We start from the raw sequence: 56,289 nt of genomic DNA, 5'->3' as shown, positions 1-56,289 counted from the left end.
CAGCCGCATTACCTTGCGCCATGCCTTGCGCAATCTCGAGGAGGCCGGGCTGCTGCGGCGCGAACATGGCCGCGGCACATTCGTGCGCTCGACCACGCTGGTCGCCGGCACGCGAGAACTGACCAGCTTCACCCAGGAGATGGGCAATATGGGCGTGGTCGCCGGCTCGCGCCTTCTCGATTGCAGCCTGACCACGGCCAATGCCGCCGCCGCCGGCGCGCTGGAGATCGAGGAGGGCGATCCGGTGGTGCGCATCCGGCGGCTGAGGCTGGGCAACAATGAGCCGATCGGCATCCAGACGGCGCAGCTGTCGGCCGTGCGCGTGCCGGGCTTCCTCGACGCCGGCCTGCTGCAGGGCTCGCTCTACGAGGCGCTGGAGCGCCATTACGGCATCGTGCCGGTGGCCGCGCGGGAGAACTACCGCGTTGGCGCGGTCGGCGCGGCGGATGCCGAACTGCTCGATCTCCCGCCCGGCAGCCCCGCCTTCGTCGTCGAGCGCATCACCACCGACGAGCGCGGCCCGTTCGAATTCACCGTCTCGATCATGCGGGGCGACCGCTATGAAATCCGCTCGACGCTGCGCGCCGGGCGTGTCCCGTCAACCGCCAGAAGCTGATCCTTTCCAAGCCTAGATATCAACAGGAGTACCCAAGTGTCCGATCTCTACATCCACCGTCTCACCGCCCTCATCGACCAGGCGGCAAAAGCCAATGAAGAGGCCTTCGGCCAGGCCGCCAGCCGCTTTGCCGACTCGCTCGAAGGCGGCGGGCTGGTCCATCTCTACGGTTCGGGCCATTCGGTGCTGCCGGTTCAGGAAGTGTTCCCGCGCTATGGCAGCTATGTCGGCTTCAACCCGCTGACCGACCCGCGCGTCATGTGGCACAACGTGCTCGGCGCCGGCGGCGTGCGCGAACTCCTGTGGCTGGAGCGGACGGAGAAATACGCCGAGAAATTCCTCGACCACCAGCCGCTCAACAAGGGCGACTCGATCATCATCTTCGGCCACAGCGGCCGCAATTCCTCCGGCATCGACACCGCGCTCTATGCCAAGAAACGCGGCATCTTCGTCGTCGCGGTGACCAGCAAGAACAATCTCGACAAGCCGGCGACGCACTCGTCCGGCAAGCGGCTGGCCGATGCGGCGGACCTCGTCATCGACACGTGTTCGCCGATCGAGGACGCCATCGTGCCGGTCGAAGGCTGGAGCCGTCCTGTGTCGGGCTCGTCGACGGTGCTCGCCATGATCCTGGCGCACGAACTGATCGCGCGCACCGCCGAGCAGCTCGCCAAGCGCGGCATCGAACTGCCGGTCTTCGCCTCGCCGACGATATCAGGCGTGACGCTGCACGACACCGACGTCATCTACGGCGTCTACCGCGAACGCATGCTGGAAGCGCAGAAGAAGCACCTGCCGACCTTCCAGGCGACAATGCGCGGGGAATGAGATCCCGAGATCGGGGAGGCGGTGCCTCCCCGACGCGCACCGCGACCGGGAAGCCCGTAGCATGACTGGGCGCTGGTCGTGCCAACGAAGCCGTAGCCGTCGGATCAGCCGGTTGCGCTGACGTAGATGTCGAGAACCTCCGTCACGCTGGCGATCAGCAACGCCTCGGCTTTTGGCGCGACCGACCCGTTCGCCACCACGCCGTCCAGGCGGCCGAGATACTGGCTGATGAGGGGCAGGGGGATGTCGCGGTCGCCGAGCGCCTGCATCAGCGCGTCGGTGGCCTGCCGGGCTGCCGGGGCGGGCCAATAGTAGCGGATGCGGTCGCTGAAGGAGAAATGGCGTTCGATGCGCTGTTCAGCTTCCGAGCCGTGATAGTAGTTCTTCCAATTGCCCGGCGCCGCCAGCATGACGCGTTCCATCGCCGCCGGCAGTCCTTCGCGCGCCGGGTCGGGAGCCAGAATGTCGGCGATATGGCTCAGGCCATAAAAAGCTTCGCGCAGCGCGAAAGTCAGCCACGGCCCGACCTTGAGGATGGCGAAGCCGTCATCGACCAACGCGGTCAGCGCCGAGACCGGCTGGTAGTCGGTCGAATGCGCCTCGAAGACGAATTGCGGCAAATCCCGCAACGTGCCGGCCAATGCACCGGCGCGTTCCGGTCTATAGGTGATCACCTCGGCATTGCCGAATTCGACACCTGGCTGCACGACGACACCGATTGCCCGCGAGAAGGCTTGGTCGAGACCTCGCTGGCTGAAGGCATGGCGGTGGATCCGCACCGTCTCTCGTGCCGCCTCGGGCGTCGTCACCGCCAGATGGTCCATCGCTTCCAGAGCGCCGCCCGGCACCGGCACTTCGGTGCCGATAACATAGACAGGCCTGGGGCCGCCCGCTCGTTCGGCTGCGGCCTCCGCCACCTCGGCCAGTTCGGCGGCGCGCGCGGCGATCGTCGCATCGGGCGGTACGGCACCTTCGGCGCAGCCCATGCTGGCGTCGAGATGGATCTTGGTGAAACCGGCCTCGGCATAGGCGTCGACCATGCGCGAAGCCTTGGCCATGGCCTCGGGCGCCGGCAGATGCTTCCACGGATTGGGGCCGAGATGGTCGCCGCCGAGCACCAGCCTGTCGAGGGGAAAGCCGATCCTGCCGGCGATCGTCTGGACGAAGCGGCGGAAATCCACCGGTGTCATGCCGGTGTAGCCGCCTTCGTGGTTCACCTGATTGCAGGTGGCCTCGATCAGCACGTCGGCGCCGCGCGCCTTGCCATGGCGCAGCGCCGCTTCGATGACCAGCGGATGGGCCGAGCAGACCGAGGCGATGCCGCAGCGTTCGCCGGCCGCACGGCGCGCCGCGATGGCAGCCAGCCTGTCCGTCGCCTGGCTCATGCCGGCGTTCCGGTCCGGGCGGTCGCGAGGAAGGCCTCGACCGTGGCGAGCGAGGCGATGCCCTGCATCGGTCCCTTCTTGGTCACCGCCAGCGCGCCGCAGCCATTGGCGATGCGCAGTGTCTTTTCGGGCGCCTCTCCACGCAGCCAGAAGGAGACGAAGGCCGCGGCAAAACAGTCGCCGGCGCCGGTCGGGTCGATTTCGTCGACGACGAAGCCGGGTGACGCGGTGCGTCCGGTCTTGTCGTAGTGAACGGCACCTTGCGCGCCTTTCTTGATGACCACGGCGGAGATACCGCGGTCCAGCATTTCGCGCACCGCGCTCTCCTCGTCGGTCGCCTTGGCGAAGATGAACAGTTCCGGCCCGCTCGGCAGGAAGACATCGGTCTTCGACAGCACGAACTGCAAGGCATCGCGCATGCCCGGCAAATCCAGCATCTCCTTGCGGATGTTCGGGTCGAAGGACACCGTGCCGCCGCGCGCCTTGACCGTCTCGATCCCGCTGCGCGCCACCTCGATCACTTCTGGCGAGAACAGGGAGGTGCCCATGACGTGAAAATGGTCGGCGCCGGCCAGTAGCGTACGCGCCTCGGCGCCGATCTCGATCAGGCCGGCGGCACTGTGCTTGATGTTGTAGACGAAGTGCCGGCTGCCGTCGGTTTCATAGGTGACGAAGGCCGTGCCCGTGGCGGCACCCCGATGGACCCTGATGGCCGAGATGTCGGCCCCGTCGGCACGCAGGCGCTCGATGTTCAAATGACCGAAATCGTCGTCGCCAACGGCCGCGATCAGGCCGGCCGGCTGGCCGAGCCGCGCCGCCTGGTCGATGAAGATCGCCGGCGCGCCAGACGGAAACGGGCCGACGAGCGGGCCGGGGGCAAGGAAACTCTGACCGATCCGCTCGGCCATGATCTCGACCAGGATCTCGCCGGCGCAAACCAGTTTCTTCATGTCCTCACCATCGCCGGATGGTTGGCGGCCGGTTGCCGAGCGCCTTTCGTCACGTCCGTGCGGGTTCAAAACCTAAGTTGCAGCTTTAGGAGCGTCAATAAAGAATTTGACGCGCGCAACTCTTTTGCGTTGTACTGGAAACGCAAAAATTTGACTGAACAAATTCGGTCAAGCAATGCTGCCACACGGCATCGGCCGCAAGACTGATTCTGGCCCGACCGGGAAGGTTGGCGGGCGCGGGCAAGGGGGCTGGAAAAATCGATGGCGGAGAAGACCCACCGCACGATGGATGATTTCGCCAGGGCGTCAGGCGTGTCGCGGCCGACCCTGTCGAAGTATTTCGACGATCCGGCCAGTGTTAAGCCGGCGACGCGGGCGCGCATCGTGGCGGCGCTGCGATCCTCGGACTATCAGCCGAACGTTTTCGCGCGCAATCTCAACCGCAAGCGCACCCGCAATGTCGGCATCGTCGTGCCGGCGCTCACCGATCCGTTCTATGCCGAGATGGTCAGCCGCATCGAGTTGCGCTGTCGCGACGAGGGTTTCTGGCCGATCGTCATCTCCTCGCACGGCTCACCGAAGCTGGAGGCGGAATCAGTCAGCACGCTGATGTCGCTGAAGGTCGCCGGCGCCATCGTCGCTCCGCTGGGGTTGGTCTCCGAACCCGGCGTCTTCGAGCGGATGAGCGGGGACATTCCGATCGTCTATTTCGACACCTATATCGAGGGCGACACGCCTTTCGTCGGCAACGACAACCACCAGAGCACGTCGACCATTGTCGACTATCTCTGCCGGTCCGGCGAACCGCCGGCCTATGTCGACATTCCGCATGTCAACCACAATTCCGGCGAGCGCCTGCAGAGCTATATCGACACGATGCGGGCCGCCGGCCTGGAACCCGTGGTGCTTAAGGCGGCGGGCGATTACAGCTGGGATTTTGAGCGCATCGGCCATGAATGGATGGACAGGACGCTCGAGACGGGCAGCCTGCCGGCGCGCACGCTGCTGTGCGCCAATGACCGCCTCGCTTTCGGCGTCATGGCGGCCGCCTTCTCGCGCGGGCTGAAGATCGGCCGCCGGGCCGATTGCGATTTCCGTGTCGCCGCCCATGACGATCATCCGCTGAGCCGTTACACCTGTCCGGCGCTGACCACCATGGCGCAGGATTTCGCCGCCATGGCCGGCCGCAGCGTCGAGATCCTGCTGGCCTTGCTGGATGAGGCCGATTCACCCCGCCAGGGTCCGGCGCGCAACGTCAAGCTCGGCGCGACGCTGGTGATGCGTCAGTCTGCCTGAAGACGCGTCTGCAATTGCAGCCAGACCACCGCCTCGTTCACCGCCTGCCGCGCCGCCAGTATATGGCGGCCCATCGAGACGAAGCCGTGGATCTGACCGAGCCAGGGCCGCAGGACCAGAGGCACGCCTTCGATCCGCAGGCGCTCGGCATAGGCCGTGCCTTCGTCGGCAAGAATGTCGTGGCCGGCGATCACGACGAATGCAGGTGCCGCGCCGGCAAGACTTGCTGCCAGCAGCGGCGAGACGCGCCAGTCCGTGATGTCGTCCGGCGTCCGCACATAGTGGTCGCGGAACCAGGCCATGGTGGCGGCGGTGAGCCCGAAGCTGTCGCCGAAACGCCGATAGCTGTCCGCCGTCTGGCGGGCATCGGTGTTGGGATAGATCAGGACCTGCGCGGCAAGCGGCGGCGCCAGCCCGTCGCGGGCAAGCAGCGCCAGAACGGCGGCAAGGTTGCCGCCGGCGCTGTCACCGGCAACGGCGATACGGGCCGGGTCGATACCGAGCGCGCCGGCATTCTCAGCCATGAAGCGGAGCGCTGCCGTGCAATCCTCGAGCCCGGCGGGAAATTTATGCTCCGGCGCCAGTCGGTAATCGGGGTAGACCACGACGGCGTTGCTCAGATTGGCCAGCCAGCGGCAGATCTCGTCATGCGAGGCGAGATTGCCTATGACCCAGCCGCCGCCATGCAGATAGAGCACCGCGCGCGCCCCGGTGCGCGGCGCGCCGATGCCGCGATGGATGCGGATCGCGACCGGGCCGTTCGGCCCATCGATCTCTTTCCGCAAGGTCGCCGCCACTGGCTCGTGTTCGCCCTGCTGCGTCGGGAACGAAGCGTTATAGGCGGCCCGAGCCGCCGCCACGCTGCCGGTCTCGAACGGCTCGCCGCCGGCCGCACGGCCGATTTCAAGGACGCGCAAAGCATCGGGGTCAAGCGTCATCGCCACCTTCATCGAAAGCAATTCCGGGAAAAGTGTACAGCGGTTTTCTCAGGAAAAACGCATAGTGTTTTCCCTTGGGAATTGCGTGAAAACAAGAGATAGAACGGTTCGCCGTTTCCGCGAAACGGCGAACCGTTCTAGGCGAGCAGGCTGCTTGCCTCATCCTCGGTCAACAGCGCCGGCTGGACCGCATCGCCGGTGATGGCGACGGAACTTTTCGTTTCGCCGGAGTGCAGAATGGCCTCCATGATCTCCAGCACATGCAGCGCCAGATTGCCGGACGCTCGGGGTGCGGCGCCTGTCTTCAGCGAACGCACCAGATCGGCGACGCCGAGCATGCGGTAATTGGCACGATCAGGCGCCGCATAGGGCCAGTTGCGGGCGCCGTAGAACTCGCCTTCGCTGGCGAAATCCTTCCACTCCGCGCCACGTTCGGACAGCGAGACAGTGCCGCCGAACGTGTCGGGATCGGGCAGGCGCAGCGAGCCTTGCGTGCCGTGCAATTCGATCGGATGGTTGGAATGCTTGAAGACGTCCCATGAGGCGCCGAAGGTAACGGTGGCGCCCGAGCGGAATTCGAGCAGGGACAGCACGTTGGTCGGCGTCCCGACCTTGAATGTCGTGTTCTTGAACGGCCCTTCGGCCGTGATCAGGCGTTCCTCCTGGCCGCGTGTCGCCATCGCCATGACGCGCGCGACCGGGCCGAGCAGATTGACCAGCATGGTCAAGTAATAGGGACCCATGTCGAACACCGGGCCGCCGCCCGGCTGATAGTAGAATTGCGGGTTGGGGTGCCAGTGTTCCATGCCGCGCCCCATCATGAAGGCGGTGCCGGTGACCGGGCGGCCGATGGCGCCCTCATCCATCAGGCGGCGAGCGCGGCGTCCGGCGGCGCCGAGGAAGGTGTCGGGCGCCGAGCCGAGCAGCATGCCGCGCCTGGCCGCCTCCGCTACCAGCCGGCGCCCGTCGCTGGCCGACGTCGCCAGCGGCTTTTCGGTGAAGACGTGTTTTCCCGCCGAAAGGGCTGAAAACGAAATGTCGAAATGCGCGGCGGGAATGGTCAGGTTCAGGACCAGATCGATCTCGGGGTCGGCCAGTAGCGCATCGACACCGAGCGCCCGGATGCCATATTCCTTGGCCCGCAACGCGGCCATGTCGGCGGAGATATCGGCGCAGGCGCTGAGTTCGATTCCACCGAAGAGGGCGGCATTGCGCAGGTAGGTCATCGAGATGTTGCCGCATCCAATGACGCCAACTCCCAGCTTCGCCTTTGATTTTGCCTGCATTTCTGATCGGTCCTCCCACTAGGGTCATGCTCTGCCGGATCCTCTGCGCCGGCAACGGATCATGGTGGATGAGCGCTATACAACATTTTAAATCTTGACGCGCGTAAAATTTTTATAGACCATGCGGAAATGCTGGCGTAACATTGGGAGGCTGCCAGCCCTGGGAGGAGAAAATGACAGACCGGAAAAAACGGCCGGGCGCCGATGTGGATTCCGTGGGCCATGAGCGCATTGGAGATTTCCGTCGCGGCCAGGGACCGCGACGCGGTCAGGCATAGATCACCTTGGCCCCGGTCCTATCAAGCTGGCTGCGTATCGGGCCGGACAAGCCATCGTCGGTGATCACAACATCGACGCTCGACAGCGAAAATGCCTTGGAGGTCCCGCTGACACCCCATTTGCTCGAATCCGCAAGCAGGACAACGCGCCGGGCCATGCGCACGAGGTTTCGCTTCGTTCGCGCCATGTCTTCGTTCACGTCGACCACATCCAGTGACGAGTCAATCGCATGCGCTCCAACGAAGACCTGATGCGCTACCAAGCCGCCGAGAGCCGTGTCGGCATCGGTGATCAGCGTGCTCACCGTGTCTGGATAGACCCGGCCACCGATCATGTGAACGTCGAGCCCGGGCCGATGCATCAGATGCTGCACGATATTCATCGCCGTGGCCGCGACCACGACATTGCTGAGCGGCGGTAACAGCATGGCAACCTGCATCAGTGTCGAGCCGCCGTCGAAGATGACCGATTGGTTGTCCTCGAACAGTTCTACCGCTGCCCGGGCGATGCGTTTCTTTGCATCGAGGTTCGTTTGCATCCGCCGGGCGAACGCGGCCGTGGTCGAATCTGTGGTCCGGGTCACCGCTCCTCCACGAGTCTTGGTCAGCAATCCCTTGCGGTCCAGTATCTCGAGGTCGGAGCGCACCGTGACTTCCGACACGCCAAAATCGTCTGACAGGTCCTTGATACGAACCTGTCCGCTGCGTTGCACTTCACCCAGGATCGATTGGCGTCTCTGCTCTGACAACATTGCCTTGTCCTTGCCTCCATGCGCCATGCGATCGCCCTGGCCTCGGTTCACTCTACCAAAAATACGCGAATTCGAAAGAATTCGAAAGATTGCATTTATCTTTTCTTTCGCAAACACTGGTCCGGGATTTTGAAATCAATCGATTGGAGAGTTTTGGACTCATGAGCCTCGGAACCAAGGTGCGCCTGGCGCGCCTCTTCTCACATCCATCGGGGAATCTTTTTGGCGGCGCGGTCGACCACTTTGTCGGCTATGGCGACGTGCGCAAAGGAGGCCTTGCCGATCTTCCGGGCGCGCTTGCACGCGTCATGTTGGGCAAACCCGACTACGTCAGCATCCAGCCCGGCACCGCGCGCCATCTGTGGCCGCAATATGCCGGCAAGGCTTCCCTGGTGATCCAGGCCGGCTGCTTCACCCCAGACGATCGCATCAGTGAACTGATTGCAACGCCCGAGGATGCGGTGCGCGCTGGCGCCGATGCGTTGGCCGTGGCCATTCCGGTGCGCGGCGCGACCGAGGGCAAATACATTCGCTGGCTGACCGATTCGGTGAATGCGGCGGCCCGTTACGGTATGCCGGTGGTGGCGCATATCTACCCTCGCGATTTCACCGACGGGGCAAAGATCGTCTTCACCCCCGACGAGATCGCCTATGCGGCGCGCATCGGCTACGAGTCCGGCGTCGACGTGATCAAGATCGGCTACACGGGCGATTTCGAGTCGTTCAAAGAGACCGTGCGAACCTGCCCGGTGCCGGTTGTGATCGCCGGTGGGCCGAAGACCGATACGCTGCTCGGCGCGCTTCAGCAGACGGCGGACGCCATCCGTGCCGGCGCGCGCGGGGCCGTGGTGGGCCGCAATCTCTGGGGGCATGGCGACCCTCAGAAGGCAGCGCTTGCCTTTCGGGGCGTCATCCATGACGGCCTTTCGGCGCAAGACGCCTTGGCGAGAGCGGGGGCCTGAGCGATGCCCACCGTTCCCTCAATCCTCGGCTTCGGCGCTATTGCGATCGACGACATCGTCTATGTCGATCAGCCGTTGTCGGCGGGCAAGGGGAAGGTTCTGCAAAGTGCCCGAGCTTTCGGGGGAAATGTCGCGACGGCCCTTGCCACCGTCGCGCGGCTCGGCGGAGCCGCCGGGTTCGTCGGATGGCTGGGCAGTGCTGCGGACGACGCCGTGCTGTGCGATCTCGTTGAGAGCGGCGTTGAAACTGCATTCGCGCCGCGCCACCCGGATGCGCGCCCGGTGCGCTCGCGGATCACCGTCGGCTCGGATGGGGAGCGGTTCATCGCGTATGACGATGAAGCGATGCTGGGCACCGCGCTGGACTTTCCCGATGAAGTCCTCAGCCGCGCGACCGTCCTGATCGTCGATGGCTACGCGATCCGGTCGCTGGATGTCGTGGCCCGGGCTCGCGATCTCGGCCTTGCGATCCTCGGCGATATCGAATGGAGCAGCGGCCCGGCCACGGATCGGCTGATCGCGCTCTGCGACCATCTCATTCTTCCGCTCGGCTTTGCGCGGACCGCCACGGGGTGCCGATCGCCCGCCGAGATGCTCGATGCATTATGGTTGCCGTCGCGGTCCGCCGTGGTTCTGACCGATGGCGGCAGGGGCGTGTACTATCGCGGGCGTGAAGAGACACGGCTCTGGCACCTGCCGCCGCACCGGGTTGCCGTCGTCGACTCGACCGGCGCCGGTGACTGCTTTCACGGCGCCTATGCCCATGCATTGACGCGCGGGGCCGACACCGCAGGCCGGGTGGCATTCGCTGCCGCGGCGGCGGCCCTTTCGATAGCGGGGCGTGGCGGGCGCGAGGCGCTTCCGACGAATGACAAGGTCACGGAACTCCTGGCATCGGCGAACGCGCCGACGGCAGTCGAACTGAAATATGCGGAACTCGATACCGGAACATAGCCTGAAGCTATCCGAGGAAACATTTTCACAGGTGAAAATAAGCCAAGGAGAAAAACAAAATCATCGGCTTAGACTTGTGGAGGGAGGAAGATGGCAGAAGTCATTCTTGAGAATATTTGCAAAACCTACGGGAACAATTTTCGCGCAATCGACCAATTGAACCTGTCGGTCGAGGACGGCGAGTTCTTGATTCTCGTCGGGCCGTCCGGCTGCGGCAAATCCACCGCGTTGCGAATGATTGCGGGATTGGAGGACATCACCAGCGGTAGCCTTCGGATCGGCGGAGTCGACGTCGTCGACATGCCGCCCAAGGACCGCGACATCGCGATGGTCTTCCAGAGCTACGCGCTCTATCCGCATATGACTGTATTCGAAAACATCGCCTTTTCGATGCGGCTGGCAGGCAAGCCGAAGGCCGAGCGCAAGAAGCGCGTGGACGAGATCGCCAAGACCCTTCAGCTGACGTCTTTGCTGGACAGCAAACCCGCCAACCTTTCCGGCGGACAGCGTCAAAGGGTTGCCATGGGCCGCGCCATGGTTCGCGAGCCGGCCGCCTTCCTGATGGACGAACCCCTTTCCAATCTGGACGCGAAACTGCGCGTGCAAATGCGCGCCGAAATCACCAGCCTGCAAAAGCAGCTCGGCGTCACGACCATATACGTGACCCATGACCAGACCGAAGCGATGACCATGGGGGACAGGGTCGCGGTGTTGAAGGGTGGTGTGCTGCAGCAGGTCGACACGCCCAAGAGGCTCTATGAATCACCGGTGAACGCCTTCGTTGCCGGCTTCATCGGCTCTCCTTCCATGAGCCTTTTCGAAGCGACCCTGACGGGCGACGAGCTTATGGCCGGCGCCTTCACCATCCGGCTGCAGGATGCGGCCTTCGTGCGCAGGCCGGGTTTGAGATCATATGCGGGGCGCAAGGTCGTGTTCGGGATTCGACCGGAGCATCTCTATGACAGCAGCCTCGAATCCGGCCGCAAATATCAGACGATACCGGCAAAGGTGACCTCGATCGAAGAACTCGGATCCGAACACATCGTTCATCTCAACATCGACGCGGTCCGGGTGGACTCCGGCGACCCTGACGCGGTGCAGGATTTCGGCCTGGCGTCGAATGCGGTGGCGAAATTCGAACCGGTCAGCACAGTCCGCTCCGGCTCGGAAATCCGGTTGGCCCTGGATGACGCCAAGCTCCATTTCTTCGATCCCGAGACGCATCTGGCGATCTGAATATCCGCGACGAGATCCGCGGGCGAGGGTGAGGCGCCTGCATAAGAAGACTTCCGAATAACCAGACGATCGGCCGCATTGTGCGGTCGATCCCAAAGAAGGAGGAGAAAATGATGTTTCGTATAAAACCCGCGATGCTGAAAATAGCCGCGGCCGCATGGTTGCTTGGCGCAACCGGCGCCATGGCGGCGGACACGACGCTGGAATTCACCCAATGGTGGGAGCCCGAATTGCCGGCAGGCTCGCTCAGGGCAATCATGGATGACTTCGAGGCCGCAAACCCCGGAATCAAGGTGACGCTGGTCAGCGGCCCCTACGCGACCACGCGAGACCAGATCTCGGTTGGTGCTGCAACGGGAACGCTCAGCGACGTCGTCGGTCTCGACGGCGCCTGGGTGAACAATCTGAATGCGCAGAACGCACTCGCCGACATGAACCCGATGATGGATGCGAGCGGTTTCGACAAGAGCCAGGTCGCGGACATCATCAAGGTCGACGGCAAGGCGGTGATGTTTCCCGTGGCTTCCTTCGTCTATCCGGTCTTCGTGAATTTGGACCTCGCCGCCCAGGCGGGCGTGACCAAGCTCCCGTCGACCCGCGCGGAGTTTCTCGAAGCCGCCAAGAAGATGACGCACGCCGACAAGAACCAGTATGGCTGGGTGCTGCCCCTGTCGCTGCAAACGCCATCCGGCGTCCAGAACGACATGATGTCGTGGGTTTGGGCTTCGGGTCAGTCGATGATGGCGAACGGCAAGCCAGACCTTGGGGGCAAACCGGTGGTGGATATGCTCACCTTCGTCAAATCACTCAACGACGCCGGCACCATCTCGCCCGGCATCGCCACCAAGACCGAGCAGGAAAAGGTCGAGGAATTCGTCAACGACCGCGTCGGGATGATGATCGACTCGCTCGCGCATGTGAACCTCATCCGTAAGCGCAATCCCAAGCTGAACTTCGACCTCATCCCGGTCCCGGTCGTGGAAAACTATACCGGCAAGCGCGGCCTTCCCTATGCCTCCTGGGACATCGGCATCTCTGCTGTTTCGAAACACCAGGAAGAGGCCTGGAAACTCGTCCAATATCTGATGAGTGAAAAGGTGAACGCCAAGCTCGTGTCGCTTGCCAACGCCTTCCCAGGCAACGTCAACGCCAAGCCCGATTTCGTGACCTCGGACAAGGCTTTCGGCAAGGCTTTTGAAATCTTCAAGACCGGTTATCTCGCCAATGAGTTCACAGGCCTGCCGGTCGCGGAAGACCTGATGACCCAGTTCGACGTGCAAGCCCAGAAAATGCTCGCCGGCGAGCAGTCTCCGGAACAAGCCGCTGCCGCAGCTCAGAAGGGCTGGATGGCGAAATTCTGATCGGCCCGTTCCCGTCTGCTGTCTCTACCGGGTGGCCTGACTTCGGGCCACCCGGCAATAACGGATCGGCAATTTGAGATGGACCTGTTTCCGAAGCTTACCTTCTCTTGAAGGCGTATCCCAAGGTTGGCACATGACCCGGCAAAAGCGCTCCCACCACAAGCTGAAACGAGCGGTCGCACCCTACCTCTATCTGTCGCCCTCGCTGCTCATAATCGGGCTTCTGATGCTGCTGCCGATGGTGACGGTGATTGCCTATTCGTTCCAGAACAGCGCGGTGCTGCGTCGCGACCCATCCTTTGCCGGACTGAAACACTACCAGGCGATCTTCGACGACCCCGTGTTCTGGGCTTCGCTGTGGCACACGCTCTACTTCACATGCATGAGTGTCATTTTCCACATGACCATCGGCATGGTCTTCGCGCTGATGCTGAACAGCGACCGCATCAATCCGACACTGCGCAATATTCTGCGCGTGCTCTACATACTGCCCTGGCTGTTCACCGCGGTGATTATCGCCGTAATCTGGCGCCTCCTGCTTGAGCCGAACGGTGTCGTGAACAGCATTCTCATGCAAATCGGCATCATCGGTTCCAAGGTCGAATGGTTTTCCTCGCCTGAGACCGCGCTGCACGCAGTCACCTTCGCCAATATCTGGGCGGGCTATCCGCTCTTCATGGTCAGCCTGCTCGCGGGTTTGCAGGGCATTCCCAAGGATTTCTACGAGGCCGCCGATATCGACGGGGCGAAGGCCTACCAGAAGCTGATCTTCATCACCATCCCGCAGCTGATGCCGATCATCATCAGCATCTCGCTGCTCGACTTCATCTGGACCATGCAGGTCTTCCCGTTGATCTGGATAACGACGGGCGGCGGCCCGATCTACTCGACCGAGGTCCTCAGCACCTACACGTACAAGCTGGCGTTTTCGAGCTACAACCTATCGCAGGCTTCGGCGAGCGCTGTGGTCATCTTGTTGATCTCTCTCGGCCTGACGCTGTTCTATATTCGCTATCAAAAGGCTCGGTAGTCCCATGAGGAAAAGGCATACGCCGAAAGACAGGCTGATCACCGCCGCGCTCCATGTGGCGCTTGCAGCGGGGCTCTTTTTCGCGGCATTCCCGATCTACTGGATGCTGAACAGTTCGTTCAAATCGAACACCGAAATCTTTGCCCTGCCACCAACCATCCTGCCAAAGGCCTTCACGCTGGAGGCATATGCAGCCATCCTCGGCGACCCGGTAAAGCTGCGCTTCTTCTTCAACAGCTATTTCGTGGCGGGAGCGGTGACCGTGCTGACGGTGGTGATCGCCTTGTTGGCGGCCTACGGGTTCAGCCGCTTCAACTTCCGCGGCAAGGGCAGCCTGAACACGCTCATCATCAGCACGCAGACGATTCCGCCGATCACCCTTTTGATCCCCTTCTTCGGGCTTGTCGTGTCATACGGTATTTTCGATACCTACGTCGCACTGATCCTGACTTACCTGGTGTTTACACTGCCATACGCGATCCTGCTGATGACGGGATATCTGAACACCTTGCCCCGCGATCTAGATGAAGCCGTGGCTGTCGATGGCGGCACCAGTTGGACAGCGCTTTGGCGGGTGATCGTCCCGATTTCACTGCCTGGTATCGTGGCGACGTCGGTCTACACCTTCCTATTGTGCTGGAACGAATTTCTCTTTGCGCTGACGCTGACGAAGTCAACGTCCATGCGCACCGTCCCGATCGGCATTCAGCTGTTGATGGGCCAGCACGCCTTCGAATGGAACCAGATGATGGCGATGAGCGTGCTCGGCTCGCTACCGCTCTTGCTGATCTACCTCGTTGCCCAGCGGTACTTCCTCGCCGGCATGACCGCGGGCTCGGTCAAATAGGATGTCCTTCCCACGGCGACGCGGCGTGGCATCAAGTAATAAGCGGTATCAAGGATTGAAAGGATGAACGTGCAAGACCTCAAAGTCGGCTGCCAGACCTTTACATGGGAAATGCTCGGCGACCGTTTTGTCGGTGGCCCCGACGATCTGTTGAAGGCGATCGCCGCCGGCGGTTATTCCGGGATCGAGATCACCGACACCATGATCGGCCGCTACGCCGACCGGCCGTCGGAGTTCGCCGCCGCGCTGAAATCCTCCGGCCTGACGCTCGTTTCCTTCGCCTTCGGCTCCAAGAGCGGTTTCACGCTCAAGGAGGAGATTGGCGCCGACCTCGAGGCGGCGCAGCGCTGGATCGATTTTGCTTCCACCTTTCCCGGCGCGCTGGTGTCGATGGGATCGGCAACCGTAGTGTCCGACGGGCCGCGCGGCGACAAGTTCGCCATTGCGGCGGAGGTCTACAACAAGGCTGGCGAGTTGGGCCGCAAGGCCGGTGTCCAGGTGGCGGTGCATCCGAGTTCGCACCACAACACGCTGCTTTTCGACCGCGCCGATTACGACAGGATCTTTGCCTTGCTGGACCGTGATCTGGTCGGCTGGGTGCCGGATACCGGTCATATCTTGCGCGGTCACAAGGACATGGCCGATACGCTGCGCACCTATCGCGATCGCATCCGCTACATCCATTTGAAGGACGTCGACGCCAACGGCACCTGGGCGATGCTGGGCAAGGGGGTCTGCGACACGCCGGCGGTTATCGAGATCGCCGGCGCCGCCCCGCGTTTCAACGGCTGGCTGGTGCTCGAAGAGGAATCCGAAACGGCCGCCGCCGATCCCGCCGGCGCGGTCAAGACCAACCGCCAGACGATGCGCAGCTACGGCGCCTGAAGAACGAGACGATGATCAAGAAACAAGACAGACGCCTCAGGGTCGGTGTGCTCGGCTGCGGCCCCATCGCGCAGTTCGCGCATCTGGAATCCTGCGTGAAAGCCGGCAATGCCGATCTCTACGCCATCTGCGATGCGGCTCCCGACCTGCTCGCCCGCATGGGCGCCACCTACGAGCCGCAAAAAATGTATGCCGACTATGACGCCATGCTCGCCGATCCCGAGCTGGAGGCGGTGATCGTCGCCACCTCGGACGCCTATCACGTGCCGATGTCGATCAAGGCGCTCGACGCCGGAAAGCACGTGCTATGTGAAAAGCCGATCGGCACTTCGGTGGAGGAAGGCGAGGCGCTGGCGGCGGCGGTGAGGCGTTCGGGCAAGGTGCTGCAGGTCGGGCACATGAAGCGCTTCGACCCGGCGCTGGAGGCCGCGCGCGACTTCGTCCGCGACGAGATGGGCGAGGTGCTGGCGCTGAAGGCCTGGTATTGCGATTCCACCCATCGCTACACCAACACAGATGCCGTGCAGCCGCTGCCAGTCACCAGCAAGCTGGCGAGGAAACCTTCGGGCAATCCGAAGGCGGATCTGCGGCAATATTTCATGCTGGCGCATGGCTCGCATCTGGTCGACACGGCGCGCTTCCTGTGCGGTGAGATCACCGCCGTGCACGCCCGTCTCAATGAACGCTTCGGGGCCTATTGCTGGTTCGTCGAGACCGAATTCGCCAGCGGCGCGCTCGGTCATCTCGATCTCACCGTCGCCGTGCGCATGGATTGGCACGAAGGGTTCCAACTCTATGGCGAGAAGGGTTCCGTCATCGCCAAAACCTTCAACCCCTGGTATTTCCGCGCCAGCGAGGTCGATATCTTTCATGAGAAGGATGCGACCTCGCGCAAACCGCTTGGCGCCGACGGCCATTTCTTCCGCCGCCAGTTGGAAGGTCTTGCCGACGCGGTGCTGAACGGAACGCCGATGCGCGGCGCCAACGTCGAGGACGGCATCGCCTCGATCCGTGCCATGGTCGCGATTGCCCGCTCTGTCGAGATAGGCGAACGGGTCCAACTCGCCTCGGTTTCGGGTGCGGTCTGATGCGCCTCGGCATCTTCGCCAAGACTTTCCCGGGAACAGATCCCGCCGCCGTGCTGGCTGCGGTGAAGCAGACCGGATATGAAACGACGCAGTTCAATCTTGCTTGCGCCGGCCTACCGTCTATGCCGGATGCCGTCCCGGCGGATGCCAGCGCTTCCATCCGTGCTGCAGCGCAATCATCAGGCGTTTCGCTTGCAGCCCTCTCGGGCACCTACAACATGGCGCATCCCGACAGGGCGGTGCGCGACGATGGTCTTCGCCGCCTTGGCGTCGTCATCAAGACGGCTGCATCCCTCGGCATCCCGCTGGTTACCCTTTGCACCGGATCGCGCAATATCGCCGATCAATGGGCCTATCATCCCGAAAATGCCACGCCTTCCGCCTGGTGCGACATGGCTGTTGAGATGGGCAAGGCGCTGGCGCTGGCCGAGGATGCCGGCGTCGATCTCGGCATCGAACCCGAGCAGGCCAACATCGTCACCTCGGCCAGCGACGCGACACGTCTGATCGCCGACATGCGCTCGAAGCGACTGAAGATCGTGCTCGATCCGGCCAATCTGTTCGAGTACGCCACGCCGGACAAGGCGCGTGCCATCGTCGCCGCCGCGATCGAAGAGGCTGCCGGCCACATCGTCATGGCGCATGCCAAGGACCGGCATGGTGACGGCCGCTTCGCCACGGCAGGGCAAGGCATCGTCGATTTTCCGGATTTCGTCGCGCGGCTGAAGGCGGTGGGTTTCGACGGCGCGCTCGTCACGCACGGATTGTCGGCTAACGAGGCGCTGGATGTTGCGACCTTCCTTGGGCGTCTGCTCTGATGGGCGGCGCGCCGAAGATCATGCTACGCGACGATGCCGCGCTTCGTGTCTTCGACACGGGGCAGGGCAGGCTATCCGTCGTCTTTCAGCATGGTCTCGGCGGTGATGCCGCCCAGGTGGCGCAGAACTTTCCTGACCAACCATCATACCGCCGGCTGACCGTGGAATGCCGCGCACAGGGCGGCTCCAGCGCCGGCAGCAAGCGTCCGTTCTCGATCGCCATGTTCGCCGACGATGTGCTGGCCGCCGCCGACGCGGTCGGCCTCGACCGTTTCGTTGCCGGCGGCATTTCGATGGGCGCGGCCACCGCACTGCGGCTTGCCGCCCGCCATCCGGAACGCGTGCTTGGCTTGGTGCTGGTGCGTCCGGCCTGGGCCTTCGATGCGGCGCCGCAAAACATGCGGCCCTACACGGAAGTGGCGGAACTCATTCGCCGGCTTCCGCTGGCGGCGGCCCGCGATGCCTTCGAGTCCTCCGCGACATCGGCCCGCTTTCGCGCAGAAGCGCCGGACAATCTCGCCTCGCTGCTCGGCTTCTTCGCGCGCGAGAATGCGGCCGTCTTCGCCGAAGTGATGCACGCGATCGCCAATGATGGGCCTGGCGTGACGCGGGCGGCGGCCGCTCGCCTCGCAATTCCCTCGCTGGTCATCGGCAGCGGCATCGATCTCGTCCATCCCCTGGCGACCGCCCGCGAGCTTGCCGGGACCATCCCCAATGCCGCCTTCGTCGAGGTGACGCCGAAAGCCACCGACAAGGATCGCCATTTCGCCGAAATCCGCGCCGCTATCGGCGGATTTCTCGACAGACATTTCAACAATCAGGACCAATCATGACTTCAAAGCCCCTGTCAGGCCCGGCGGCGATAGCCGCGCTGCCGCGCGATCGCCTGATCGCCGAATTCTCGCTCTGGTCGGCCAATCTCGCCAATTTCGAGAGCGACCTCAGGCGCGTCGAACCCCATGTCGATCTGCATCACATCGACGTGGCGGACGGCCATTTCGCCCCGTCCTTCCTGTTCTTCCCCGATCTCGTTGCCCGCATCGCCGGACTGACGGCCAAGCCCATCCATGTCCATCTGATGGTCGATGCCGCAATCGTCGAGGCGCAGACGCGCCAGTTCATCGAGGCCGGCGCCGACATGATCAGCGTCCATGCCGAAAATGGCGAAGCGGGATTGCGCGCCGTGCGGCTGGCGCGCGAACTCGGCGCCGAAGCGGGCGTCGTGTTGAGGCTTGAGACGCCGGTCGAGGCAGTGAAGCCTTTCGTCTCCGAGGTCGCCTTCGTCACGCTGCTGGGAACCGCCATCGGCGTGAAGGGCCAGAGCCTGTCGGACAAGGCATGCGACAGGCTGGGCGCTGCCCGTGCCATCTTGCGAGGAGCCGGCCGTGAGGCAGAAGTGGTGCTTGCCGCCGACGGCGGCATCCGCCACGAGACCGTGCCCTTGCTGCGTGCCGCCGGTGCGGAGACCGTGGTTCTCGGTTCGCTCGCCTTCGGCGACAAGGATCTCGCCGGCCGCATCGGCTGGCTGCATGGGCTGAAGGTTGCGGCATGACCACTGAAGCCGCCCTCGCGGTCGATCTTGGCGGCACCGAGCTTCGTGCCGCGCTGGTCGACCGTGACGGCAAGATCCTGGCCTTCGCCGCCGTGCCGACGCAGGCACAGGCCGGACCCGACGTGGTGATCGGCCAGATCGAGGCGCTGGCCGCGACCGTGCATGCCGAGGCGCCGCGCCTCGCCATTGTCGGCGTCGGCGTCGGCGCGCCAGGGCCGCTCGACCCGCTGGCCGGCATCGCCGTCGGACCGCCGACGCTGGCCGGCTGGCAGGATGTGCCGCTGGCCGACATACTCGAGCGCCGGCTCGGCCTGCCGGTGCGGCTGGAAAACGATGCCAACGCGGCCGCACTTGGCGAATGGCGCTTCGGTGCCGGCCATGGCGCTCGCTCGCTGGTCTTCGTCACGGTTTCCACCGGCATCGGCGGCGGTGTCGTTGCCGACGGGCGCATCTTGCACGGCCGCCGTGGGCTGGCCGCCGAGATCGGCCATATGACCATCACCAACGAGGGCGAGCGCTGCGTGTGCGGCGTCGTCGGCTGCTTCGAGGCCATCGCCTCGGGCACGGCACTTGGCCGTCGCGCCAATGCAGCGACATCGGCCTTTGACGGCTCGACGCTGCGCAGCCTCTCGGCTGATGCCGAGGTCACCGGCCGCCACGTGGTCGAGGCGGCGCGGCTCCAGGACGACCTCGCTCTGGCCCTGCTCGAGGAAGAAGCACGCTGGCTGGGCGTCGGCTTCACCAATTTGCTGCACCTCTATTCGCCCGACGTGCTGGTCGTCGGCGGCGGCATCGCCAATGGGCTAGACCTGATGCATCCGGTCATCGAGGCGACCATCCGGCAGCGCGCCATGCGCGCTTATCGTGATGTGCCGGTCGTCCAGGCCCAGCTCGGCCGCCACGCCGGGCTGGTCGGCGCCGCCAGCCTTGTCCTGTTCGACGATGGCAGCCTGGCAGCCCGCATGCCTGTCGGTCCAAGCACGTTTCCCGAAGCGAGGAGGGACTTCAACAGCTGAGCTCATGCTCGACGGCGCGTGCATCAAATCGGGTCGACCCGTGCCACTGCCATCTCTTCGCTGACGATGGCGGAGCGCTGGCGCCGCTCGGCAAGATCCGCGCCGCGTGACATCGTCACTCACATGAAAATGGCCGGAGGCATCGCTGCCTCCGGCCATTCGTATTGCTAAACGACCGCGCGAATTACTCGGCGGGAACGATATCCGCCGGCAGACTGTCGTCGGCCGTGCCGGCCAAAGCCCTGGCGAGCCTGGCCTCGTCGAGCTCGCCTTCCCAGCGCGCGACAACCAGTGTGGCGACGGCATTGCCGATGAAGTTGGTCAGCGCCCGGCATTCCGACATGAAGCGGTCGACGCCGAGGATCAGCGCCATGCCGGCGACCGGCACCGAAGGCACCACCGAAAGCGTCGCGGCAAGCGTGATGAAACCGGCGCCGGTGATGCCGGCGGCACCTTTCGAGGACAGCATCGCCACCAGCAGCAGCAGGATCTGGTCGCCTATCGACAGATGGATGTTCGTCGCCTGCGCGATGAACAGCGCGGCAAGCGTCATGTAGATGTTGGTGCCGTCGAGGTTGAAGGAATAGCCGGTCGGGATGACCAGGCCGACCACCGAGCGCTTGGCGCCGGCCTTCTCCATCTTCTCCATCAGCGAGGGCAGGGCCGCTTCCGACGAGGAGGTGCCCAGCACCAGCAGCAGCTCTTCCTTGATGTAGCGCAGCAGCGACAGGATGGAAAAGCCGTTGTAGCGGCAGACCGCGCCCAAGACGACGAACACGAACAGCAGTGATGTCGCGTAGAAGGTGCCGACCAGCATGGCGAGGTTGATGACCGAACCGATGCCGTATTTGCCGATGGTGAAGGCCATGGCGCCGAACGCGCCGATGGGGGCGGCCTTCATCAGCACGCTGACCAGCTTGAACATCGGCGCCATCAGCGCCTGCAGGAAGTTGAGCACCGGCGCGCCCTTGTCGCCGACAAGCGCCAGCGCGATACCGAACAGCACCGAGAAGAACAGCACCTGCAAGATGTCGCCGTCGGCGAAGGCGCCGACGATCGTGCCGGGGATGATGTTCATCAGGAAGCCGGTGACCGACTGGTCATGCGCCTTGGCGGCATAGGTGTTGACGGTCGAGGCATCGAGCGTCGCCGGGTCGATGTTGAAGCCGGCGCCAGGCTGCACGACATTGGCGACGACGAGGCCGATGATCAGCGCCAGCGTCGAGAAGATGAGGAAGTAGAGCATCGCCTTGCCCGCAACGCGGCCGACCTTCTGCAGGTCGCTCATGCCGGCGATGCCGGTCGCCACTGTCAGGAAGATGACCGGGGCAATGATCATCTTGACCAGCTTGATGAAGGCGTCGCCGAGCGGCTTCATGCTCTCGCCGATCGACGGATAGTAGTGGCCGAGCAGGATGCCGACGGTGATTGCCACCAGCACCTGCACGTAGAGTTGGGCGTAGAGGGGCTTGCGCTGCGCGGCGGCCGCGCCCGATTGGTCTGCGATGTGCATCGAACTCTCCCTGGCCGGATGGACGGAACCCGCCCTGCGTGACTTCTCCCATCGCGGCGTTCCGGTCGCCCGCCGCTGGCAAGGAGTTTTGCAAGCGCTGTGCCAGATCGATGAAAGGCCGGAATCCCGGGATTTCTGCGGTTGTCTGGTGCTTTGCGGCAAATGCCTGTGCGGATTTCCGCACAGGCAGCGTTTGCCTGGGCGGAATTACGCATTACACTGATCGCCAAGCCACGAAGAAACGGGGCGCGAAGAAAAGGGAGAGGGCAGACGCCGCAAGCGGGCACCGATAGCGGGTCCACAGGGTTTCCCGGCCGTGAATTGCTGCGCGAGGCGGTGGCCCGGCTGCACGATGGCCGCTGGCTTGTTATCGTCGTCGCCCTCGCGATCCTGGCGGGCGCGATCGTCATCGCGGGGCGTATCGCCACCGGCCAGGCGACCAATGACCTCCGTAATGGCGCGCTCGCCGCCCTGCCGCTGGCGGCGGGAACGCTGACAGGCGAAATCGAGAAACAACGCCTGGTGCCGCTGGTGCTGGCTCGCGACGATGCGGTGCGCGGGGCGCTGCGCCGGGCCGGAAAGATGCAGGAAGCGGCCCTCAACGAAAAGCTCAAGGCGATCGCCGGCGATGCCTCGGCGTCCGCCATCTATGTCATCGACACGGCGGGCATCGCCATATCGGCCAGCAATGCCGGCGAGCCGACGAGCTTTGTCGGCATCGACTATAATTTCCGCCATTATTTCAACCAGGCGATGGCAAAGGGTTCGGCCAGCCAATATGGGCTGGGCACGATCAGTGGCCGGCCGGGTCTCTATCTTGCCAGCCGTGTCGACGACAATGGCAAGCCGCTGGGTGTCGCGGTGCTGAAGGTCGAGCTCGACGGCGTCGAAGCCAATTGGCGCTCCAGCGGGTTTCTCGTTTTCGTCACCGACGAACGCGGCGTCGTGCTGGCCACCAGCCAGCCTGAGTGGCGGTTTCACGCGCTGGCGCCGCTCTCCGCCGAAGACGCCGCAGCTGCCCACGAGCAACTGCAACTGGACGATGCCGCCTTCGAACCCCTGCCGATACGGCGCGGTGCCGGCGACGGCCTGACCACCATCGACGGCCCCGGCAAGCCACGTCAATTTGTCGAGGTGGTGCAGGACCTGCCCGGCGCGGTTCCCGGCTGGCGCCTTTGGGTGCTGACGCCGGCGGATGGCGCTCTCTCGTCGGCCGCCAACACGGCGCGGCTGACGACACTGCTCGGGTTGCTGCTGACCGGCCTGCTTGCCTACGTACTCACAAGGCGCCGCCGCACACGCCGGCTGCGGCAGGAGGCGATGGCGCGCATGAATGCCGAGCTGGAAAGCCGGGTCAGCACACGGACCGCCGAGCTGACACGCTCCAACACCGCGCTCGCCGGCGAGATCGCCGAGCGCGAAAATGCCGAGGCCAAGGTTCGCCGGCTGCGCGACGATCTCGCCCAGGCCAACCGGCTCTCCATCCTCGGCCAGATCGCCGCAGGCGTGGCGCATGAGATCAACCAGCCGGTCGCCGCCATCCGCACCTATGCCGAGAATGCCGGACGTTTTCTCGATAGCGGCAAGACCGAACCGGCGAGCGGTAATCTGACCTCGATCGTCTCGATGACCGAGCGCATCGGCGCCATCACCAGCACCTTGCGCACCTTTGCCCGCCGGCCCGGTGTCGCCGCTTCGCCGTTGCCGGTGCGCGAGGCGATCGACGGCGCGCTGTCGCTGCTTTCCGGTCGCATCCGCGATTCCGGCGTCACCATCGTCAAGCCGCGCGGTACCGCCTCGCCGGTGGTGATGGCAAGCCGCATCCGGTTGGAACAGATCCTCGTCAACCTGTTGCAGAACGCGCTGGACGCCATGAAGGACAAGCCCGATCCCCGCATCGAGATCGACCTCGCCGAGCGCGACGATCACGTGCTGATTTCGGTGCGCGACAACGGTCCCGGCCTCGGGCCGGAAGCAGCCGGCAATCTGTTCATGCCGTTCCAGACCACCAAGGAGAAGGGGCTCGGCCTCGGGCTGGTGATCTCGCAGGAGATCGCCCAGGAATTGGGGGGCACGCTGCGGCTCGACCCCGACAGCGCCAATGGCGCGTCCTTCACTATCGATTTGAGGCGAATTGAATGAACGAGGGATCAGGGCTCGTGGCGCTCGTCGAGGACGATGCCGATCTGCTGCACGCCACCACGCAGTTGCTCGAACTCGCTGGCTTCACGGTGACCGCGCTCGACGCCGCCGAAGCAGCGCTTGCCGTCGTCGACAGGAATTTCGAGGGCGTGGTTGTCAGCGACATCCGCATGCCGGGCATGAATGGGCTGCAGCTGTTCGACCGCATCAAGGCGATCGACCCTGACATACCGGTGATCCTGGTCACCGGGCATGGCGATGTCGATCTTGCGGTGGCCGCCCTCAAGGACGGTGTCTACGATTTCATCCCAAAGCCCTATGCCGGCGATCGCCTGGTCGAGGCGCTGAGACGGGCATCGGAGAAACGGCGGCTGGTGATGGAGAACCGGCGGCTGCGCGAAGCCGCGGCGCTCGCTGCCGACGGTCTGCCGCTGATCGGCGAGGCGCCCGCCATCCGGCGCCTGCGCGAGACCTTGCGGCAGATCGCCGACATGGATGTCGACGTGCTGGTGGAGGGCGAGACCGGAACCGGCAAGGAAGTGGTGGCCGACCTCTTGCACCGGTGGGGCCGGCGGCGTTCCAAACCCTTCGTGGCGCTGAATTGCGGCGCCTTGCCGGAGACCGTCATCGAAAGCGAACTGTTCGGCCACGAGGCCGGCGCCTTCACCGGCGCGCAGCGGCGGCGGATCGGTCGCGTGGAGCATTCCAGCGGCGGCACGCTGTTCCTCGACGAGATCGAATCCATGCCGCCGGCCCTGCAGGTCAAGCTGCTGCGGGTGCTGGAGACGCGCAGCCTTACCCCGCTCGGCTCGAACGAGGTCAGGCGACTCGATCTGAGGGTCGTCGCGGCGACCAAGGTCGATCTCGGCAGGCCCGACCAGCGCGGCGATTTTCGCGAGGATCTCTATTTCCGCCTCAACGTGGTGACGCTGCGCATCCCGCCGCTACGCGAGCGGCGCGGCGATATCCCGATGCTATTCGGTCATTTCCTCGGCAAGGCCGCCGAGCGCTTCGGCCGGCCGGTCGCCAAGGTCAATGCCGCGGTCAGCGGTCATCTTCAGTCGCATGCCTGGCCGGGCAATGTGCGAGAGCTCGCCCATTTCGCCGATCGCGTCACACTCGGTCTTGGGCCTGACGATGAGGTGAAGGGGGTTTCCCCGCAATGGACGGAGCCTGCCGCCTCGCTGCCCGAACGCGTGGGCCACTACGAAGCGCAACTCATCCGTGACGCGCTGCGCGACCATGGCGGCGACGTGCGTGGCGCTATCGATTCGCTCGGCGTGCCACGCAAGACTTTTTACGACAAGCTCAAGCGCTACGGCATTGCCGCATCGGAATTTCGCAATGGCGGCGACCCGTCCCCCGTTCGAGAGCAGACATAGAAATTGCGCGAGAGCCTCGTGCTCCGTAACCCTTCATCCCATCCAGCCGAGCTTTCCGGTATGAGCCTATGAACACGACACTCGAAACAACGGCAAACCCCTTGCCGGAAGACCTCGCCTTTCTCGCTGAGCATCTAACGGCATTCAACGACGGCGATGTCGGCGCGTCCGAAAGAAAGGCGCTCGCTGTGTTCGTGCGCGACGAGGATGGCGCGGTCGTCGCCGGCATTTCGGGCTACACCGCCTGGGGCTGGCTCTACGTGCAATGGCTGTGGGTCGATGAAAGGCTGCGCGGCCAGCACATGGCAGGCCGGATGCTGGACGCGGCCGAGCAGGAAGCCGTGGCGCGCGGCTGCAACAACGCCTGGATCGACACCTTCAATCCAAACGCCGCCAAGGTCTACCAGCGCCAGGGCTATCAGCCCTTCGGCACGCTGGCCGACTTTCCGGTTGGTCGCAGCCGCATCTTCCTGCAGAAGAAACTGATTTAACCGGCAAGCTTTCCGCCGCGCATCGGCTGCGGCGCGCCGGTGGTGCTTGGAAAACTGATCGGCAGGCCGCGCAGCACGCGCACCGCCAGGAAGGCAAAACATTCTGCTTCCACCGCGTCGCCGCTCCAGCCGAGGCTTTCCGCCTGCACCGCCTCGACGCCGGCGCGGCTGGCGAGCATGGCCATCATCGTCGGATTGTGGCGCCCGCCGCCGCTGACCACCAATTTTCTGGGCCGGCTCGGCAACAGGTCGAGTGCCTTGCCGACGGCGCCGGCCGTGAAGGCGGTGAGCAGGGCCGCGCCATCCTCGGCATTGAGGCCGTCGGCCATGGCTGCGCCGAAATCGAAACGGTCCAGCGATTTGGGATAGGGCTTGGTCAGATAGGGATGCTGCAACAGCTTGGCGAGCCGGGCCTCGTCGACCTTGCCCGCGCGGCCGAGCGCGCCGTCGCGGTCCATGTCGCCGAGCCCCTTCGATTTGATGAAATCGTTGAGCGGCGCATTGGCCGGTCCGGTGTCGAAGGCGACGACATTGTCGGCGCCGTCCCACCAGGTGATGTTGGCGACGCCGCCGAGATTGAGCACGGCCACCTCGCCACTGGCGCCGGCGCTGCGCATCAGCGCGGTGTGATAGGCGGCGGCCAGTGGCGCGCCTTGCCCGCCGGCGCGCATGTCGGCCGAGCGGAAATCGTAGGCGACCTTTACGCCCAATAGGGAATGCATCAGCTCGCCGTCACCCAATTGCCGCGTCTGGCCGAGCCCTCCGACCTGCGGCGCGCGATGCAGCACGGTCTGGCCGTGAAAGCCGACGACGCCGACATCGGCCATCGTCATGCCATAGCCCTCGACCAATTCCCTGACCGCCGCCGACTGGGCACGCGTCAGCGCTTCCTCGGCCTTGCGGAAGATCGCCGGTTCCGGCCCGACAAAATTCCAGGCCCGCGCCGCCGTCAGCGTCTCTTCCAGCAGCGAGCGGATCGATGGGGGATAAGGCATCAGCCGGTAGGTGCCGAAATCATCGATGCGCTCGCCATCGGTCTTGATCAGCGCGACGTCGATATTGCCGTCAAGCACGGTGCCGGTCATCAGGCCGACGGCCCAGATTGGTTCCATCATTGAACTCCATTCATCAGATCGCCGACCGCTTGCCGAAGCTGAACGATTCCGCTGTCGAAATGACGTGTCGGATGGATCCGGTTGGTGAGCAAGGTCCAGGCCTTGCCCTTGTCGAAATCGATCCACAAGCCGGTGCCGGTAAAGCCGGTGTGGCCGATCGTTCCCGGGCTGCACAAGGCCCCGCCGGACCAGCCGTCATAGGAGCGCTCCCAGCCATGGGTGCGGGTGGCGGACAAGGGCGTGCGCATCAGCGCGGTCGAATTCTTGGAAGCACCGGACAGCAGCCCTTGCGCGAAATCAAGCACCGAAGCCGCCGTGCCGAACAGCCCGGCATGACCGGCGCCTTGCAGCGCCGAGCAATTGTCGTCGTGGACCTCGCCGGAGAGCACACGATGACGCCAGGTGCAGTCCTCGGTCGCCGCGGCGGCATCCGGCTCCGTGGACCAGGCAAATCCGGTGCCGGGATCCATGTCGCGGATGGTCTTGCCCGACAGCCGCTCCAGCGCAAAGCCGAGCAGGATGAAATTGATGTCGGAATAGACGGGGTCACGGGCTCGCCATTCGCGCTGCAGGATGAAGGCGCGCAGCAATTCGGGATCGCGCCCGTAGGTGTAGATCGGTTCGACTGCCGGGAAGGGGGTCTGGTGGCCGAGGCACTGGCGAAACGTCACCTTCCGCTCCCACGCCGATTGATCGTACTGGCGAAGGTCGGGCAGCACGGATGTCAGCGGCGCATCGAGATCGATGACGCCGTCCTCGGCCAGCGCCAGGATGCGCGGCGTGGTGAAGATGACCTTGGTCAGTGATGCCAGGTCGAACCAGGTTTCGACGGTCATTGGACGCTGCTTGGGCACGAGTTGCGCCGAGCCGATTGCCCTGACGATGCGATGGCCATTGCTGTCGACAATGCCGAGCACGCCGCCGGGAACGTGGTTGGTGGACACCGCTGTTGCAAGTGGTTGGAAAGCGCGGTCGAAGAGCTGGGCGAGGTCGCTCAACGCCATCCTCCTTCTGAGAGGCCGAGATCCTTCCCGCCCCCCTCTGTCCTGCCGGCCCCCACGAGGGGGGAGATCGGCAGCGTTGATGTCCCGCCAACTTTCCAACGTTGGAGATTGGCGAAAGCCGCCACGACATCCGATCTCCCCCCATGTGGGGGAGACGCCCGGCAGGGCAGAGGGGGGCGCTGTCCCGCCAACCTGAGATATCCCTGGGCCATCACGCCTCGACCCTCGCCATATGATCCCTGCCGAACTGCTCCCATCGCGCCGGCGCCGGCTCGAACCCTTGCGGGCGCACCAGCGAGGGCACCTGGCGTGTGTCCAGTTCAAAATGCTCGCGCCGCCGCTCGATGGTCGGAACCGCTGCGATCAGTTTCTTCGTATAGGAATGCTTCGGTTTCGACAGAACCGAGGCCGCGTCGCCGATCTCGACGATCTGGCCGGCATAGATGACGGCGATGCGGTGCGCGATCCGCTCGACCACCGCCATGTCGTGCGAGATGAAGAGATAGGCCAGACCGAACTCGCGCTGCAATTCGACCAGCAACTCCAGCACCTTGGCCTGCACCGAGACGTCCAGTGCCGACACCGCCTCATCGAGAACGACCACGGACGGGTTGAGCATCAGCGCGCGGGCAATGCACAGCCTCTGCCGCTGGCCGCCCGAGAATTCATGCGGATAGCGCCCCAGGCTATTTCGGGGCAAGCCGACGCGTTCCAGCAGGCTCGCCATTCTGGCGCGTGTCTCGGTGTCCACACGACCACCGTTGGCGATCACCGGTTCGGCCAGGATGCTTTCGATCGCCAGCCTTGGATTGAGCGAGGCATAGGGGTTCTGAAACACCATCTGCACGGGCTTGGCGCTGCGCTCGGCGGAAGCCGCTCGAGCGCCGACCGAGAAGCTGCCGCGCGTCGAGCGCACCAGTCCGAGGACGGCCTTCGCGGTTGTCGATTTGCCGGAACCGCTCTCGCCGACGATGGCCAGCGTCTCGCCCGGCATCAGGTCGAAGTCGACGCCGTCGACGGCGTGCACGGCGCCGGTGGCGCGGCTGAAGAAATTGCTCTTGAGGGGAAACCGCACCACCAGTCCGTCGACTTTCAAGGCCGGCTGTGTGTTTTCACCCTTGTCGCGCTGGCCGTCCGCGCGGGTCGCGCTTCCATCGGCGAAATGCGGCACGTCCTGCAGCAGATGCTGGGTGTAGGGGTGCCTCGGCCTGTCGAGGACCTGGTTCAGCTCGCCTTGCTCCACGGCCTGCCCGTTCTGCATCACCATCACCTTGTCGGCGATGCCGGCAACCAGGCCGATATCATGGGTGATGAAGATGACGGACATGCCTGTTTCGCGCTTCAACTCGGCCAGCAGCGCCATGATCTGCGCCTGCACGGTGACGTCGAGCGCGGTGGTCGGCTCGTCGGCGATCAGCAGGCGTGGGTTGCAGGCGAGCGCAATGGCGATCATCACCCTTTGCAGCATGCCGCCCGACAACTGGTTTGGCGTATATTTCAGCCGCCGCGCGGCATCGGGAATGCGCACGCGGTCGAGCGCATCCCGGGCCGCCGCCCTGGCCTGCCGACCGGTCAGGCCGCGGTGCAGCCGGAACGATTCCTCGATCTGTGTGCCGATGGTCAGCACCGGATTGAGCGAGGTCATCGGCTCCTGGAAGATCATGCCGATCTCGGCGCCGCGAATGCCGGTCAGCTGCGGTTCGGTGGCAGTTATCAGGTCGAAGAGGCTGCCGTCGGCCCGCTTCAGCGTCATCGCGCCGCCGGTGATGCGGCCGCCGCCAAAATCGATCAGCCGGTTGATCGACAGCGCGGTGACGGATTTGCCGGAGCCGCTTTCGCCGACAATGGCAAGTGTTTCACCATCGGCAAGGTCGAAGCTGACCCCGCGCACCACCTCATTGGCGTGCGGATCGCGGCCGAAGCCGACGTGCAGATCGCGGACCGACAGCAGCGGCGTCATGCCGGCGCCCTCCGCATCCTGGGGTCGAGGATATCGCGCAAGGCATCACCCAGCAGGTTGAAGCCGAGGATGCTGATCATTATTGTCAGTCCCGGAAAGATCATCAGCCAGGGCGCGGTCTCCATCAGATTGCGGCTGTCGCTCAGCATCAGGCCGAGCGAGGCGGCTGGCGGCTGTGTGCCCAGCCCAAGGAAGCTCAATCCGGCTTCCGTCAGCAGCGCCCAGGCCAGCGCCAGCGTCACCTGCACGGTCAGCGGCGCCACCAGATTGAGCAGCAGGTGCCGCGTGACGATGTAGCTTGAACTGCTTCCAAAAGTGCGCGCGGCGTCGACGAATTCGCGTGCCTTGAGCGACAGGGCAGGGCCGCGCACCACGCGCGTGAAGATCGGCGTGTAGACGATGCCGATGGCGACGACGCTGGTCCATGTGCCCGGCCCGGCAACGGTGACGATGAGCAGCGCCAGAAGGATTGCCGGGAATGCCAGCAGCACATCCATGATGCGCATCACCACGCCATCCCAGCGGCGTCCGAGCCAGGCTGCCGCCAGTCCGAGCACTGTGCCGGCAAGGGTCGCGAAGGCCACCGAAAAGAAGGCGACGGTGAAGGATTGCCCGATGCCGGCCATCAACCGGCTGGCGACGTCGCGGCCGAACAGGTCGGTGCCCATCCAGTAGGCGCCGTTGGGTGCGTGCAGCCGGTCGACGCGGAACTGCGTGATCGGATTGTGCGGCGTCAGCCCGAGCAGGCCAAGGATGGCTATCATGAGATAGATGCCGACGATGACGCCGCCGATGCGGCCACTGCCGTGGCCGAAGATGGCGCGCAGGATGCGCATCATTGCTCTCCCAGCCGGATGCGCGGATCGAGCGCGACATAGGCGAGGTCGACCAGGAGATTGACGATCATGAAGTTGAAGGCGATGAACAGCACGGCCCCCTGCACAAGTGCGTAGTCGCGCTGCAGGATGGCGTCCAGCACCATGCGACCGAGGCCGGGCAAGGCATAAATCTGCTCGACGATGACGGCGCCGCCCAAGAGATAGCCGAATTCGATGCCGCTCAGCGTCACCACCGGGATCAGTGCATTGGGGAGCGCATGCCGCCAGATGACGCTGCGGGCCGACGCTCCCTTGCTGCGCGCGGTGCGCACATAGTCGTCGCTCAAAACGTCGAGCATGGCCGAGCGCGATATGCGCGTGACCGACGCGGCGAAGGCAAAGCCGAGCGTGATGGCGGGCAGGATCAGCTGGCCGAGATTGCGCAAGGGATCCTGCCAGAGCGGCGCGAATTCGCCCATCGCCGGCAGCACGCCGAAGCCGGCCGACAGCGTGTAGACGATCAAGAGACCGAGCACGAAGCTCGGCGTCGACTGGCCGATCATGGCGACGACGCGGACCCCGAGATCGGACGGTCTTTCGCTATGCGTGGCGGCATAGATGCCGGCCGGCATGCCGACGGCAAGCGCGATGACCATCGACAGCAGAGCCAATTCCAGCGTCAGCGGGAAGCGTTCGAGGATGACGTCGAGCACCGGCTTGCCATAAGTGACCGAAATGCCGAAATTGCCGTGCAGGATGCCGCCGATCCAGCGCCAGTACTGGACGAACCAGGGCTGGTCGATGCCGAAATAGGCGGCGAGCGAATCCCGCTGTGCCGGCGTCAGCAGCCCCGCCTCCGTCCCCAGCATCGCCGTGATCGAATCGCCCGGCACCATCCGGATCGCCACGAAGACAAGGATGGACACGCCAAGCAGGACGAGAGGAAACGTCGCCAGTCGTCGCATCAGATAGTTCACGCGAAGAAGTCCTCTTGTCCAATGCCTGCTGCGGCTACTGCTGGATGGTAACCTTGCTCAGGCTGAACAGCGTGCCCGTCGGCGTCGGCACGAAGCCGGCGATGTTCTTCTGCTGGGCCGTGTAGCTGTAGGAGGTGTAGAGCCAGATCCACGGCGACATCTCGGCGAGGTGCTTCTCGAATGCAGCGAAGATCGCCTTGCGTTTGGCCGGGTCGGTCTCGGCGCGGCCCTGCTGCATCTGGCTGTCCAGCGTGTCGTCGATGTAGTTGGCCACCTTCTGCAGATTGCCTGCCTTGGTCCAGTAGCGGTTGTACATCGTGTAGGGGTCCGCGCGACCGCCATTGAGCGCGATCGCCATGTCGAAATCGCCCTTCAGCCAGGCGTCGACATAGACGTTGAGCTCCATCATCTTGATATCCAGCTTGACGCCGATTTCGGCCAGCTGCGACTGGATGACCTGGGCTTCCGCCGCCGCCGTCGGCGGCTCGCCGGTGGCGCCGATCACCGTCGCCGAAAAGCCGTCGGCATAGCCGGCTTCGGCCATCAGCTTCTTGGCCTTCTCGACATCGCGCTTGTAGCAGAACAGCTGGCTCGGATCGGTCGCCAGCGCCGGGATGGTCAGCGGTCCGGTGACCTTGCCTTCGCCCAGCGAAGCCGTGTCCAGCACCTCCTGCCGGTCGATGGCGCAGGAGATCGCCTGGCGCACCTTGAGCTCGGTCATCGGCTTGCGTGACGGGTTGAGCTGCAGCACGTGATAGGCAAGCACCGGCACGCGGTTCAGCTGCAGGCTGGCCTCCTTCGGCACCAGTGTCGCGACCAGCGGATCGTTGAGCAGGGCGAAATCGATCTGTTTGGTGCGCATGGCGGCCAGAATCGCTGCTTCGTCCGGCAGCACGCTGATCTCGATGCCGTCAACGCCGGTCGCACCGCCGGCCCAGTCCTTGTTGGCGCTGAGCACCTCCTTGGCGTTGGGGTCCCATTTGTCGAGCTTGAACGGGCCGGAACCAAGCGCCTTGGTGCCGATCGACCCGGCCTTGATTTCACTGGCTGGGACGATCGCCGCGTTGACATCGCTCATTGCCGTCAGGATCGGCACGTCGGGCTGCGACAAATGGAAGACGACGGTGGCCGCATCAGGCGTGTCGATGCCGGCTATCGACAGGAAATTGGCGCGCGCGGCCGCGCCTGTCTTCTCGTCGAGGATGCGCTCGAACGAGGCCTTGACGTCGGCGGAGGTGACGGCCGTGCCGTCCTGGAACTTCGCCTTGGGATCGAGCTTGAAGGTCAGCTCCTTGCCGTCCTTGGAGAATTCCCAGGAAGTGGCGATTGCCGGGATGATCTGCAGGCTGGCATCGACGCGCACCAGCGGCTCATAGATCAGTTCCAGGAGCCGCAGCGACGAAAAGGCCGTCTGCTTATGCGGATCAAGTCCCGTAGCGTCCTGCGACCATGCCATGTGCAGCGTTGCCGCCTGCGCTGAAACCACAGCCACGCCGAGCATCGCGGCAACCGTGATGCCCGACAGGAGTGTTCTTGTGAGATGCCTTGCCATTTTCGTCTCCCATTATGATTTGAACTTGATGCCTTGCAGTTTCTACGGACCGCTTCCAAGACACACATGCTTTGGAGTATCGGCCCAGTCTATGCGGCTTCACGCCGTCTTGTCTAAAGCGGCTTCACGCCGTCTTGTCCCGTGCGGCTTCATGCCGTCCTGTCGCTGATCGCCTTTCGCAGGAAGCCTCCGGCCTTGCCGAGCGCCGCGCGCGCCGCCTCGACATCGAAGCCTGTGATCGCCACCAGGATCGCCAGCTTCACATCATTGCCGGTCTGGGCGAGCACCTGTTTGGCACGCTGCGCCGTGCAGCCGCTCGTCTGCATGACGATCCTGATGGCTCTCGCGACCAGCTTTTTGTTGGACGGGTTGAGGTCGACCATCAGATTCTCATAGCTCTTGCCGATGCGGATCATCGAGGCCGTGGTCAGCATGTTGAGCACCAGCTTCTGCGCCGTTCCCGACTTCAGTCGGGTCGATCCGGTGAGAACCTCAGGCCCGACGACCGGCGAGATGGCGATGTCGGCGATGCCGGCAATGGTCGATGCCGGATTGCAGGACAGGGCAATCGTGGTCGCGCCGACCTGCTTCGCATAGTTCAGTCCGCCGATGACGTAAGGCGTGCGCCCGCTGACCGCGATACCCACCACGACATCGTCCGGTGTGAGCCCGATCTCCTGCAACGCCTGCGCGCCCATTTTCGGATCATCCTCGGCGCCTTCCAACGAGCGCACCAAAGCGTCCGGGCCGCCGGCGATCAGGCCGATCACCATGTCCTCGGGCACGCGGAAGGTAGGCGGGCATTCCGACGCATCGAGGACGCCGAGCCGGCCGCTGGTGCCGGCGCCGACATAAATAAGCCGCGCGCCTTTCTGGAAGGCAAGCACGATCCGGTCGACCGCGGCGGCGATTTCCGGCAGCACCTTTTCGACAGCCACAGGCACAATCCTGTCCTCGTCATTGATCTTGCGCAGCACATCGATGGTGGGCAGCAGGTCGATATCCATCGTCCGCGGATTGCGGCCTTCGGAAACCAGCAGGTCCAGCTCAGACATCAACCCTTGCTCGGTCATTCCAGTGCTTTCAAAAAATTCTGCTGTCGGCGTCCGACATGGCTCAACGGGCACCAGGCACACGGACCTTGGGTCCGTCATCACAGTTTTTTCTCGTTAACTTTTTAGAATTGGATATTCGTATCGTCAACAGGGGAGTGGAATATTTTATTCCTAAATGGCTAAACCTGCCGTACGCAGAGCGATCTCTTGGCAAGGATGATCGCACCGGACACGGCGTCACCGTCGGCGGGCTTCAGGCGGCGCCTTACATCGGGCGAAAGCCAAGGTTCGAGCGGGCTGGCGAGGCCGCCCAGCAAGGTCACGCGCGGCGCGCCTTTTTCGAACAGCACCCGCACCAGCGTGTCGATCTGCTCGGCGGCACCTTGCACGATGCGTCGTCCGGCCGGATCGCCCTGGTCGGCATGGCGCATCACCATCGGCGCCAGCGCCGCATAGTCGGTGGCGCTGGCGCCGTCCATCCAGGCGACCGCTTCCATGGGATCGCCCTCGAAGCGCTGCATCACTTCCGCCAGCAGCGCCGTCCGCTCGTGCCGCCCGTCATGGGCGCGCAACGCCATTTGCACGGCCTTCAGTCCGAGATCGGCGCCGCTGCCTTCGTCGGAGATCGGAAAACCGTAGCCGCCGACGCGCAGGTCGCGCCCTTCGACGAAGCCGAGGCCGATCGAGCCGGTCCCGGCAATGACGATGGCGCCATCCCTGCCGGAATGGGCGCCCAGGCAGGCGCCGACGCCGTCGCTGACGAAATCGATGCTCGCAAAGGGGTGCGCGATCGCCTGCAGCGCTTCCAACGCACCCTTCCGGCCGATACCGGCAAGCCCGATGCCGGCGCGGATCCGGGAGGTCTCGCTCGGCCCAAAGCCAGCCTCTTCGATCGCCGCACCAAAGGCTTTGACTATGGAGGCCCAGGCCGCGTCGATGCCGAGCCGCGTCGTCGCTGGGCCGGACAGGCCCTGTCCCAGCACGTTGCCTTTCGCATCTTCGATACGAGCCCTGCAGCCGGTGCCGCCACCATCGACGCCGAGAAAATAGTCAGCGCCGCTCATGTGCTCAGCCGCTCGATGTCGGCACCGCAGAGCCGCAGCTTGCGGTCCAACTGCTCATAGCCGCGATCAAGATGATAGACGCGGTTGATGATCGTCTCGCCTTCGCTGACCAGCGCGGCCAGAACCAGCGACACCGAGGCGCGTAGGTCGGTGGCCATCACCTGCGCGCCATGCAGTTTCTCGCCGCCGCGCACCAAAGCCATGGTGCCTTGCAGCTTGATGTTGGCGCCGAGCCGCATCAGTTCGGGCACATGCATGAAGCGGTTCTCGAAGATGGTTTCACGCAGCAGCGACGCACCCTCGGCGCAGCACATCAGTGCCATGAACTGCGCCTGCAGGTCGGTCGGAAACCCCGGATAGGGTTCCGTCGTGAGATCGGCGGCCTTGAGCGGCCGGTCACGCGACACGATGAGCCCGCGATCGCCGGGCCAGACGCTGACGCCGGTGGCTTCCAGCAATTGCACCACCGAGGCCATATGCTCGAGCCGGGCATGGGTGAGCTCGAGCTGGCCGCCGGTGATTGCCGCGGCGATGGCATAGGTTCCGGCCTCGATGCGGTCGGGAATGATGTCGTGCCTGGCTCCGTGCCAACCGGTGTCGCCGGCGATCAGGATGCGGTGCGTGCCGGCGCCCTCGATGCGCGCTCCCATGGCGTTGAGGCAAGCGGCGAGATCGGCCACTTCCGGCTCGCGCGCTGCATTGAGGATCTCGGTTTCGCCCCTGGCCGTGGTCGCCGCCATCATGGCGGTTTCCGTTGCCCCGACGGACGGCGAACTGAGCACGACGCGCGTCCCGGTCAGCCCGTTCGGCGCCGAAGCGACGATCAGGCCATTCTCGATGGCGATCTTGGCACCGAGCGCGGCGAGGGCGGCGACATGCATGTCGACCGGTCGCGCGCCGATCGCGCAGCCGCCCGGCAGCGAAACGCGGGCATGGCCGAAACGGGCCAGCAGCGGCGCCAGAACCAGCACCGTCGCGCGCATTTTTCGCACCGTGTCGTAGGATGTCTCCTTGGAAACGGCGGCACTTGTGTCGATCATCGCGGCATGCGCCGATCGCGTCACTTCGGCGCCGTGAAGCCGCACCACGCCCAGCATGTTCTCGACGTCGGTCACATCAGGCAAATTGGTCAGCTCGAGCGGGTAGGGGCTGAGCAGGGCGGCCGCGATCTGTGGCAAGGCAGCGTTCTTGGCGCCGGAAATGGCGACCGCGCCTTGCAGTCTTGGTCCGCCGAAGATCCGCAATCTGTCCATGGCTGAACCCTTTCGTGGCGAAAGCCCGGTCGGCGGCCGGTCTCTCCGGGAGAGCCGTTCGATTCTCGAACCTGGCCGGTTCGAGAATTAATTCTGCGTTCTTGGCTGTCAATCTAAATTGGAATAATTTATTCCTCCGAGCATCGAAGCGCTCCAGAGGGCCCATGTCCGTTCTCAAGAAGATCAATGCGAAGCTCGACGGCATGGCGCCCGGCGATCGCGAGATCGGCCAGTACATCGTCGACAATCCCGACCAGATGCTGCGCCTGTCGACGGCAGCGCTGGCAGCCGAGATCGGGCGCAGTCAGTCGAGTGTCGTCAAGTTCAGCCAGAAGCTCGGCTATGCCAGCTACCAGGAGCTCAAGCTCGCCGTCAGCGAGGCCAAGGTACAGGACTGGCAGGTGCCGGCCGGCGTCATCCACGGCTCGATCGAGGTTGGCGACACCTATCCGGTCATCCTCAAGAAACTGATCGGCAGCAAGCTTCTGTCGATGCAGCAGACCGTCGCCGCCAACAGCGAGCGCATCATCTCCCGGACGCTGGACCTGCTCGATGGCGCGCGCCGCATCCATCTGGTCGGCGTCGGCGCCTCCTCGCTGGTGGCGCGCGATTTCTCCTACAAGCTGATGAAGCTCGGCCGCAACGTGCTGCACGACAGCGACAGCCACATCCAGATGGCCAATGCCGCGACGCTCGGGCCTGGCGACGTGTTGTTCGCGCTGTCCTATTCCGGCGCCAGCATCGAAACCTTGCGCATCGCCGAGCTCGCCGCCAAGCGCGGCACGACGGTGATCGCCGTCACCGGCCTGCACGACAATCCGCTGAGCCGGGTCGCCGACATCCGCCTCTACACCATCGCCGACGAGGAGCGCGCGCGCTCTTCCTCAATCACCGCGCGCGACGCGCAGCTGACGCTGACCGATCTGTTGTTCATCCTTCTGCTGCAGAAGCAGCCGGACGCCAACGACTATGTCCACAACAGCGAAGCGGCGGTCTCGGTGCTGAAGGCCGAGCGGTCCTCGTAGGCCTCAGACGCTTTCGAGATAGGTCTCGATCTCGAAATCGCTGACGTTGAGAGCAAACGTATTCAACTCCTGGCGTTTGCAGGCGACGAAGGAGTCGCGCAGGATCGCCGGGAAGATCTCCGCCACATGCGTGCCGCTTTCGAAGGTGGCGATCGCCGAGGCCCAGTCCGGCGGCAGCTTGGCTGGTGCCGCGCCTTGTCCGTCGCTCCCGGTCGGCTCGCCCGGCGATATCTGCCTTTCGATGCCGATCAGGGCCGCGCCCAATATGGCGGCAAGCACCAGATAGGGATTGGCGTCCGCTCCCGACACGCGATGCTCGATGCGGCGCGCTCCGGTCGGGCCGCCGGGAATGCGGATCGCGACCATGCGGTTCTCGTAACCCCAGGCGACCGCGGTCGGCGCATAGGAACGCGGACGGAGCCTGCGGTAGGAATTGAAGTGTGGGGCGAACACCAGCGTGCTCTCGGCCATCGCCGCCAGCAGCCCGCCAACCGCGTGGCGCATGGTTTCCGAGCCCTGATCGGTGCCGTCGTCGAACACATTGCGCCCTTCGGCGTCGACCAGGCTGAAATGCACGTGAAAGCCGTTGCCGGCGCGGTCGCCATAGGGTTTGGCCATGAAGCAGGCGGCAAAACCGTGCTTGCGGGCAATGCCCTTCACCGTGCGCTTGAACAGCACCGCATCGTCGGCCGCCCGCAGCGCGTCGGCGGCATGGTTCAGATTGATCTCGAACTGGCCGACGCCATTTTCGGCAATCGCCGTGTCGACGGGAATGCCTTGCGCCCGGCAGGCTTCGTAGACGTCGTGGATGAAGGCCTCGAAATCGTCGATCTCGTCGATCGACAGCGCCGCGTCGGAATCGAGGCGCCGCCCGGTGACCGGCGAGACAGGGCCGACCGGCCGCTGCGATTGCGGATCAACCAGATAGAATTCAAGTTCCGTCGCCGCGACCGGGGTCAGGCCGAGCGCCCTGTAGCGGTCGAGGATGCGCGCCAGCGCCCGCCGGGGATCGCCGAGATACGGCGCGCCGCTTTCATCGGCGAGCCAGAGCGGGACAAGCGCGGTCGGATGCGCCGTCCAGTCCACCGGCAGGATGCCGCGTCCCGTCCATTGGCAGAGCCCATCGGCATCGCCGGTGGAGAAGACCAGCGTGTTGCCTTCGATATCCTCGCCCCAGATGTCGAGCCCAATCAGCGAATAGGGCATGCGCAGCTTGCCTTCCAGCGCCTTGCGGGCCTGCTCCACCGGTATGCGTTTTCCCCGCATGACGCCGTTGAGGTCGCACACCGCCGCCCTCAGGCTCTGTATGTCGCTTCTGCTTTCAAGCCAGCTCAGAACGTCCGCAATTGCATCGCTCAATTTAGAAACCTCTGGTTTTCGAAGGTGCCCAAGCCCTGCCGGCTGCGCTATCCCTGGTACAAAATGCTTGTGAGTTTTCGGAAAGCTATCCAGCCACTGCCGGATATTTTTCCTTATTTTTTCAAGTCATTAGCTGGGATATCGGGAGGCATTTCAAAACCAATTGCGCGATCTGCGATCGCAACATAGGGCCTAGAAGGCGGAAAGCCAAGGGGCATTCGGCATGCCTGCTTCGCCGCCGGGCTGGCATGATCGACCCTTTTGGGGCGAGCGACTATCGCCCTCCAATCCTAACCTCTGGCGCCCGGAAATCTGGCCTGGCGCAGGATGTGCGCGGCGCCTTCGTTGATGTCGCGAACGATGGCCGCGCGAGCACGCGCCGCGTCCTGCGTCTCGATCGCGGCGACGACTTCCTCGTGATAGTCGATGTCGAGGATGGAGGAGAGATCGTCCTCGAACCCCATGGCGAGGTTCCGGAGGAAGGGGCCGACCTGCATCCACACGGTCTCGATCAGGAAGATCATCTGCTCGTTGCCGCAATGGCGATAGATCGAGAATTTGAAGGCGTAATTCTTCCTGAGATAGTCGTCGATATCGCCCTCGCGCGCAGCCAGGGTCAATTCGGTGCTGCGGCGTCGGATCGTCCGCAGATTGTTGCCGTTGACACGCTTTGTCGCGAGCTCGGTCGCCGAGCCTTCCAGAATCGTGCGCACGGCCGTCAGTTGCGAAAACCGTTCGGCCGAAATGACCGGCACTTCGACGCTGCCGTTCGGCATCGGGCTCAGCGCGCGCAGCGCCTGCAGCCGCATGAAGGCGCTGCGCACGGGCATGTCGCTGGTGCCGAGTTCCTTGGCGAGTTTGCGCGACGTCAGCTTCTGACCGGGCGTGAACTGGCCGGACATCAGCGCCCGCACAAGCTCCAGATAGACCTTCTCATGCAAGGGAACGGTGTCGATGGCGCTCAGCCCGAATCGTGTTCTGTCGGCCATTGGCGGGGGCGCTACTTCGTTCGTTCTGAAATCTGGCCTGACGACGGCAGCCGCAGGTGATCTTGATTGGGCCGAGCACGGCGGACGCCGAAGTCAGCGATATATCGGCGCATGATAGACGCCTCAATCGTTGCGCGGCAAGCCGTTAGCAATGCGGCCAAGGGCAGGTAGCGCGGCACGAAGCCGGCGCACGCGGGAGAGACTGTCCGGTAGCCCGGTTTCGCGCAGCTTGGACAAAGCAGCCGGGCTTTGTCGGTGATTGGCATGCATGATCAGCGTCTGCGCCATGTATCGGCGTTCGCCTCGCCGCAACGTACGCTGGGCAGCGTAATTGCTGGCCTTTCGGCCTGGTTTGCACGCACGCGGCATCCGCGTAGCGGTTTGCAATATCGCGATCACAAATCTTGACCTTGCGCGCACTTGCACGTCCGGCCGCTCTCTGGCTTTTTGGGGCACCCATCCGAACGGACTGATTCGCGTCATGCCGCTCGATTGCAATGTCTTGCAGACAGTCTGCTCGTGGGTCGTGAAGCGCGCGCAATTGGCGAAGGAGAAGCAGGCATGGCCGAGTTCAAGAAGCCGGAAATCTCCGAGATGAGGCCCAAGATCACCGTTATCGGCGTCGGCGGCGGTGGCGGCAACGCCATCAACAACATGATCGTGGAGCAGCTTCAGGGCACTGAATTCATTGCCGCCAACACCGATGCCCAGGCGCTGACCATGTCGAAGGCGACGCGGCTGATCCAGCTTGGCGCGCATGTCACCGAAGGTCTGGGCGCCGGCTCGCTGCCCGAGATCGGCCGCGCCGCGGCCGAGGAATCGCTCGACGAGATCATGGATCACCTGGCCGGCACGCATATGTGCTTCGTCACCGCCGGCATGGGCGGCGGCACCGGCACCGGCGCAGCCCCGATCATCGCGCAAGCGGCGCGCAAGGCCGGCATACTGACGGTGGGCGTCGTCACCAAGCCCTTCACCTTCGAGGGGCGCCGCCGCATGCAGATGGCCGAGGAGGGCATCGAGCGGCTGCGCGAAGCCGCCGACACCGTGATCGTCATCCCGAACCAGAACCTGTTCCGCATCGCCGATGCCAAGACCACCTTCGCCGATGCCTTCGTCATCGCCGACCGGGTGCTTTATTCCGGCGTCAGCTGCATCACCGATCTCATCGTCAAGGAAGGCCTGATCAATCTCGACTTCGCCGACGTCAAATCGATCATGCGCGGCATGGGCCGCGCCATGATGGGAACCGGCGAGGCGTCAGGCGAAAGCCGGGCGATGAAGGCGGCCGAAGCCGCGATCGCCAACCCACTGCTCGACGAAGTGTCGATGAAAGGCGCCAAGGGCGTGTTGGTCTCGATATCGGGCGGCCGCGACATGACCCTGTTCGAGGTCGACGAAGCCGCCACCCGCATCCGCGAGGAGGTCTACGAGGATGCCGATATCATCGTCGGCGCCATCTTCGACAAGAGCATGGAAGGCCGTTTCAGGGTTTCCGTGGTAGCAACCGGTCTCGATAGGGCGATCGGCGACGCCGATGCCGGCATCGCGCATGACCATTCCATGCCATCCGCCGCACGGATCTTGCAGTAGACTTTTCTCTTCGAATTGACGGAGCCTCGGGCAGGCGGCCTGCGCAATGACGCAGGCTCGCCGCATTTGCTTGCGCTCCCTAGTCGGGCAAAGCGGCCTCCGATCGAAATTTAAAACGTTTGCATTTTTGCAAAAGACAATTACAAACGTTTCAAACTCGCCGGAGGAGGATCGATGACCACCCGCGTCATCACGCTGAAGGAGCTTGCGGCAAGCCTAGACCTGTCGATCACGACGGTTTCGCGGGCGCTTGCCGGCCATGAGCAGATCGCGCTCAAGACACGTGAGCGCGTCGCGCAGGCAGCGCGCCAGGCCGGCTATGTGCCCAACACCGCGGCGCGCACGCTTGTCTCGGGCCGCAGCGGTTTCGTCGGCCTCGTCCTGCCGATACGCGGCCCCAATCTTGTCGATTCCTTCCTGGGCGAATTCGTCACCGGGCTCGGCGAAGGGTTGGTGTCGCATGGCGCCGACCTCATTTTGGCCACGGCCGCACTTGGCCATTCCGAACTGTCGGTGCTGCGCCACGTCGTTGAATCCGGGCGCGCCGATGGCGTCGTCGTCACCCGCATCGCCGAGACCGACGAGCGCCTTGCCTATCTGCGCGCGCGTGGCTTCCCGTTCGTCGCTCACGGCCGGCTGCTCGACAGCGACTTTGGCTACAACTGGCTCGACACGGACGGCGCGCACGCCTTCGGCGAAGCCTTCGACATGCTCTACGATCTCGGCCACCGCCATTTCGGCCTGGTGACGATCTCGGAGGCGATGACCTTTCGCCATCTCAGGCAAGATGGTTTTGCCGCGGCCATCGCCCGGCGGGGCGACCCCTCGGTGCGGCTCGACGTGGTCACGGCGCCGCGCTTCGACCAGGAGGCGCGCATCGAGGCCGTCAACCGGATGCTGCGAGGCTCCGACAGGCCGACGGCCATTGTCGCTTTGTTCGACGAACTGGCGCTGACCGTGATGGAGGAGGCTGCCCGTGCGGGGCTCAGCGTGCCGCGCGAGCTGTCCGTCATCGGCTTCGACAACATCGCCGCCTCCGCCTATGCGCCGCCGGGCCTCACCACATTCGATGCTTCGATCCGCCATTGTGCGCGCGAGATCGCCGACATGCTGCTCGCTGTCATCGCCGAGAAACCCGGCAAGCCGCTGACGCGGCTGATCCGGCCGACACTGGTTGCGCGGGCAAGCCATGGGCCGGCGCCACGGACAAGAAGCTGACGCCGCAATGCCGGCGCATATCCAGGGAGGAAGACCATGATGAGAGCATTGAAGACACTGGCTGGTGCCGCGCTGGCGCTGTCGGTCGCCGTCGGTGGCGCCCAGGCTCAGCAGGTGCTGTTCTGGTCGACGCAGGCGCGCCCGGTCGAGGAAACGCAGAAGATGCGCGACGAGGTGCTGAAAGGCTTCGAAGGCGCGGTCGATTACCAGGTCGCCGAGGACGGTCCCTGGCTCACCCGCCTGCAGGCGGAATTGCAGGCCGGCTCCGGCACGATCGGCCTGCTTGGCGGCCTGCACGGCGATTTCTCCACCGTAGGCGCCAATCTTGTCGACCTGTCGACTGTCGATGTCGGCGGGGTCAAGGTCAACGCGGCCTACAAGAAGCTCGGCATGCTCGGCACCGGCGAGCAGAAATACATGCCCTGGATGCAGGCAACCTATCTGATGGCGGCCAACAAGCAGGCGCTGCAATATCTGCCGGCGGGCACCGATCTCAACACCATCACCTATGACCAGCTGATCGAATGGTCGAAGAACATCGCCGAGAAGACCGGCTCGCCGAAATTCGGTTTTCCGGCTGGCCCCAAGGGACTGAAGCATCGCTTCTTCGAAGGCTTTCTCTACCCGTCCTACACCGGTTCGATGGTCACGAAATTCCGTTCGGCCGAGGCCGAGACGGCGTGGAACAAGTTCAAGGAATTGTGGCAGTACACCAACCCGAACTCGACCAACTACGCCTTCATGCAGGAGCCGCTGCTTTCGGGCGAAGTCTGGGTGGCGTTCGACCATGTCGCGCGGCTCGCCGATGCCTTCAATAAGAAGCCGGATGAGTTTGTTGCTTTTTCCGCGCCGGCCGGGCCTGCCGGCCGCGGCTTCATGCTGGTCGTGGCCGGCATTGCCATTCCGAAGACCTCGCCGGACCAGGAGAAGGCCAAGGCGCTGGTCGCCTATATGCTGAAGCCGGAAACACAGATCGCGACGCTCAAGGCGACCAATTTCTTCCCCGTCGTCGACGTCAAGCTGCCCGACGACATGCCGGCCTCGGTCAAGGCGTTCGGCCCTGCCATCGCCACTATGACCGGCGCTCCCGATGCTCTGCCGGCGCTGTTGCCGATGGGGCTCGGCGACCTCGGCGGCAAGTTCAACCAGGTCTACACCGACTCCTTCGAGCGCATCGTGCTCGGCGGCGAGGACGTGCACGGCGTGCTCGAACAGCAGGCGGCCGCGCTGAAGGCGATCATCGACCAGGCGAAGGCGCCATGCTGGGCGCCCGACAAGCCATCCCAGGGCGCTTGCCCGGTGGAATAGGCAGACCATGATCCCGAACCGAAGGACCGCGTCAGCGAAAAGTGGAAGCCGGTTTTCGAAAAAGATCATGGTCAAACGATAAGACATCCTCCCGAGGGGGGCGTCCGGAGTTTGTTGCACTCCGGGCGCCCAGACCGCACCACTTGGCCGCGGCTTCAAAGGACACCACAAATGCACGGAAAGGCTCTGCCCTATCTGCTGTTGATGCCGGCGACGCTGTTCCTGTGCATCTTCTGCCTCTACCCGTTCGCGCTCGTCGCCTTCGAGGCGGTGACCCGCGACGGCGCCTTCACCCTCGACAATTTCCGCACCATGGCGGGCAGCTGGAAATTCCCCGCCACGGTGCGCAACACCTTGCTGCTGGCCGCAATCGTCGTGCCGATCCAACTGACCATGGCGTTGCTGATGGCAAGCGTGGTGTCGCGGCTGGAGACCGGGCGCAGCGCGGCCCTTTACGTCTTTGCCATTCCGCTCGGCATTTCCGACCTCGCCGCCGGGCTGATCTGGCTCGCCATCTTCGACCAGTCCGGCTTCCTCAACACGCTGCTTTCCAGCCTGGGCGTCGTCGACAGGCCGGTCATGTTCCTCGGCTACCAGAGCAAGCTGACCATCTTCATCGCCGTGGCGCTGGCGGAGATCTGGCGGGCCACGGCAATCATGATGGTCATCCTCGTCGCCGGCATGGGCCTGATCCCCAAGGAATATTACGAGGCGGCCGAGGTGTTCGGGGCAAGCCCGTGGCAGCGCTTCGTGCGCATCACGCTGCCGTTGCTGCGCCCCAGCCTGCAGACGGCGATCATCCTGCGCGTCATCCTCGCCTTCGAGGTCTTCGCCGTGGTCGCGGCACTCGGCGGTACCAATCTGCCGGTGCTGATGGGCGAGACCTACAACTGGCAGTTCACGCTGCAGGACCGCAACGTCGCCGCCGCCTCGGCGCTGCTCATCCTCGCCATCTCGATCGGCTTTACGTTGTTTTTCCTCAGGGTGCTGCGTGTGCCCAAGGAGGCACGGATATGAAGGCCGCCCGGATATGAGCGCCGTTGCCGAGACGCCGATCGCAGCCGTCGCCGACGCACGCAAGGCCGGCGACTGGCTGCTGATCGCCACTGCCATCCTGCTTGGCGTCTGGGTGCTGTTGCCGATCTATCTGCTGATCGTCAACGCGCTGTCGTCGCCCGATCAGGTGACGGCTTTCCCAAAGCGCTTCTTCCCGTCCTTCGATCTCGGCAGCCTCTCGTTCTTCACCAATTTCGCCGGCGTTGCCAGGGCGCTGTGGAATTCGGTGCTTGTCGCCACGCTGACGATGATCCTGGCCATCGGTTTCGGCGCGCCGGCCGGTTACGCGCTGTCGCGCTTCGATTTTCCGGGGAAGGGCAGCTTCCGCTTCCTCGTGCTGATGACCAGGGCCTTCCCGCTGCCGCTTCTGGCGCTGCCACTGGCGGTGATGTTCATCCGCACCGGCCTCGACGACACCGCCATCGGGCTGGCGCTGGTGCACACCACGCTGGCGCTGCCGTTCGCCGTGCTGATCACCTTCTCGCTGTTTTCGGGCATTCCCATTGAGCTGGAGGAAGCAGCCTGGACGCTCGGCTGCACGCGCTGGCAGGCCTTCCGCAAGGTGATCCTGCCGCTGGCGCTGCCGGGCATAGCCGCATCGGCGGTATTTGCCTTCACCATCTCCTGGAACGAGGTGTTCGCGGCTGCCGTGCTCACCATCGAAAACCGCACGCTGACCGCCTTCCTGCTGCAGAGCCTTGGCGAGTCGCCGCTCTATCTCAAATTCGCCGGCGGGGCGGCGCTGGTCGTGCCGGCGCTGATCTTCATCTTCGCCGTCCGCAAATACCTTTTCGCCATGTGGGGGATCGCCAACCGATGACGCGGTACACGGAGACGGCCCATGGCTGAAATCGCAATCAAGGACGTGGCCAAGCGCTTCGGCGGCTTCACCGCGCTGCATCAGGTGGACCTCACAATATCAGACCAGGAATTCATGGTGCTGCTCGGCGCGTCGGGCTGCGGCAAGACCACGTTGCTCAGGATTGTCGCCGGGCTGGAACGCCCAAGCCAGGGCGAGGTGTGGATCGGCGGGCGCCGCGTCGACCATCTGCCGCCACGTGAGCGCGGCATCGCCATGGTGTTCCAGAACTATGCCGTCTTTCCGCATCTGACCGTGTTCGAGAACATCGCCTTCGGCCTGCGCATGAAGAAATTGCCGCTGCAGGAGGTCGAGCGCCGCGTCAACCGCACCGCCGAACTCATGCATATCGAGCAATTGCTGAAGCGCTATTCCGGCCAATTGTCCGGCGGCCAGCGCCAGCGTGTCGCGGTCGCCCGCGCGCTCGCCATGGAGCCCGACGTCATCCTGATGGACGAGCCGCTGTCCAACCTCGACGCGCTGCTGCGGCTGGAAATGCGCGCCGAACTCAAGGGCGTGCTGGCGGCATCGAAGACCACCACCATCTATGTCACCCACGACCAGGTCGAGGCGATGAGCCTCGCCGACCGCATCGCCGTCATGCATCAGGGCCGCATCGTCCAGGCGGCCTCGCCGGTCGAGGTCTACCGCAATCCGGCCGCACGTTTCGTCGGCTCCTTCATCGGCAATCCGCCGATGAATTTTATCCCGGCGACCAAGGCCGCGAACGGCAGCTGGACCGTTGCCGGGCTGACGCTGCCGGGCCCCAACTCGGACAAGCAGAAGCTCGAATTCGCCGTCCGTCCCGAGGATGTCGACGCGGGCGGCGAGGGTTTGCACGCCACGGTGCGCGTCATCGAGCCGCTCGGGCCGCACACGCTGGTCACCTGCGATGTCGAGGGCGGCCTGTTCCGCGCCATCCTGGACTCCAACGCCAGCGTTCAGGTCGGCGACGATCTGCGCCTGGCGCCCAAACCCGACCGCATCCGCTGGTTCGATCCCGAAACCACCAATGCCCTTTGACGCCGAAAGACCTGAAACGCCCATGACTGCTTCCGCCACCCGTGACATCATCGCCCGCGCCGTCGAGGTGCTCAGGGAGAACGACCAGGGCGCCTACACCATCCCGACAAAAGGCCTCTATCCGTTCCAGTGGAACTGGGATTCCTGCCTCACCGCGCTCGGCCTTGCCCATTACGACGAGGCGCGGGCCTGGACCGAGATGGAGACCTTGTTCGCGCATCAGTGGCCGGACGGCATGGTGCCGCACATCGTCTTTCATGTCTGGAACGACGGCTATTTTCCTGGCCCCGAAGTCTGGCGGACTGGCCGTCCGACAGCGACGTCCGGCATCACCCAGCCGGCGGTCGCCGGCTTTGCCGCGCGCCGACTGTTCGACCGGGCGAACGACAAGAAACTGGCGGCGGAGCGGGCTCGCGCATTGCTGCCCAAGATCGATGCCTGGCACCGTTGGTTTTACGAGAGCCGCGATCCCGAGGGGGAGGGGCTGGTCGCTATCATCCATCCCTGGGAGTCCGGCCGCGACAATTCCATCGACTGGGACGATGCCTTCGAGCGCGTGCCGACCGAAGGCGTCGAGCCCTATACTCGCCGCGACACCTTGCACGCCGACCCGGCGCATCGGCCGACGCGCGAGCAGTATGACCGCTACATCTGGCTGGTGCAGCATTTTCGCGGGCTTGCCTGGGACAATGCCAGGCTACATGACGCCTCGCCGTTCCAGGTCGTCGATCCCGGCTTCAACGCCATCCTGATCCGCGCTGCGACCGATCTTGCCGATCTCGCCGAGGCGCTCGGCGAAACCGAAATTGCCGCCGCCAATCGTGCCCGCACGCAAAAGGGCCTGGTGGCCATGGAGCGGCTGTGGAGCGAGGCGCGTGGCCAATACCTCTGCCTCGACCGCGTCACCGGCGAGTTGATCGACAGCCCGTCGGTAGGCGGCCTCCTGCCGGCCTTCGCGGCCATCCCCAAGCCTCGTGTCGCCGCGATCGCCGCAGCCGTCGAACGGCTTGCCGGCAAGGCACGCTATTTCGTGCCGTCGCATGATCCCGGCGATCCGCGCTTCGACGCCAAGCGCTATTGGCGCGGTCCGGTCTGGCTGGTGGTCAACTACATGATATCAGACGGCCTTGCCGCCGCCGGCCATGGCGAGGCGGCACGGCACATCACGAGGTCGAGCCTCGATCTCATCCGGGAAAGCGGCTTTGCCGAATACTACGACCCGCTGACCGGCGAGCCGCTCGGCGGCGGCCGTTTCACGTGGACGGCGGCGATGGTGATCGAGTTCCTGCGTGGTGCGTAAGTGCGCTGGCCGCCTCTTCAGGACGCTTTCTCGCCGATCAGCTCAAACCGTTCGATCTCGCATTGCCGGGCGACCAGCGCCAGGATTTCCGTCGACGGTTCGATCGCGTCGGGCTGCTTCCATTCGAGATTGAACGAGTAGATGAAGCGGTCGCGGTCGGCGTCGTGCTCCATCGTCGAAAGGCGCGCGTCATAGCCAAGCGGCCGCACCATCTCCTGAAGGTCTGGCGGGGATCCCTTCGCCCAGGAGACCGACAGGACCGCATGGTGATCGCGCCGGATCCGGAGGTCGACCCATTTCAGCGCCTGGAGCGTCACCAGGGTCAGCAGCGTCGTAATTGCGGCAAGGCCGAACTGGCCGCCGCCAAACGCAAGCCCGATCATCGTCATGATCCACATCGTGGCGGCGGTGGTGACGCCGGTCACGAGATCGCCGCGCCGGAGGATGGCGCCGCCGCCGATGAAGCCGACGCCGGTCAGCACGCCAAGCGGAAAACGCAACACATCCATGCGGGCGAAGGAGTCCGCTCCCTTGCCCATCGTATCGAGCAGCAAGTTGGCCTGGATCATGGCAACCGCGGCGGCAAGCCCAACCAGGATGGTCGTCCGAAGCCCAGCGGTGTGGCCGCGCGCTTCCCTGTTCAGACCGATCAGGAAACCTGCCGCCAGCACAAGCAGGAGGCGTGCGACGAGATCGGGCCAGGTCGGATGAAGCGGCATATCGCAGCAAAGCGGTTCGAACATCGTTCCGTGCTCCGCCCCCGGGATTTTCAACACCGCCCGGCGCCGATGGTTTCCTCGCGGCGCTATGCTTTACGCACTCGGGGCGAGCCTGGCGTGTCGGTCACCGGACGGCGAAAACCAACACCAGTGCCAGGACAACGATACCGACCAGGCCGGCGATGAAGATGATTCGCTGCGCGCGGGTGCGCAGGATGATTTCGCCCTGCCTTGCGTCCTGTCCGGAAAAAACCGGTCCCTGCCTGCCGCGATCCTTGCTCATGACGTGCTCCTTCCGACCGGCGCTGCTACCCTGAACCTCAACTGAAGAACCGTTTTGCCCTCCGGAGGTTCCAGCCGAACGCGCGGCCCATCGACCACGCCGCCGCGCGATTTGAAAGGCGGCGCTTGACTCCGGCGAAGCCTTGTGAAAAATTTTGCAGCAACTGATAAAAATATCATAGGGTGGAAATGGTAGGGTTCGGCAACGGCCTCCTGCGCGACGACGAAACCAGCATGGCGACGCGTGCCGCGTGGCTTCACTATGCCGGCGGCCTGACCCAGTCCGAGGTCGCCAAGCGGCTGGGACTGACCAGCCTCAAGGCCCATCGCCTCATCACCAAGGCCAACCAGGAAGGGCTGGTGAAGGTCTATATCGACGGCGAAGTGTCGGAATGCGTCGAGCTCGAGGATGAACTGTCCCGCCGCTACGGCCTCGATTATTGCGAGGTGGTTCCGGACTTCGATTCCGAGGATCTGCCGCTCAAGGCGCTTGGCATTGCCGGCGCGCAGTTCCTCAAGCGCGAGATCGAGCGCGGCGAGGAAGCGCTGATCGGCGTCGGCCATGGCCGCACGCTTGCCGGCTGCGTGGAATATCTGCCGCGCACCTCGACCGACAAGATCCGCTTCGTCTCGCTGCTGGGCGGCCTTACGCGCAAATTCTCGGCCAACCCGCATGACGTCATCCATCGCCTGGCCGAACGCACCGGTGCCGAAGCCTATGTCATGCCGGTGCCGATGTTCGCCAACACGGCAGAGGATCGCACCGTCCTGCTCGGGCAGAAGGGCATCAGCGAGGTCTTCGATCTCGCGCGCTCCGCCGACCTGTTGTTCGCCGGCATCGGCACCGCCGAACGCGAGGCGTCGCTGGTTGCCACCGGCATGATCGAAAAGGGCGAGATGGAGGAGATCCGCCGCAATGGTGGTGTCGGCGAATTGCTCGGCCATTTCTTCGACGAGGCCGGCAAGGCGGTGGCGACGACCGTTTCCGACCGGGCGCTGGCCTTGACGCGCGAGGACATTGCCAGCCGCCGGATCGTCGCCGTCGCCGGCGGCAAGATCAAGGTTCGCGCCATCAAGTCGGTGCTCGAAGGCCGCTATCTCAAGGGCTTGATAACAGACGAGCGGACGGCGCGATCGCTCGTGGAAGAGACGCCGGTCGGGTAGCCGGTATCAGTTTCAGTTGAAACTACCCTGTGGAGGAGAAGACGAAATGCATGAGAAAGAGAAAGACCTCATTGATGCCTTCCTGCGCGGACAAGTCGACCGTCGCGGGCTGATCAAGGGCCTCGGTGCCATGGGCCTTGCCGCCGGCACCGCCGGCACGCTGCTCAATCTTGGGCAGACCCGCGCGCTTGCCGCCGACTTCGACTGGCAGGCGCATAAGGGCAAGACCATCAAGCTCCTGCTCAACAAGCATCCCTATGCCGATGCGATGATCGCCGATCTCGAAAACTTCAAGAAGCTGACCGGCATGAACGTCGTCTATGACGTGTTCCCGGAAGACGTCTATTTCGACAAGGTCACGGCAGCCCTTTCGGCAAGCTCGCCCGAATACGATGCCTTCATGACCGGCGCGTACATGACCTGGACCTATGGCCCTGCCGGCTGGATCACCGACCTCAATGAATGGATCAAGGATCCGGCCAAGACCAACCCGAACTATGCCTGGGACGACTTCCTGCCCGGCGTCAAGAATTCCTGTGCCTGGAATGGCAAGCCGGGCGGCGCGCTGGGTTCGGATGATGCCAAGCAGTGGTGCATTCCGTGGGGCTTCGAACAGAACAACATCACCTACAACAAGGCGATGTTCGACAAGGCCGGCGTCACCATTCCCGGCAACATGGACGAGATGGTTGCCGCGGCGGCCAAGCTCACCAAGGATGTCGGTGGCGGCGTCTATGGCATCGGCGTGCGTGGCTCGCGCTCCTGGGCGACGATCCATCCGGGCTTCCTGTCGGCCTACGCCAATTTTGACCAGAAGGACCTCAACGTTTCGGCGGACGGCAAATTGTCGGCCGCTATGAACACCACCCAGTCCAAGGCTTTCCACAAGCAGTGGGTTCAGATGATCCAGGAGAGCGGCCCCAAGGACTGGTCGACCTACACCTGGTATCAGGTCGGCACCGATCTCGGTGCCGGCGCCTCGGCGATGATCTTCGACGCCGATATCCTCGGTTACTTCATGAATGGCGGCGACAACAAGATGGCCGGCAAGCTCGCCTTCGCAAGCTTCAAGGCCAACCCGGCAGCCAAGGCGGCGACACCCAACATCTGGATCTGGTCGCTGGCGATGTCCAATTTCTCGAAGGACAAGGACGCCACCTGGTATTTCATGCAATGGGCCTCCGGGCCGGAGCATGGGCTGTTCGGCGCGACCAAGATGGACTTCGTCAATCCGGTCCGCCAGTCGGTCTGGAAGGACGAGATGTTCCGCGAAAAGCTGAACAAGAGCTATCCCGGTTATGTCGAGATGTTCGACGCCTCGGCGCCGGGCGCCTCGATCAAGTTCACCGCTCAGCCGCTGTTCTTCGATCTCACCACCGAATGGGCGGCGACGCTGCAGAAGATGGTGGCCAAGGAAGTGCCGGTCGACGAGGGCCTCGACAAGCTCGCCGAAAGCATCAACGGCCAGCTCAAGGAAGCCGGGCTCGGCTAAGTCGCAACGAGGGCCGGCCTGCCTGGCCGGCCCTCATCACGCCTTTTCACGTTTGCGATGCGGTGCCGGAAGGTGGCCGCCATTCGCCCCACCGGTCGCCTTGCTCCCTTGGGCGGCCGGCAGGGCGAAGCGACAGCAACAATGGAGCAACTCGATGACTGCGGTGGTATCGCAAAGGCCCAAGCCATCCGGCTTCAGGATCAGCAAGCGGGTGCTGCCCTATGTGCTCAGCCTGCCGGCCTTGCTCGTCTGCATCGGCATCCTGATCCCGTTCCTCACCTCGGTCGTCTATTCCTTCCAGCGCTATCGGCTGAGCCAGCCCTGGGCGCGGCAGTTCAACTGGGGCGACAACTACATTTCCTTCTTCACCGACCCGAAATTCTGGAACACGCTCAAGGTGTCGCTGCTCTATGCCGGCACCACAGTCGTGCTGGAACTGCTTCTCGGCCTCGCCATCGCCTTGCTGCTGCAGAAGCGCTCGACGCTGAACAACTTTATCTCGATCATGCTGTTGATGCCGCTGATGACTGCGCCCGCACTTGCCGCGCTGATGTGGAAGCTGATGACCAATCCCGGCTTCGGCGTGCTCAGCTATCTCGCCAGCCTCATCGGCCTGCAGGATTTCCGCTGGGCGTCGTCGCCGTCGACGGCGCTGTTCACGGTGGTGCTGGTCGATATCTGGGTCTACACGCCCTTCATCATGATCCTGCTGCTCGCGGGCCTGCGCAGCCTGCCGACGCAGCCCTTCGAAGCGGCCGCGCTCGATGGCGTGCCGCGAAGCTTCGTCTTCTTCCGCATCACACTGCCGATGCTGACGCCCTACATCCTGACGGCGACCTTGTTTCGGCTGCTCGATTCCATCCAGCAGTTCGATATCATCTATGCGATGACACAAGGCGGGCCGGGCGACACGCTGACCGTCTTCCAGGTCGAGGCCTATCTCAACTTTTTCCAGTCGACCAATGTCGGCCGCTCGGCGGCGCTGATGATCATCCTGTGGGCGATCACCTATTTCCTCTCCAACATCTTCATCAAGAACTGGCTCAGGCTGCGCGAACGCGCCCGTGGCCAGGCATAGGAGGTCGGGATGGAACACACCTCGCTTCTCGAGCGCATCCTGCGCGGCATAGCCCTGACGCTGGTCGTGATCTTCTTCATGTTCCCGATCGTCTGGATCTTCATGATGTCGTTCCAGACCAACGAGACCATCCTGCGCATCCCGCCGCAGCTGATCTTCGAGCCGACGCTCGCCAACTACACCGCGCTGATCACCGGCAAGCTGATGACCGCCGCCGGCACGCTCGACATCGCCTTCATGCGTAACCTGTGGAATTCGGTGTTCCTGTCGGTGACCTCGGTCGCGGTCTCGCTGCTTCTCGGCGTTCCGGCGGCCTATGCCTTCGCGCGCCACAAATTCCGAGGCTCGGAGGACATCGCCTTCACGCTGCTGTCGTTCAAGTTCGCGCCGGCGCTGCTGGTACTGCTGCCGCTCACCCTCTATTTCCAGAAGCTCGGTCTCGCCAACACCTATGTCGGGCTGATCTGGGTCTACCAGTTGATCTGCCTGCCGCTGATCCTGTGGATCGTGCGCGGCTATTTCGAGGATATCCCGGCCGACATCGAATATGCCTACCGCATCGGCGGCCATTCCTGGTTCGCCACCTTCCGCAAGATCGCGCTGCCGCTCGCCGGTCCCGGCATCGCCGCCGCCGGCCTGCTCGCTTTCATCTTCGCCTGGAACAATTTCGTCTTCGCACTGGTGCTGGCCTCGGCCGACAAGCAGCCGGTGACGGTCGGCGCGCTTGCCTTCATCACCTCCTCCGGCATCCAGTACGGCCAGATCTCGGCGGCCATCGTGCTCTCGATCACGCCGACGCTGGCGCTCGCCCTCTATGCGCAGCGCTATCTCGTCGAAGGCCTCTCCCTTGGCGCGGTGAAAGGATAGACATGGCCAGCCTAGAACTCAAAAACATCGTCAAGCGCTACAAGAGCCAGACCGTCCTCGACAATCTGTCACTGACGGTTGCCGACGGCGAAACCCTTGTCCTGTTCGGCCCGTCCGGGGCCGGCAAGACGGTGCTGCTGCGCCTGGTCGCCGGCGTCATCGATCCGGATGAGGGCAAGATCTTCATCGGCGGCGACGACATGACCGATGTCGACGCGGAATTCCGTGGCGTCGGCATGGCGTTCCAGAATTTCGCGCTGTTTCCGCATATGAGCGCGTTCGACAACATCGCGACGCCTTTGGAGGCCAAGCGGTCCTCGCCGGGCGCCATCAAGGCCGGCGTCGAAAGCGTCGCCAAGCTGTTGAAGATCGCCCATGTGCTCTCGCACAAGCCGCGCGCGCTCTCCAACGGCCAGAAGCAGCGCACGGCACTTGCCCGCGCTTTGGTCGGTTCGCCGCCGCTGCTGTTGCTCGACGACCCCTTGCGCAATGTCGATGCCAAGCTGCGTTTCGAGATGCGGCTCGAACTGCCGCGCCTGCTTGCCGATCGCGGCGCCACCGTCGTCTACGTCACCCAGGATTACAAGGAAGCCATGGCGCTCGGCGATCGTATTGCCGTCATGTCACAGGGCGTCATCCGGCAGCTCGGCACGCCCGAGCAGATCTATCGCGAGCCGGCCAGTATCGAGATCGCGCGGCTGTTCGGCGACCCCACCATCAATCTGCTCGACGTCAAGCCCGCGCGGGATACAAGGGGGATCTATGTCGGCCTGTCCAACGTCCAGGTCCATCTGGCCGGCGCCTACGACACGGCGGTCGGCAGGGATTGCGTCATCGGTCTGCGGCCGGAAGCGCTGAGCTTCGTCGAAGAAGGCATCCCGGGTGCCATTCCGGTCACGGTCGAAGCCGAGACGCCGCTCAACGAAAAGATCGTCACGCTTGTGCGCACCGTGCGCGGCCGCGAGATCCTGGTCTCGCGCCCGGCCGGAACGCCGGGCCGCAGCGAGGGCAAGGCTCATATCGCTGTCGACGGCAACAGCGCCTTGCTGTTCGATCACGCCAGCGGCGACCGCCTCGGTTCGAAGAACGTCGTCGCCTTGCGCAATGGAGAAGCGGCATGAGCCAGAGCGCGCTCACCATATCAGGTGTCGACAAATTTTACGGCCCGATCGATCGCGGCGTGCATGCGGTCAAGAACCTGACGATGGAAATCGGCAAGGGCGAGATCGTCGCCCTGCTTGGCTCGTCCGGCTGCGGTAAGACCTCGACGCTGCGCATGATTGCCGGTTTCGAGGAGGTGTCGCGCGGCGCCATCTCGGTCGGTGGCCGTCAGGTGCACACCTTGCCGCCGGTCAAGCGCAATGTGGCGATGGCCTTCGAAGGCTATTCGCTCTATCCGCCGCTGACCGTGCGCGAGAATATGGCTTTTGCGCTCAAGGCTGCCCGGTTGCCGAAAAGCGAAGTCGACGTCAAGGTCGCCAGCATCGCCAAATTGCTCGAGATCGAGGACATATTGGAGCGCTATCCGAGTTCGATTTCCGGCGGCCAGCAGCAGCGCGCCAGCCTTGGCCGGGCACTGATCCGCGAGGCCGACCTGCATCTGCTGGACGAGCCGATGGGACAGCTCGAACCGCAGCTTCGCGCCGTGCTGCGCGGCCGCATCAAGCATTTCATCAAGGAGCGCGGCCTGACGGCGATCCTGGTCACCCACGACCAGACCGAAGCCAATGCGCTTGCCGACCGCATCGCGGTGATGGAAGGCGGCGTGCTGCAGCAGTTCGACACGCCGGACCGGATCAAGGAACGCCCGGCGAACCTGTTCACCGGCACCTTCGTCGGCGAGCCGCCGATGAACGTCTTCGAGGCCTATGTCGCAACCGCCGCCGGCCGCATCAATCTCAAGCTGCCCGACGGCCTGTCGTTGGACTACGACAAGGACGCCTTCAGCGCTGCGGTTCGCGATCAATTGCTCAGTCGCGAGCGGGTGGTTATCGGCATCAGGCCTTACGCGGTCCGACGCTCGAAGGAGGGTGTTCCCGCCAGGGTCTCGGCCAACCAATGGCTCGGCGACCAGACCCACATCGCCGCCGACTTCGCCGGCGGTTCGCTGGTCCTGGTCGAACATGACCGCACCCGCCTCGATCTGGGTGCGCCGATCAATGTCAGCATCGATCCGAAAAACCTGCATGTCTTCGACCAGGCGAGCGGCAAGGCGATCTCGCACGGCATGGAGCTTGCGTGATGCGCGACATACTGATCGGCATCGACGCCGGCACCTCCGTCATCAAGTCCATCGCCTTCGACACGTCGGGCCGGCAGATTGCCGCCGCCGCGTTGCCCAACCACTATGAAACGCTGCCGGGCGGCGGCGCCGAACAGGATCTGGCGCGCACATGGAGCGATGCCGCCACGACCTTGCGCCAGCTCGCCGACAAGGTGCCCAATCTCGCCAACCGGACGGTGGCGATAGCAGTCACTGGACAGGGCGACGGCACCTGGCTGATCGACGACAGGGGCGAGCCGGTCGCCAAGGGCTGGCTTTGGCTCGACGCG

53 protein-coding genes (2 of these 53 only partly in view) are annotated in these 56,289 nt (G+C 64.1%); 33 read left to right on the top strand and 20 right to left on the bottom strand.

Annotated features, from left to right (window positions below):
• Positions 1–616 carry the 3' portion of a GntR family transcriptional regulator gene (locus FJ546_RS02425; protein WP_140887778.1) on the top strand. The gene continues 155 nt to the left of window position 1, outside the view, so the window shows 616 of its 771 coding nt (coding positions 156–771); its start codon lies beyond the left edge, outside the window; it ends in the stop codon at positions 614–616.
• Between the two features lie 36 nt (positions 617–652).
• On the top strand, positions 653–1,444 hold the full coding sequence (locus tag FJ546_RS02420; protein WP_095771214.1) for an SIS domain-containing protein: 792 nt from the start codon (positions 653–655) through the stop codon (positions 1,442–1,444).
• A gap of 104 nt (positions 1,445–1,548) precedes the next feature.
• On the opposite strand, the gene FJ546_RS02415 is transcribed toward FJ546_RS02420, so the two are convergent.
• Together FJ546_RS02415 and FJ546_RS02410 are read right to left on the bottom strand one after the other, a co-directional pair.
• Positions 1,549–2,829: a D-tagatose-bisphosphate aldolase, class II, non-catalytic subunit gene (locus FJ546_RS02415; protein WP_140887776.1), complete on the bottom strand. Its 1,281-nt coding sequence runs from the start codon at positions 2,827–2,829 to the stop codon at positions 1,549–1,551.
• The gene (locus FJ546_RS02410) at positions 2,826–3,779 is read right to left on the bottom strand and encodes a sugar kinase (RefSeq protein WP_140887774.1); all 954 of its coding nucleotides are present in this window, start codon (positions 3,777–3,779) and stop codon (positions 2,826–2,828) included. Before FJ546_RS02410 ends, FJ546_RS02415 begins: the two co-directional genes overlap by 4 nt.
• A 261-nt stretch (positions 3,780–4,040) precedes the next feature.
• Between FJ546_RS02410 and FJ546_RS02405 the strand changes: the two genes are divergently transcribed.
• A complete protein-coding gene (locus FJ546_RS02405; protein WP_140887772.1) occupies positions 4,041–5,075 on the top strand; it encodes a LacI family DNA-binding transcriptional regulator in 1,035 nt (344 codons plus the stop codon).
• Here FJ546_RS02405 and FJ546_RS02400 read toward each other — a convergent pair.
• The 3 genes from FJ546_RS02400 to FJ546_RS02390 form a co-directional block, all read right to left on the bottom strand.
• The gene (locus FJ546_RS02400) at positions 5,063–6,013 is read right to left on the bottom strand and encodes an alpha/beta hydrolase (RefSeq protein WP_140887771.1); all 951 of its coding nucleotides are present in this window, start codon (positions 6,011–6,013) and stop codon (positions 5,063–5,065) included. The genes FJ546_RS02405 and FJ546_RS02400 overlap by 13 nt on opposite strands.
• 137 nt (positions 6,014–6,150) lie before the next feature.
• The gene (locus tag FJ546_RS02395) at positions 6,151–7,299 is read right to left on the bottom strand and encodes a Gfo/Idh/MocA family oxidoreductase (protein ID WP_140887769.1); all 1,149 of its coding nucleotides are present in this window, start codon (positions 7,297–7,299) and stop codon (positions 6,151–6,153) included.
• A gap of 268 nt (positions 7,300–7,567) precedes the next feature.
• Positions 7,568–8,329, bottom strand: a complete 762-nt coding sequence (locus tag FJ546_RS02390; protein ID WP_127291316.1) for a DeoR/GlpR family DNA-binding transcription regulator — start codon at positions 8,327–8,329, stop codon at positions 7,568–7,570.
• A gap of 161 nt (positions 8,330–8,490) precedes the next feature.
• Between FJ546_RS02390 and FJ546_RS02385 the strand changes: the two genes are divergently transcribed.
• The 12 genes from FJ546_RS02385 to FJ546_RS02330 all read left to right on the top strand — a co-directional run bounded on the left by FJ546_RS02385 (position 8,491) and on the right by FJ546_RS02330 (position 20,078).
• Complete coding sequence (locus tag FJ546_RS02385) at positions 8,491–9,291, top strand: class I fructose-bisphosphate aldolase (RefSeq protein ID WP_140887768.1); 801 nt, start codon at positions 8,491–8,493, stop codon at positions 9,289–9,291.
• A 3-nt stretch (positions 9,292–9,294) separates the two neighbouring features.
• Positions 9,295–10,245 (top strand): PfkB family carbohydrate kinase, encoded by a 951-nt coding sequence (locus tag FJ546_RS02380; RefSeq protein ID WP_140887766.1) that lies wholly within the window; start codon positions 9,295–9,297, stop codon positions 10,243–10,245.
• A 90-nt stretch (positions 10,246–10,335) separates the two neighbouring features.
• Positions 10,336–11,481 (top strand): ABC transporter ATP-binding protein, encoded by a 1,146-nt coding sequence (locus FJ546_RS02375; protein ID WP_095771207.1) that lies wholly within the window; start codon positions 10,336–10,338, stop codon positions 11,479–11,481.
• A gap of 110 nt (positions 11,482–11,591) precedes the next feature.
• On the top strand, positions 11,592–12,842 hold the full coding sequence (locus tag FJ546_RS02370; RefSeq protein ID WP_140887765.1) for a sugar ABC transporter substrate-binding protein: 1,251 nt from the start codon (positions 11,592–11,594) through the stop codon (positions 12,840–12,842).
• A gap of 133 nt (positions 12,843–12,975) precedes the next feature.
• A complete protein-coding gene (locus tag FJ546_RS02365) occupies positions 12,976–13,872 on the top strand; it encodes a sugar ABC transporter permease (RefSeq protein ID WP_023764771.1) in 897 nt (298 codons plus the stop codon).
• A gap of 4 nt (positions 13,873–13,876) precedes the next feature.
• Positions 13,877–14,719, top strand: coding sequence for a carbohydrate ABC transporter permease (locus FJ546_RS02360; protein ID WP_095771204.1), 843 nt, complete (start codon positions 13,877–13,879; stop codon positions 14,717–14,719).
• Positions 14,720–14,782: 63 nt separating this feature from the next.
• Positions 14,783–15,604, top strand: coding sequence for a sugar phosphate isomerase/epimerase (locus tag FJ546_RS02355; RefSeq protein ID WP_140887763.1), 822 nt, complete (start codon positions 14,783–14,785; stop codon positions 15,602–15,604).
• Between the two features lie 11 nt (positions 15,605–15,615).
• A complete protein-coding gene (locus FJ546_RS02350; protein WP_140887762.1) occupies positions 15,616–16,692 on the top strand; it encodes a Gfo/Idh/MocA family oxidoreductase in 1,077 nt (358 codons plus the stop codon).
• Positions 16,692–17,510 (top strand): sugar phosphate isomerase/epimerase, encoded by an 819-nt coding sequence (locus tag FJ546_RS02345; protein ID WP_140887760.1) that lies wholly within the window; start codon positions 16,692–16,694, stop codon positions 17,508–17,510. Before FJ546_RS02350 ends, FJ546_RS02345 begins: the two co-directional genes overlap by 1 nt.
• On the top strand, positions 17,510–18,343 hold the full coding sequence (locus FJ546_RS02340; protein ID WP_140887758.1) for an alpha/beta hydrolase: 834 nt from the start codon (positions 17,510–17,512) through the stop codon (positions 18,341–18,343). Before FJ546_RS02345 ends, FJ546_RS02340 begins: the two co-directional genes overlap by 1 nt.
• Complete coding sequence (locus FJ546_RS02335; protein ID WP_140887757.1) at positions 18,340–19,062, top strand: ribulose-phosphate 3-epimerase; 723 nt, start codon at positions 18,340–18,342, stop codon at positions 19,060–19,062. The genes FJ546_RS02340 and FJ546_RS02335 overlap by 4 nt, the downstream gene beginning before the upstream one ends.
• Positions 19,059–20,078 (top strand): ROK family protein, encoded by a 1,020-nt coding sequence (locus tag FJ546_RS02330; protein WP_140887755.1) that lies wholly within the window; start codon positions 19,059–19,061, stop codon positions 20,076–20,078. Before FJ546_RS02335 ends, FJ546_RS02330 begins: the two co-directional genes overlap by 4 nt.
• 184 nt (positions 20,079–20,262) lie before the next feature.
• Here FJ546_RS02330 and FJ546_RS02325 read toward each other — a convergent pair whose 3' ends face one another.
• A complete protein-coding gene (locus FJ546_RS02325; protein ID WP_140887753.1) occupies positions 20,263–21,591 on the bottom strand; it encodes a dicarboxylate/amino acid:cation symporter in 1,329 nt (442 codons plus the stop codon).
• Between the two features lie 168 nt (positions 21,592–21,759).
• Between FJ546_RS02325 and FJ546_RS02320 the strand changes: the two genes are divergently transcribed.
• The 3 genes from FJ546_RS02320 to FJ546_RS02310 all read left to right on the top strand — a co-directional run bounded on the left by FJ546_RS02320 (position 21,760) and on the right by FJ546_RS02310 (position 25,606).
• Positions 21,760–23,733 carry a sensor histidine kinase gene (locus FJ546_RS02320; protein WP_140887751.1) on the top strand — a complete coding sequence of 658 codons (1,974 nt, stop codon included), beginning with the start codon at positions 21,760–21,762 and terminating at the stop codon, positions 23,731–23,733.
• A complete protein-coding gene (locus FJ546_RS02315; RefSeq protein ID WP_140887749.1) occupies positions 23,730–25,115 on the top strand; it encodes a sigma-54 dependent transcriptional regulator in 1,386 nt (461 codons plus the stop codon). Before FJ546_RS02320 ends, FJ546_RS02315 begins: the two co-directional genes overlap by 4 nt.
• Before the next feature lie 68 nt (positions 25,116–25,183).
• Entirely contained in the window at positions 25,184–25,606 is a 423-nt protein-coding gene (locus FJ546_RS02310) for a GNAT family N-acetyltransferase (RefSeq protein WP_140887748.1), read from the top strand.
• Here FJ546_RS02310 and FJ546_RS02305 read toward each other — a convergent pair.
• From FJ546_RS02305 to murA, 9 genes are all read right to left on the bottom strand, one after another.
• A complete protein-coding gene (locus tag FJ546_RS02305; protein ID WP_140887746.1) occupies positions 25,603–26,718 on the bottom strand; it encodes an anhydro-N-acetylmuramic acid kinase in 1,116 nt (371 codons plus the stop codon). The genes FJ546_RS02310 and FJ546_RS02305 overlap by 4 nt on opposite strands.
• On the bottom strand, positions 26,718–27,725 hold the full coding sequence (locus tag FJ546_RS02300) for a serine hydrolase (RefSeq protein WP_140887744.1): 1,008 nt from the start codon (positions 27,723–27,725) through the stop codon (positions 26,718–26,720). Before FJ546_RS02300 ends, FJ546_RS02305 begins: the two co-directional genes overlap by 1 nt.
• Before the next feature lie 211 nt (positions 27,726–27,936).
• Positions 27,937–29,685: an ABC transporter ATP-binding protein gene (locus FJ546_RS02290; RefSeq protein WP_140887741.1), complete on the bottom strand. Its 1,749-nt coding sequence runs from the start codon at positions 29,683–29,685 to the stop codon at positions 27,937–27,939.
• Positions 29,682–30,521 (bottom strand): ABC transporter permease, encoded by an 840-nt coding sequence (locus FJ546_RS02285; RefSeq protein ID WP_140887739.1) that lies wholly within the window; start codon positions 30,519–30,521, stop codon positions 29,682–29,684. Before FJ546_RS02285 ends, FJ546_RS02290 begins: the two co-directional genes overlap by 4 nt.
• The gene (locus FJ546_RS02280; RefSeq protein WP_140887738.1) at positions 30,521–31,480 is read right to left on the bottom strand and encodes an ABC transporter permease; all 960 of its coding nucleotides are present in this window, start codon (positions 31,478–31,480) and stop codon (positions 30,521–30,523) included. The genes FJ546_RS02285 and FJ546_RS02280 overlap by 1 nt, the downstream gene beginning before the upstream one ends.
• Positions 31,481–31,514: 34 nt before the next feature.
• On the bottom strand, positions 31,515–33,032 hold the full coding sequence (locus FJ546_RS02275) for an ABC transporter substrate-binding protein (protein ID WP_140887736.1): 1,518 nt from the start codon (positions 33,030–33,032) through the stop codon (positions 31,515–31,517).
• A 149-nt stretch (positions 33,033–33,181) separates the two neighbouring features.
• Positions 33,182–34,105, bottom strand: coding sequence for an N-acetylmuramic acid 6-phosphate etherase (murQ, locus tag FJ546_RS02270; RefSeq protein ID WP_140887734.1), 924 nt, complete (start codon positions 34,103–34,105; stop codon positions 33,182–33,184).
• Between the two features lie 161 nt (positions 34,106–34,266).
• On the bottom strand, positions 34,267–35,151 hold the full coding sequence (locus FJ546_RS02265; protein ID WP_140887732.1) for an N-acetylglucosamine kinase: 885 nt from the start codon (positions 35,149–35,151) through the stop codon (positions 34,267–34,269).
• The gene (murA, locus tag FJ546_RS02260) at positions 35,148–36,404 is read right to left on the bottom strand and encodes a UDP-N-acetylglucosamine 1-carboxyvinyltransferase (protein WP_140887730.1); all 1,257 of its coding nucleotides are present in this window, start codon (positions 36,402–36,404) and stop codon (positions 35,148–35,150) included. The genes FJ546_RS02265 and murA overlap by 4 nt, the downstream gene beginning before the upstream one ends.
• Before the next feature lie 164 nt (positions 36,405–36,568).
• On the opposite strand from murA, the gene FJ546_RS02255 reads away from it, so the two are divergent.
• Entirely contained in the window at positions 36,569–37,429 is an 861-nt protein-coding gene (locus FJ546_RS02255; RefSeq protein ID WP_140887728.1) for a MurR/RpiR family transcriptional regulator, read from the top strand.
• 3 nt (positions 37,430–37,432) lie between these two features.
• Here the strand turns inward: FJ546_RS02255 and FJ546_RS02250 are convergent, their stop codons facing one another.
• From FJ546_RS02250 to FJ546_RS31070, 3 genes are all read right to left on the bottom strand, one after another.
• Entirely contained in the window at positions 37,433–38,788 is a 1,356-nt protein-coding gene (locus FJ546_RS02250) for a glutamine synthetase family protein (protein WP_140887726.1), read from the bottom strand.
• A gap of 290 nt (positions 38,789–39,078) precedes the next feature.
• Positions 39,079–39,777 (bottom strand): GntR family transcriptional regulator, encoded by a 699-nt coding sequence (locus tag FJ546_RS02245; protein ID WP_140887724.1) that lies wholly within the window; start codon positions 39,775–39,777, stop codon positions 39,079–39,081.
• Positions 39,778–39,900: 123 nt separating this feature from the next.
• Positions 39,901–40,065, bottom strand: coding sequence for a hypothetical protein (locus FJ546_RS31070; RefSeq protein WP_181167779.1), 165 nt, complete (start codon positions 40,063–40,065; stop codon positions 39,901–39,903).
• A gap of 273 nt (positions 40,066–40,338) precedes the next feature.
• Here FJ546_RS31070 and ftsZ point away from each other — a divergent pair, with 273 nt between their 5' ends.
• The 7 genes from ftsZ (at position 40,339) to FJ546_RS02205 (ending at position 48,134) form a co-directional block, all read left to right on the top strand.
• A complete protein-coding gene (gene ftsZ / locus FJ546_RS02235; protein WP_140887722.1) occupies positions 40,339–41,370 on the top strand; it encodes a cell division protein FtsZ in 1,032 nt (343 codons plus the stop codon).
• A 174-nt stretch (positions 41,371–41,544) separates the two neighbouring features.
• Positions 41,545–42,588, top strand: coding sequence for a substrate-binding domain-containing protein (locus FJ546_RS02230; protein WP_140887720.1), 1,044 nt, complete (start codon positions 41,545–41,547; stop codon positions 42,586–42,588).
• A 36-nt stretch (positions 42,589–42,624) separates the two neighbouring features.
• On the top strand, positions 42,625–43,896 hold the full coding sequence (locus FJ546_RS02225; protein ID WP_140887718.1) for an ABC transporter substrate-binding protein: 1,272 nt from the start codon (positions 42,625–42,627) through the stop codon (positions 43,894–43,896).
• Between the two features lie 171 nt (positions 43,897–44,067).
• On the top strand, positions 44,068–44,913 hold the full coding sequence (locus FJ546_RS02220) for a sugar ABC transporter permease (protein ID WP_140887716.1): 846 nt from the start codon (positions 44,068–44,070) through the stop codon (positions 44,911–44,913).
• A gap of 13 nt (positions 44,914–44,926) precedes the next feature.
• Positions 44,927–45,772: a carbohydrate ABC transporter permease gene (locus FJ546_RS02215; protein ID WP_140887714.1), complete on the top strand. Its 846-nt coding sequence runs from the start codon at positions 44,927–44,929 to the stop codon at positions 45,770–45,772.
• 21 nt (positions 45,773–45,793) lie between these two features.
• Positions 45,794–46,834 carry an ABC transporter ATP-binding protein gene (locus tag FJ546_RS02210; protein WP_140887713.1) on the top strand — a complete coding sequence of 347 codons (1,041 nt, stop codon included), beginning with the start codon at positions 45,794–45,796 and terminating at the stop codon, positions 46,832–46,834.
• Positions 46,835–46,856: 22 nt separating this feature from the next.
• Positions 46,857–48,134 carry a trehalase family glycosidase gene (locus tag FJ546_RS02205; protein WP_140887711.1) on the top strand — a complete coding sequence of 426 codons (1,278 nt, stop codon included), beginning with the start codon at positions 46,857–46,859 and terminating at the stop codon, positions 48,132–48,134.
• A gap of 17 nt (positions 48,135–48,151) precedes the next feature.
• Here the strand turns inward: FJ546_RS02205 and FJ546_RS02200 are convergent, their stop codons facing one another.
• On the bottom strand, positions 48,152–48,877 hold the full coding sequence (locus FJ546_RS02200) for an MgtC/SapB family protein (RefSeq protein ID WP_140887709.1): 726 nt from the start codon (positions 48,875–48,877) through the stop codon (positions 48,152–48,154).
• 100 nt (positions 48,878–48,977) lie between these two features.
• Positions 48,978–49,136 carry a peptide ABC transporter permease gene (locus FJ546_RS02195; RefSeq protein WP_140887708.1) on the bottom strand — a complete coding sequence of 53 codons (159 nt, stop codon included), beginning with the start codon at positions 49,134–49,136 and terminating at the stop codon, positions 48,978–48,980.
• 188 nt (positions 49,137–49,324) lie between these two features.
• Between FJ546_RS02195 and FJ546_RS02190 the strand changes: the two genes are divergently transcribed.
• The 7 genes from FJ546_RS02190 to FJ546_RS02160 form a co-directional block, all read left to right on the top strand.
• The gene (locus FJ546_RS02190; RefSeq protein ID WP_140887706.1) at positions 49,325–50,299 is read left to right on the top strand and encodes a sugar-binding transcriptional regulator; all 975 of its coding nucleotides are present in this window, start codon (positions 49,325–49,327) and stop codon (positions 50,297–50,299) included.
• Between the two features lie 46 nt (positions 50,300–50,345).
• Positions 50,346–51,791 (top strand): extracellular solute-binding protein, encoded by a 1,446-nt coding sequence (locus FJ546_RS02185; protein ID WP_095771173.1) that lies wholly within the window; start codon positions 50,346–50,348, stop codon positions 51,789–51,791.
• 154 nt (positions 51,792–51,945) lie between these two features.
• A complete protein-coding gene (locus tag FJ546_RS02180) occupies positions 51,946–52,869 on the top strand; it encodes a sugar ABC transporter permease (protein ID WP_023777019.1) in 924 nt (307 codons plus the stop codon).
• 9 nt (positions 52,870–52,878) lie between these two features.
• On the top strand, positions 52,879–53,736 hold the full coding sequence (locus FJ546_RS02175; protein ID WP_140887704.1) for a carbohydrate ABC transporter permease: 858 nt from the start codon (positions 52,879–52,881) through the stop codon (positions 53,734–53,736).
• 2 nt (positions 53,737–53,738) lie between these two features.
• Complete coding sequence (locus FJ546_RS02170) at positions 53,739–54,857, top strand: ABC transporter ATP-binding protein (protein WP_140887702.1); 1,119 nt, start codon at positions 53,739–53,741, stop codon at positions 54,855–54,857.
• Entirely contained in the window at positions 54,854–55,978 is a 1,125-nt protein-coding gene (locus tag FJ546_RS02165; protein ID WP_140887700.1) for an ABC transporter ATP-binding protein, read from the top strand. The genes FJ546_RS02170 and FJ546_RS02165 overlap by 4 nt, the downstream gene beginning before the upstream one ends.
• Positions 55,978–56,289: the beginning of an FGGY-family carbohydrate kinase gene (locus FJ546_RS02160; RefSeq protein WP_140887698.1), read on the top strand. Its footprint extends 1,242 nt past the window's final position; 312 of the gene's 1,554 nt are visible here — the first part of the coding sequence; it begins with the start codon at positions 55,978–55,980; the stop codon falls past the right edge of the window. The genes FJ546_RS02165 and FJ546_RS02160 overlap by 1 nt, the downstream gene beginning before the upstream one ends.

Origin of the sequence: Mesorhizobium sp. B2-4-19 (assembly GCF_006441315.1) — a bacterium.
Lineage (GTDB): Bacteria > Pseudomonadota > Alphaproteobacteria > Rhizobiales > Rhizobiaceae > Mesorhizobium.
Note: the sequence above shows the minus strand (reverse complement) of the source record. Positions and strands in the feature narration are given on the sequence as shown.

Excerpts from the sequence above, each read along its gene's own strand:
- FJ546_RS02205 (WP_140887711.1), top strand. The coding sequence starts at position 46,857 with ATGACTGCTTCCGCCACCCGTGACATCATCGCCCGCGCCGTCGAGGTG.
- FJ546_RS02370 (WP_140887765.1), top strand. The coding sequence starts at position 11,592 with ATGATGTTTCGTATAAAACCCGCGATGCTGAAAATAGCCGCGGCCGCA.
- FJ546_RS02330 (WP_140887755.1), top strand. The coding sequence starts at position 19,059 with ATGACCACTGAAGCCGCCCTCGCGGTCGATCTTGGCGGCACCGAGCTT.
- FJ546_RS31070 (WP_181167779.1), bottom strand. The coding sequence starts at position 40,065 with ATGGCGCAGACGCTGATCATGCATGCCAATCACCGACAAAGCCCGGCT.
- FJ546_RS02345 (WP_140887760.1), top strand. The coding sequence starts at position 16,692 with ATGCGCCTCGGCATCTTCGCCAAGACTTTCCCGGGAACAGATCCCGCC.
- FJ546_RS02365 (WP_023764771.1), top strand. The coding sequence starts at position 12,976 with ATGACCCGGCAAAAGCGCTCCCACCACAAGCTGAAACGAGCGGTCGCA.
- FJ546_RS02410 (WP_140887774.1), bottom strand. The coding sequence starts at position 3,779 with ATGAAGAAACTGGTTTGCGCCGGCGAGATCCTGGTCGAGATCATGGCC.
- FJ546_RS02245 (WP_140887724.1), bottom strand. The coding sequence starts at position 39,777 with ATGGCCGACAGAACACGATTCGGGCTGAGCGCCATCGACACCGTTCCC.
- FJ546_RS02255 (WP_140887728.1), top strand. The coding sequence starts at position 36,569 with ATGTCCGTTCTCAAGAAGATCAATGCGAAGCTCGACGGCATGGCGCCC.
- FJ546_RS02380 (WP_140887766.1), top strand. The coding sequence starts at position 9,295 with ATGCCCACCGTTCCCTCAATCCTCGGCTTCGGCGCTATTGCGATCGAC.
- FJ546_RS02335 (WP_140887757.1), top strand. The coding sequence starts at position 18,340 with ATGACTTCAAAGCCCCTGTCAGGCCCGGCGGCGATAGCCGCGCTGCCG.
- FJ546_RS02300 (WP_140887744.1), bottom strand. The coding sequence starts at position 27,725 with ATGGCGTTGAGCGACCTCGCCCAGCTCTTCGACCGCGCTTTCCAACCA.
- FJ546_RS02385 (WP_140887768.1), top strand. The coding sequence starts at position 8,491 with ATGAGCCTCGGAACCAAGGTGCGCCTGGCGCGCCTCTTCTCACATCCA.
- FJ546_RS02360 (WP_095771204.1), top strand. The coding sequence starts at position 13,877 with ATGAGGAAAAGGCATACGCCGAAAGACAGGCTGATCACCGCCGCGCTC.
- FJ546_RS02415 (WP_140887776.1), bottom strand. The coding sequence starts at position 2,829 with ATGAGCCAGGCGACGGACAGGCTGGCTGCCATCGCGGCGCGCCGTGCG.
- FJ546_RS02305 (WP_140887746.1), bottom strand. The coding sequence starts at position 26,718 with ATGGAACCAATCTGGGCCGTCGGCCTGATGACCGGCACCGTGCTTGAC.
- FJ546_RS02350 (WP_140887762.1), top strand. The coding sequence starts at position 15,616 with ATGATCAAGAAACAAGACAGACGCCTCAGGGTCGGTGTGCTCGGCTGC.
- FJ546_RS02220 (WP_140887716.1), top strand. The coding sequence starts at position 44,068 with ATGCACGGAAAGGCTCTGCCCTATCTGCTGTTGATGCCGGCGACGCTG.
- FJ546_RS02290 (WP_140887741.1), bottom strand. The coding sequence starts at position 29,685 with ATGACGCCGCTGCTGTCGGTCCGCGATCTGCACGTCGGCTTCGGCCGC.
- FJ546_RS02170 (WP_140887702.1), top strand. The coding sequence starts at position 53,739 with ATGGCCAGCCTAGAACTCAAAAACATCGTCAAGCGCTACAAGAGCCAG.
- murQ (WP_140887734.1), bottom strand. The coding sequence starts at position 34,105 with ATGACCGAGCAAGGGTTGATGTCTGAGCTGGACCTGCTGGTTTCCGAA.
- FJ546_RS02315 (WP_140887749.1), top strand. The coding sequence starts at position 23,730 with ATGAACGAGGGATCAGGGCTCGTGGCGCTCGTCGAGGACGATGCCGAT.
- murA (WP_140887730.1), bottom strand. The coding sequence starts at position 36,404 with ATGGACAGATTGCGGATCTTCGGCGGACCAAGACTGCAAGGCGCGGTC.
- ftsZ (WP_140887722.1), top strand. The coding sequence starts at position 40,339 with ATGGCCGAGTTCAAGAAGCCGGAAATCTCCGAGATGAGGCCCAAGATC.
- FJ546_RS02275 (WP_140887736.1), bottom strand. The coding sequence starts at position 33,032 with ATGGCAAGGCATCTCACAAGAACACTCCTGTCGGGCATCACGGTTGCC.
- FJ546_RS02340 (WP_140887758.1), top strand. The coding sequence starts at position 17,510 with ATGGGCGGCGCGCCGAAGATCATGCTACGCGACGATGCCGCGCTTCGT.
- FJ546_RS02215 (WP_140887714.1), top strand. The coding sequence starts at position 44,927 with ATGAGCGCCGTTGCCGAGACGCCGATCGCAGCCGTCGCCGACGCACGC.
- FJ546_RS02390 (WP_127291316.1), bottom strand. The coding sequence starts at position 8,329 with ATGTTGTCAGAGCAGAGACGCCAATCGATCCTGGGTGAAGTGCAACGC.
- FJ546_RS02225 (WP_140887718.1), top strand. The coding sequence starts at position 42,625 with ATGATGAGAGCATTGAAGACACTGGCTGGTGCCGCGCTGGCGCTGTCG.
- FJ546_RS02400 (WP_140887771.1), bottom strand. The coding sequence starts at position 6,013 with ATGACGCTTGACCCCGATGCTTTGCGCGTCCTTGAAATCGGCCGTGCG.
- FJ546_RS02180 (WP_023777019.1), top strand. The coding sequence starts at position 51,946 with ATGACTGCGGTGGTATCGCAAAGGCCCAAGCCATCCGGCTTCAGGATC.
- FJ546_RS02190 (WP_140887706.1), top strand. The coding sequence starts at position 49,325 with ATGGTAGGGTTCGGCAACGGCCTCCTGCGCGACGACGAAACCAGCATG.
- FJ546_RS02200 (WP_140887709.1), bottom strand. The coding sequence starts at position 48,877 with ATGTTCGAACCGCTTTGCTGCGATATGCCGCTTCATCCGACCTGGCCC.
- FJ546_RS02175 (WP_140887704.1), top strand. The coding sequence starts at position 52,879 with ATGGAACACACCTCGCTTCTCGAGCGCATCCTGCGCGGCATAGCCCTG.
- FJ546_RS02375 (WP_095771207.1), top strand. The coding sequence starts at position 10,336 with ATGGCAGAAGTCATTCTTGAGAATATTTGCAAAACCTACGGGAACAAT.
- FJ546_RS02230 (WP_140887720.1), top strand. The coding sequence starts at position 41,545 with ATGACCACCCGCGTCATCACGCTGAAGGAGCTTGCGGCAAGCCTAGAC.
- FJ546_RS02195 (WP_140887708.1), bottom strand. The coding sequence starts at position 49,136 with ATGAGCAAGGATCGCGGCAGGCAGGGACCGGTTTTTTCCGGACAGGAC.
- FJ546_RS02325 (WP_140887753.1), bottom strand. The coding sequence starts at position 21,591 with ATGCACATCGCAGACCAATCGGGCGCGGCCGCCGCGCAGCGCAAGCCC.
- FJ546_RS02405 (WP_140887772.1), top strand. The coding sequence starts at position 4,041 with ATGGCGGAGAAGACCCACCGCACGATGGATGATTTCGCCAGGGCGTCA.
- FJ546_RS02395 (WP_140887769.1), bottom strand. The coding sequence starts at position 7,299 with ATGCAGGCAAAATCAAAGGCGAAGCTGGGAGTTGGCGTCATTGGATGC.
- FJ546_RS02185 (WP_095771173.1), top strand. The coding sequence starts at position 50,346 with ATGCATGAGAAAGAGAAAGACCTCATTGATGCCTTCCTGCGCGGACAA.
- FJ546_RS02265 (WP_140887732.1), bottom strand. The coding sequence starts at position 35,151 with ATGAGCGGCGCTGACTATTTTCTCGGCGTCGATGGTGGCGGCACCGGC.
- FJ546_RS02210 (WP_140887713.1), top strand. The coding sequence starts at position 45,794 with ATGGCTGAAATCGCAATCAAGGACGTGGCCAAGCGCTTCGGCGGCTTC.
- FJ546_RS02285 (WP_140887739.1), bottom strand. The coding sequence starts at position 30,521 with ATGCGCATCCTGCGCGCCATCTTCGGCCACGGCAGTGGCCGCATCGGC.
- FJ546_RS02355 (WP_140887763.1), top strand. The coding sequence starts at position 14,783 with ATGAACGTGCAAGACCTCAAAGTCGGCTGCCAGACCTTTACATGGGAA.
- FJ546_RS02310 (WP_140887748.1), top strand. The coding sequence starts at position 25,184 with ATGAACACGACACTCGAAACAACGGCAAACCCCTTGCCGGAAGACCTC.
- FJ546_RS02165 (WP_140887700.1), top strand. The coding sequence starts at position 54,854 with ATGAGCCAGAGCGCGCTCACCATATCAGGTGTCGACAAATTTTACGGC.